Below are 57,671 nucleotides of genomic sequence, written 5' to 3' on the forward strand. Positions count from 1 at the left end.
AATAAGCGAAAATGATAAAGTAGTTAAATATTTAGATTTACCAATACAACATATAAGTGATAAAATACTTAAGCTTATGGGAAGAAAAACTACTAAAAAAGATATATTAGATAAAATAGATCTTTTAAGAAATAGAGTAGAGGGAATTGTACTAAGAACATCTCTTATTGTTGGATTCCCAAATGAAAGTGAAAAAGAATTTAATGAGTTAAAAGAATTCCTAGAAGATAAGAAATTAGATAAAGTAGGAGTATTTAGTTATTCCAGAGAAGAAGGAACACCAGCTGCAATTATGGAAGGGCAGGTAGACGAAGAAGTTAAAAAAGCTAGAGAAGAAGAGCTTATGCTTTTACAAGGAGAAATTTCAGAAAAAATTAACTTATTGAAAATAGGAAAAATTTATGATATTCTTGTTGAAGGAAAGAATGGAGAATATTATTATGGTAGAAATTACGAAATGGCTCCTGAAATTGATGGAAATGTATTCTTTAAAAAAGGATGTGAAGAAGTTAAAAAAGGAGATTTCGTAAAAGTGAAAATAGAAGAAAATGCTAAATACGATCTAATAGGAGTTGGTATATGTGAATCTTGCAAATAAATTAACACTAATAAGAATATTATTAGTTCCGATATTCCTAGTATTTATAATAGCTAAAGGTATACCATATGGAACTTTTATTGCAACTTTCATATTTATTCTTGCATCATTAACAGATAAGTTAGATGGATACATAGCAAGAAGTAGAAATCAAATAACTAATTTTGGAAAGTTTATGGATCCACTAGCTGATAAATTACTAGTAACTGCAGCATTAATATCATTAGTTGAATTAGGATTAGTTCAAGGATGGGCAGCTATAATTATTATAGCTAGAGAATTTGCTGTTTCAGGACTTAGAACATTAGCAGCATCAGAAGGAAAGATAATTGCCGCAAGCTGGTGGGGAAAAATAAAAACAGTAATACAAATAATAGCTATAATATTACTATTAATAGAAGTAAATATAAGTACATCTACTACTCTTATAAAAATGGTTGCAAATAGTAAGGTATTAGAATATGTGTTTACTTCATTACCAACAATAATGATGAATATTGCTGTTATAATAACAGTTGTTTCAGGTTGGGACTATTTTAGAAAAAATAAAGGTGTAATATCAACAAATAAATAATTTAAAAATAAGAGGGGTTAATTTCCCTCTTATTTTTATCTAATTAACAAATTACATTAAATGTAATAAAAGTAAAAAACTTATGTATATTTTATATAAAAAATGTTGACTATATTAAGTGTATAATATATACTAAATATATAAGAACGTAAGTTCGTACAGGAGGGAATGTGTATTATGAGTAATATAGATGTTAATAAATTAAAAGCTATAGAATCAGCAATGGGACAAATAGAAAAGCAATTTGGTAAAGGTGCAGTAATGAAGCTTGGTGAAAAAGCATCATTAGATATAGAATCAGTTTCTACAGGATGCTTAGATCTTGATATAGCATTAGGAATTGGCGGAGTTCCAAAAGGAAGAATAATAGAAATATACGGACCAGAAAGTTCAGGTAAAACAACTGTAGCTCTTCACATAGTAGCAGAAACACAAAAAAAAGGTGGAGCAGTTGCATTTATAGATGCAGAGCATGCTTTAGATCCTTCATATGCTAGAAACTTAGGAGTTGATACGGAAAATCTTATAGTTTCTCAACCAGATACAGGAGAACAAGCATTAGAGATTACAGAAGCATTAGTTAGATCAGGCGCAATTGATACAATAGTTATCGACTCGGTTGCAGCACTTGTTCCAAGAGCAGAAATAGAAGGTGAAATGGGAGATTCTCACGTAGGTTTACAAGCAAGACTTATGTCACAAGCTTTAAGAAAACTTGCTGGAACAATAAATAAAACTAACTGTGTAGCTATATTTATAAATCAGCTTAGAGAAAAAGTTGGAGTAATGTTTGGTAACCCTGAAACTACACCAGGAGGAAGAGCATTAAAATTCTATGCTTCTGTAAGAATGGATGTTAGAAGAATAGATTCTATAAAACAAGGTGAAGGAATAGTAGGTAACAGAACAAGAATTAAAGTTATAAAAAATAAGGTAGCTCCTCCATTTAGACAAGCAGAATTCGATATAATGTATAATGAAGGTATTTCAAGAGAAGGAAATATCGTTGATGTAGGAGTTAAAGAAGGAATAGTTCAAAAAAGTGGAGCTTGGTTCTCATATGGGGATATAAGACTAGGCCAAGGAAGAGAAAATGCAAAAGCATACTTAAAAGAAAATCCAGAAACTGCATTAGAAATTGAAAATACAATAAGAGAAAAATACAATTTACCAAAAATGGAAGCAAAATTAGAAGTAGCAGTTTCAAATGAAGAAAAAGAAGATAAATAGTATATTTTAGAGGGGACAAAATGTCCCCTCTTTTTTATAAAAATAATAAAAAAGAGTATTTAAAAATAAAATTGAAAAAGAGAGGAAAATAGAGATTGATAGAGATAATTATCCTATTAATGCTTTATATCGCTTAACTTGACATAATTTTAATTTTAATATACAATAATAACAAATACTGGTTTATCATATTCAAGAATAACCGTGAATGAATATGACACCAACTATGCTAACACAAAAAAATAAAAGCTTAGGAGGTGTTATTAGATGACACTAGGTATTATTGGATATATAGTAGTACTACTGATATTAGCAGTAGTAGTATATAAAACAATTCAAACAAAATCAAAAAATAAAATTGAGGCTCTAGAAAAAGAAGCAGAAATGCTTTTAGAAAATGCCAAAAGAGAAGCTGAATCTAAAAAGAAAGAAGCCATTTTAGAGGCGAAAGAAGAGGCTCATAAATTAAGAAATGAATTAGAAAAAGATTCTCGTGAGAGAAGAAATGAAATTCAAAGACTTGAGAGAAGATTAATTCAAAGAGAAGAATCTCTAGATAAAAAGAATGATCTTTTAGAAAAGAGAGAAGAAACACTTAATAAAAGAGTGATAGAAATTGAAAAGCTAGAAGAAGAAGCTAAGGAACTTTATTCAAAGAGAAGAGAAGAACTTGAAAGAGTTTCTAATCTTTCAAGTGAAGAAGCAAGAGAAATTCTTCTAAGTGAAATCAAGAAAGAAATATCACACGATGCAGCTATAATGATTAAAGATATTGAAAGCAGAGCTAAAGAAGAGGCTGATAAGAAGGCCCGTGAAATTATAACTACTGCTATTCAAAGATGTGCTGCTGATCATGTTTCAGAAACAACTGTTCATGTTGTTGCGCTACCAAATGATGAAATGAAGGGTAGAATAATAGGTAGAGAAGGAAGAAACATTAGGACTTTAGAAACTTTAACAGGGGTAGACTTAATAATAGATGATACTCCAGAAGCAGTTATTTTATCAAGCTTTGATCCAATTAGGAGAGAAGTTGCTAGAATAGCACTTGAAAAGTTAATAGTGGATGGTAGAATACATCCAGCAAGAATCGAAGAGATGGTTTTAAAAGCTCAAAAAGAAGTTGAAAACAACATAAAAGAAGAAGGAGAACAGGCTACATTAGAAACATCTGTTCATGGTCTTCACCCAGAGATTACAAAACTACTTGGAAGATTAAAATATAGAACTAGCTATGGACAAAATGTGTTAAAGCATTCTGTAGAAGTTTCATATTTAGCTGGATTAATGGCTTCAGAATTAGGTTTAGATGTTACTCTAGCTAGAAGAGCAGGATTACTACATGATATTGGTAAAGCTGTAGATCAAGAGCAAGAAGGTCCACACGCATTAATAGGTGGAGATTTAGCTAAGAAATACGGCGAATCAGAATTAGTAGTTAATGCTATTTCTGCTCATCATGGAGATGTTGAAATGCAATCATTAGAAGCGGTATTAGTTCAAGCAGCTGATGCTATATCTGCAGCAAGACCAGGAGCAAGAAGAGAAACATTAGAGGCATATATTAAGAGATTAGAAAAGTTAGAAGAAATAGCTAACTCATATGAAGGTGTAGAAAAGTCATATGCCATTCAAGCTGGTAGAGAGATTAGAATTATGGTTAAACCAGATCAAATTGACGATGCTGGGGCTATAGAACTTTCACGTAATATAGTTAAGAGTGTCGAAGAACAACTAGAATACCCAGGACAAATTAAAATCAGTGTAATTAGGGAAACTAGAGCTATTGATTTTGCGAAATAAAATTAGAAGCTTCATCTTATATTAGATGAAGCTTTTTTATATTTACATATAAAAATAAATTGAAATTAAAATAATAAATGATATTCTAATTAATTTATTATTATTAAATAAATGATAATGAAAAGTTTAATTAAAAATAAGAAGCAATAATAAAATTAAATTTGAATTTACGTTGATTAATATTTCTATTTAAAGAGAGATATGTATAGATAAATATGATAATTATAAGTTGAAAACTGTAAATAATATACTTACAGTTGAATGAAAGGGTGTATTATATTAAAATAAAAATAAAAATTAGAATAATATAGAAAAAATAATTCAAAAAATTGTAGAAAAATAAAGGAATTTATAATTTAATGTAGAATATATATAATATGCCATTAGATGGTTATAAAAATAATTGTAAACGATTTGTAAAACTAGGGAGGAAGACAGAATGGAAGTATTAAAGGTATCAACAAAATCAAGTCCAAATTCAGTAGCAGGAGCTTTAGCAGCTATAATAAAGGAAAAAAATTCTGTAGAAATACAGGCGGTGGGAGCTGGAGCAATAAACCAAGCAATTAAGGCAATTGCTATTGCAAGAGGATTTGTAGCGCCAACAGGTAAAGATATAATTTGTATACCTGCTTTCACAGATATAGAAATTGATGGAGAAGAAAGAACTGCAATTAAATTAATTGTACAACCTAGATAAGAGTTCCAATAGTGGAAAAGGTATCGATATAATGTAATAAAATATATTATGAATGGTTGAAATTATAATTAAAAAAGTTTATAATGAAGAAGTTAATAGAGATTAACGAATAATAAGTAAAGAGGTGTATTTGCATGGTATCTAAAGAGGTTTTAGTAAAAAATGCTACTGGTTTACATGCTAGACCAGCAACGTTATTAGTTAAAAAGGCTTCATCTTTTAAATCAGATGTAAGCATAGAGTTCAATGGTAAAAAAGCTAACGTTAAAAGCTTAATTGGAGTTTTATCATTAGCAGTTACTGCAAATTCAACTGTAACTGTTATGGCTTCAGGAGATGACGAAGCTTTAGCTGTTGAAGAAATAGCAAAATTAATAGAAACTTTAGAAGACTAATTAAAAGGACTCCAATGGGAGTCTTTTTTAATGTATATAAATAAATTAAAGATTAAAACTAATAATATAATATAAAATAATAATGAATGAGTTTTTCAAAAAGAGTGAAAAAAATAGAAAAGTATGTTATAATACGAATGAAAATATAAAAAGTAAAAAATATATTCGTATGGAGGTATAGAATGAGAAATATTTATAATACACCACTTAACACAAGATATGCATTAAAGGAAATGAGCTACATATTTTCTGATGACATGAAATTCTCAACATGGAGAAAGCTTTGGGTGGCTTTAGCAGAAGGAGAAAAAGAACTTGGGTTAAATATAACTGAAGAGCAGTTAGATGAGCTAAGAGCGAATATAAATAATATAAATTATGATGAAGCAATAAAAAAAGAAAAAGAAGTAAGACATGATGTAATGAGTCATGTTTATGCATATGGACTTCAATGTCCTAAAGCTAAAGGAATAATACATTTAGGCGCTACAAGTTGTTATGTAGGAGATAATACTGATGTAATTATTTTAAGAGATGCTTTAGAATTAGTTAGAGATAAAATTGTTACAGTTTTAGATAGATTAAGCCGTTTTGCTATGGAGTATAAAGGAATGCCTACTTTAGGATTTACACATTTCCAACCTGCACAATTAACAACTGTAGGAAAAAGAGCTACTCTTTGGATGCAAGATTTAGTTATGGATATAGAAAATATAGAATTTGTATTATCTACTTTAAAATTAAGAGGAGTAAAAGGAACTACAGGAACTCAAGCTAGCTTTATGAATCTTTTTGAAGGTGATGAGGAAAAAGTTAAAGAGTTAGATAGAATTGTTGCTAAAAAAATGGGATTTGAAAAAAGTTATGGAGTAACAGGGCAAACTTATCCAAGAAAGCTTGATTCAATAGTTTTAAATACATTATCAGAAGTTGCACAAAGTGCATATAAATTTAGTAATGACTTAAGACTTTTACAAAGTATGAAGGAAATGGAAGAGCCTTTTGAAAAGCATCAAATAGGTTCATCTGCTATGGCATATAAGAGAAATCCAATGAGAAGTGAAAGAATGGGTGCTCTAGCTAGATATGTTATCGTGGATTCTTTAAACCCAGCTATAACAGCTTCAACACAATGGTTTGAAAGAACATTAGATGATTCTGCTAATAAGAGAATATCAGTAGCAGAAGCCTTCTTAGCATTAGATGGTGTGTTAAATCTTTATATAAATATTTCTGAAAACATGGTAGTTTATGATAAAGTAATAAGAGCTCATGTAAATAATGAACTTCCATTTATGGCTACTGAGAATATAATGATGGAATCAGTAAAAAGAGGTGGAGATAGACAAGAACTTCATGAAAGAATAAGAATTCATTCAATGGAAGCAGCTAAGAGAGTTAAAGGTGAAGGTCTTGATAATGATTTAATTAAGAGAATAATCGCTGATGATTCATTTAAATTAACTGAAAAAGAAATTTTAGATATAATAGATCCAAAATTATTTACAGGAAGAGCAGAAAGTCAAGTTGTTGAGTTTATAGATGAATATGTAAATCCAATAATAAATAAACATAAAGAAGCAGTAGAAATAAAAAGTGAAATAAATGTATAAGAAAAAACTCCCTATTTAAGGGAGTTTTTAATTTATAAAAATATTATATATTCTTAAGATTATTAATTATATTTCTAAACATATAAAAAATTATGTAAACCTAAAATAAAGGTTTAATAATATAATATAAATTAAATTCACAAATAAAATTTATTTTATAAACTTCAATAAGAAAGAAATAGATGATAAAATAAAGTATAACATATTACTTTGGAGATGATAGATTTGAAAGATAAAATTGCGATATTAGGGACTAAAGATGGGGTTGGAAAAACTTTAATTAGTTTATGCATAGGAAAATATTTAAAAAACAATAATATAGATGTACAAGCCTTTAAAGGGTTAGAAGTTAGTAAAAATGAGTATTCAATAAATAAAGATTTGAAAATAGGATATAATGAAAAATTAAAAAGTGATTGCTTTGGAAATGAAGTAACGGTTGATAATAATCCAATATTTATACATAAAAATAAAGAAAATAAAACTAAAGTTTATGTAAATGGTAAAAGTTATGCAAAAACAGAAGAGTTTAATTATAAAGAGTTAAGAGCTGATTTTGAGGAGTTTATGTATAATTCTTTTAATAATTTAAAAGAAAAAAAAGATTTTATAATAATAGAAGGTTCTGGGGAATGTTTAGAATATGTAGAGAGAGAAGAGGAATTTTTAAATTTTAAATTTTGTAAAAATGTTCAATCAGATATTATATTAATAAGTGATTTTGAGGATAATAATTCTTTTGCTAATATATACGGAAATCTTTCACTTATAACAAAAGAAGATAAAAAAAGAATAAAAGGAATAATAGTAAATAAATATAATGGTGATTTAGAGTATTTAAAAAAAGGATTATCTAAATTAGAAAAAAGAATAAAAGTACCTTTTTTAGGAGTAATGCCAGAGATAAATACAAATATTTTAACGGAAGAAGAATATGGTAAAAACTATAGATTTGATAAAAAGAGAGACTTAATAATAGGTGTAGTAAAACTACCATTTTTATCACATATATCAGATTTTTATTCATTTGAAGATGAAAAAGAAGTAAAAATGTTACTTATAGAAAAGCCAAATCAAGTTGATATAGCTGATTTTATAATTATTCCTGGTAGTAAAAATATAATTAAAGATTTAGAGTTTTTAAAAGAAAGCGGTTTATATGAAAAGATAATAAATGCTTCTGAGAATGGCAAGACTATAATGGGAATCTGTGGTGGATTTCAAATGTTAGGTGAAGAGATAGAAGACCTTTATAGCATAGAAAATAAAGGAGCTAAATTTAAGGGGTTAAATCTTATTCCTCTAAAAACAACTTATACATTTGTAAATAAAACTACTATAGCAAAAGGAAACATATGTAATATGGATAATATTCTTAAGCCTTTATCAGATTCTAAAATTTATGGATATGAAGTTATAAATGGAGATAGTGATATGCTCGAAGGAGCAGAAGCTTTTATGGTAGATAAATTAAACAATGTAATAGGTCTTTCTAATAAAGAAGGAAATGTATTTGGAACATTTATGCATGGTGTTTTTGAAAGTAAAGAATTTAGAAGAGGGCTTTTAAAAATATTAAAAGAAAGACACGGTGTAGTAACAAGTAATAAAAATTTAGAAGAACAATCATTTAAAGAATATAAGGAAAAAAGATTTGATGAGTTCTATAAAATTTTTAGTGAAAATATTGATTTAGATAAGTTAGGAAAAATATTAAAAGGGGAAAATATGTAAATATTTTCCAGGAAATAATTTTATAAAAGGCTGTATAATGTTTAAATAATTCTATTAAGAAGTATAAAAAAATAGAATTAAAAACTATACAGCCTAATTTTTTTATAAAGAAATTAGAGTATTGTGGAAGTTATTTGAAATACCTAACCATTCTCTAAATTCTAATAATTCTTTGTTTGGAATTCCGTTTAAATTATCTAAAGCATTCTCTACTTTTTCTATGTGGTCTAATATTATTTGGTAGTTATTATATACTTTATCTTTTCCTAGTACATGATCTTTTAGAATATCAAGATAAACAAAAACAACTAGAATATCTTCTGAAAAAAATTCTTTTTTAACATTAAATCCTAAATTCTCAATAGATTCATGTATTAATGTGTTTAGGTTTTCATTGTTTTCTGAAAGACGTTCTAATATTTTTCTTTCAATAACATTGCTGTTATTTTTTATTCTTTTTAATTTAGTAAGTCCCATAAATAATACACCCCTTTAAGTTAATCTATAAATTTTCATAAGTTATACTTCTTAATAATAATATTCGAGTAAATAACCTGTTTTCCTTCATAAAAATGGAAAAAATTCAAAAATGTTATATATATAAAATAGAGCTTTAAATATAGAGAATATTTATTATAAAGTTAAAAATATAGCTTATAAAATATTAAACTGTAAACAAAAGAATAATTATATAAAATTTGAATATCTATAAATATAAAAATTAAAGTTAGGAGTAGTATTTTGTTTGATGAAGTATTAAGAGGATTAATATACTTTTTTGGAAACTTTGGAGTATTAGGAATATTTATTATAGTTACATTAGAATATTCTGCTTTTCCTATATCAAGTGAACTTTTGTTACCATTTATAGGTATAATGATGTATAGTAGATTCTTTACGTATTGGGAGGTTATATTTTTTAGTATATTAGGTGGACTACTAGGATCTACAATAGGTTATTGTATAGGGCATTATGGAAGAGGAAAAATATTAGCTTTATCAAATAAAAAATATATAGGAGTAAAAGGGATAATATTAGAAATTGATAAATGGTTCTATAAATATGGAAAAATAGCAGTAGTCATATGTAGAGTGTTACCAATGACAAGAAATTTTATATCAATATGGGCAGGACTTCAAAAAATGAAATTTTCTATTTATATATCATATTCTTTTCTTGGAATAACAATTTGGAATACAACTCTTATATTAATAGGATATTTTTTAGGAGAAGATATAAATTCAATAGAATCAGCTTTAATTAAATGTACGATTTTAGCTTATTTTTCTTTAATTATAACGATTTTGTATTTTTATATTATAAGAAAGATAAAATTAAAAGGAAAGATGAGTTAATAAAGATATAGTATAATAGAGTATATACTATTTTGGAGGTCTTTAAATGGAAGGAAAAATACAGGAAATAGAAAAAATAAAATTAAAAAAACCTAAGAAATATAATGCTATAATGTTTAATGATGATTTTACAACAATGGAATTTGTTGTATTTGTTTTAGTAGATATATTTAAAAAGTCTGAATTAGAAGCTAATAAAATAATGTTAGATGTTCATAATAAGGGAAGAGGAATTGCAGGAACATATAGTTATGATATAGCAATGACTAAAGTTAATATGGCTTTAGAACTTGCTAAAAAAGAAGATTTCCCATTTAAAATGACAGTAGAAGAGGTTAGGATATGAATTTAGATAGAATTGTTAATGATATAATTTTAGAAGCTTTTTTAAAAGGAAAGGAAAATAAATATGAATATATTACTCCTGAAATGCTTCTTTTAGTTATATTAGAAACTGAAAAAATAAAAGAGTTTTTAATAGAAAAAGAAATAAATATAGAAGAAATGATAAATGAAATTTATGAGGAAATTAAAGAAAATGCAACTTTTGTTCAGTCAGAAGAAGAAAGTCCAAAAGAAAGTTATCAATTTAATATGTTAATTTCTTATGCTGCATCTATGGCATTAGGAAGTGGATGTGACAGTATAGGGCTTGAGCATATTATAAGTGCATTTTATAATCTTCAAGAATCATTTGCTAAGTATATTTTAGAGAAAAATGAAATTAAAAAGAGAGATATTCTTATGTTTCTTATAGAAAATAATAAAGAAGATATAGAATTTATAGAAAATGTAGAAGAGGAAGAAGAAGATTACCAAACTAAGAAGTCTAAAAAGAGAAATATAGATAAATTTTCTATAGAACTTACGAGTAAATCAAAAGAAGGAAAATTAGATCCTGTTATAGGTAGAGACGAAGAAATTAAAAGAACAATACAAATTCTTTTAAGAAGAAATAAAAATAATCCAATACATATAGGAGAAGCAGGTGTTGGGAAAACATCTATAGTTAGAGGTCTAGCTAATTTAATAGTAAAAGGAGATGTTCCAGAAAAATTATTAAACTCAAAGATATTTTCTCTTGACATAGGTGGTATGATAGCAGGTGCTAAATATAGAGGAGATTTTGAAGAGAGAATAAAAAGTGTTTTAAAAGATATAGAAAAATATGAAAATCCAATAGTTTATATAGATGAAATTCATACTATTGTAGGAGCAGGTGCATTAGGAAATAATTCTTTAGATGCGTCTAATATATTTAAACCTTATCTTCAAGAAGGAAATATAAGATTTATAGGCTCTACTACTTTTGATGAGTATAAAAAATATTTTGATAAAGATAAAGCACTTCAAAGAAGATTCCAAACAATTGAAATAAAAGAACCTTCAGAAGAGGAAACTTTTAATATATTAAAAGGATTAAAAGAAAAATTTGAATCTTATCATAATGTAAAGTATACAGATGAAGCTTTAAGAGAAGCTATAAATCTTACAAATAAATTTATAAATGATAGATTTCTTCCTGATAAAGCAATAGATATTATTGATGAAGCTGGAGCTTTATCTCAAATGAAGGAAGAGATAGGAACTATAACTAAAAGAGAAATAGAAGATACAGTTTCTAAAATAGTACAAATTCCTAAAGAAGTAGTAGAAAAAGATGAGCTTACAAGAGTTAGAGGTTTAAAAGATGCTCTAAAAAATAAGATTTATGGTCAAGATGAAGCTATAGAAAATTTAGTTAAATCTATAAATATGTCTAAAGCAGGACTTAAAGATCATAATAAACCTGTTGCATCACTTTTATTTGTTGGTCAAACAGGAGTAGGTAAAACAGAAATAGCTAAAGTTTTAAGTGAAGAAATGAATTTAAAACTTTTAAGATTTGATATGAGTGAGTATGGAGAAAAACATTCAGCAGCTAAACTTATAGGAACACCACCAGGATATGTTGGATATGAAGAAGGTGGATTATTAACAGATGCAATCTTTAAAAATCCTAATTCTGTTCTTTTATTAGATGAAATAGAAAAAGCACATAATGATGTATTTGATACACTTCTTCAAGTTATGGATTATGCAAGTCTTACAGATAATAAAGGAAAGCGTGTAAGCTTTAGAAATGTAATTATAATAATGACATCAAATGCAGGAGCAAGAGATATAGGAAAACCTTTAGTAGGATTTTTAGAGCGTGAAATTAAAAGTGAAAGTGTATTTGAAGAAGTTAAACGAGTATTTTCTCCTGAATTTAGAAATAGATTAGATGAAATAATAAAATTTAATAGTATAAATGAAGAAGTAGGAAAACTTATTTGTATAAAAGAATTAAATAAACTAGAAGAAAAAGTAAAGAATAAAAATATTAATCTAATAATGTGCAAAGATAGTCTTATTGAAGGAATATTAGAAAAAGCTAAAATACAAGAATTTGGTGGAAGAGATATAGTAAAAGTTATAGATAGAGAAATAAAACCAAAATTAGCTGAAAAAATACTTTTCTCAAAAGAAAATAAAAATATAAGTTTATATTATAAAGATGATTTTATAATAGAATAAAAAATAAACTCTTAGAAAATTTCTAAGAGTTTATTTTTTTAGTAGTTTTCACCGCATGAAGCGATATTTTCTTTTTTGTCTGAGCTACATGGTGTAACTGCATATGTAATACCACAATGAGGACAATCTTGAACTAATTGTGTCATTTTAAATTCTTTTCCACATGTACATTCTATTGTATGTTCAACCTTTGTTGGCATAGCCTCAAAGCCTTTGCTTCTTACTAAATCACATATTTTTTTTCCATCACCATTTGTGCTTCCGCATCCACAAGCCATAAAATTACCTCCAATATAAAGTTATATATTTATTATATAACTTGTATTCATTTTTTATTGTTTTCTTAATTATAATATAATTTTTATCTTAAAACTGTAACAGATGATACAGAAAATGTATCGATACCTTTGATTTTTTTATTTGTTATGTTAATATTCTATGTATCAATTAATAAAATTAAATATTGGGGGAAATATGAATAAAAATATAGTACTTATAAATGATATATCAGGGGTTGGAAAATGTTCACTTATGGCATCTATTCCTATATTCTCATATTTTGAAATTCAGCCACATCCAATAGTTACGGCTATTCTTTCAAATCAAACAGAATTTGAAAATTTTTCTTTTTTCGATTTTACACCACATATAAAAGAATATATAAATATTTGGGAAATGGAAAATAGAAAATTTAATTGTATTTATAGTGGATTTTTGGGTTCATTAAATCAAATAAATATAGTAAAAGATTTTGTAAAAAAACATGAAGAATCTATTATAGTAATAGATCCTGTTATGGGGGATAATGGGAAAATATACTCTACATATACAAATGAAATGTGTAATGAAATAAAAGAATTAATAAAACATGCTAATATAATAACTCCTAATTTAACAGAAGCTAAAATTTTAACTAATAGACCTTTAGATTTAGATATAAATTATGATGAAGGAATAAAGATTTTAAATGAACTTTCTGATATGGGTCCTGATATAGTCCTTCTTACTGGAGTTAAAGAAAATGGAATTATAAAAAATTTATGTTATAAAAAATCAAGTAACGAGTACTTTCAAGCTAGTGGAAAATATTATAACTATTCATTTAGTGGCACAGGAGATATATTTACATCTATTTTTATAAGTTTAATATTAAATGGAATAGAAATTGGTGAAGCATTAAAAAAGGCCACAGATGTTGTTATAAAAGGAATAGAAGAAAGTATAAAGGAAGAGTTTGATACTAGAGAAGGTATAAAATTTGAAAAAGTTTTAAAAAGTATAAATATATAATATTAGTAGAAATTTTAGAAAGATTTACAACGAATAAAAGCTTGTCACATGTACAAACTAATAGTAACAAATCTGAAAGGAGTGATTAAGTTATGTCAAAGAAAATAGCTTATAGTGGAACTGAAAAACAAAAAGCAAAAATGGATAGTAACAAAAAGAAGTATAACAATCAAAATACATATTTAGAACATGCTGAAAATATTAGAAAAGGTTAAAGTTTTAAAAGGTCTTATATCTATTTTAGGTTTAAGGCCTTTTTTATTTTATATATTACAATTATTAAAGCATATAAATACTTAAATCTTAATATAAATTGATTGAGGTGATTTATGTGTTAGAAGATTATAAAGTTTATTTAACTAAAAAAAATATAATTCTTTTAGGAATTATATTAATATGTATGATATTAATATTGTATATTTCTCTTAATATGATTTTTCCAACAAAAGAATTAACTTCTTTAGAAAAAGGTAAAGCAAAAAGTGTTATAGAGAACTTTATAAAAGACTTTAATAAAAAAAAGGAAATGAAAATAGAAAAATATATGGTTAAAGGATGGAAGCCAGAAGATGTTAAAAATTTATTTATTGGATATGATGATTTAGAAAATTTAACTATAGAGAATATAAAAAATGATACTTATAGCCAATATTGTGAAAAGTATGAAAAAAATAAAAAACTTAAAGGCGAAGAAGGAAAATATACTTCATTTACAGTTGATTTAAATTATAATTATAAGGATAAAGGAAAATATAAAGATGAGAGTAAAAAAATAGTATTTTTAATGGAAAAAAATAGCGATGGATGGAGAATAATAACATTAGGAACTCAAGGAGTAATTGATTCGTTAATTTAGATAGTGAAAAATTTTAGAATTTACGGTATAATATTTTAATGTGGTTTAATTGAAAAATTAAACGAATAAAACATTAGGAGGATTACATGGTTAAGGATTTAAACATACCTGTAGAATTAGAATCAAGAGTAAAAGAAATTACCGATATGTTATTAGAGTTTGGAACAAAAGTTTTAGATGATTCATATAATGAGAAATTTTTAAAATTAACTGAAGCTTCTGCAAACTGTGAAGACTTAGCGTTAAATAGAGGAAAAACTGGGACATGGGCTGCTGGTATAGCTCATTCAATATTCTTTATAAATGATACTCTATCAAAAAGAGGAATACACATGGATGAACTAGCTGACTTCTTTAGTGTTTCAGAAAGTACAATTGGAACGAAGTCACGTGAAATAAGAAAAGCTCTTTCAATTCAAAAAGATTCAGAAGAGTGGAAAATTTCAGATAAAAATAGTAATTTCTTAAAGAAAGATAATTCTTCAGAAGAAAAAATAGAAGTTGTTGAAAAATTCAATAAAGCTTTAGAAAACGAAAATATAGAAGAAGCTGCAAAAGAAATTGAAGAATGCTTAAATATGCTTAAAAATAATTTAGGTGAAGAATATTTTAAAGAAAATAATGGTAATATTGGAGTATCTGCAGAAGGAGATTTCTTCTTATCAGTACAAGCAACTCTTTCAGCTTATGCTTTTGCATTAGGAGATTTTAATAAGAGCTTTAACCTTGAAAAAGAACTTTTAGAATTTAATGAAGCAGATACTAAAAATGTTAGACATTCTCTTGTTTTTAGAGCATTACTTGTTAAAGAATATGCTTATGTAAAAGAATTATTTGAAAGATTTAAAGATGATGATTCAGTATTCTTTAAATATGCAAGAGTTCTATATTTATTAGCACTTGGAGATAGACAAGGTGCTAGAAAATGGCTTAAAAAAGCTATAAAACATAATTTTAAAGTTATTGAATGTCTTTATGGTGGAGCAAAAGCTTGTGATGGAGAAATACTTTATTATGAAAAAGGAAGTATAGAAGAGGCAACTCTTTGTATGGAATTCAGTCTTCCACTTTGGACAAATCAAAAAACAGCTGGATGGATATTAAACGCAGTTAAAAAGATAAAATAATATAAAAAAGCTTTGATTAAAAATCAAAGCTTTTTTTATTTTAATTATGATATATTAAACTTGGTATATCAATTTTATTTGTTTGCATTCCACTGTTAATTAAGAAATCTTGAGTTTTTTCTAAAGCAGTTATATCAGATTGTGTTATAGTAGGATTAAAGTTATACCAAGAATACATTTTTTCTGTTTGAGCTTTAGTAAGACCTACAACTTTAGAAGTTTGTTCAAGAGCTTTATCAGTATTTTGATTTATATAATCAATAGCTTGTTTTTGAACTTTTAAAAAGTCATTTACTAAATCAGGATGTGCTTTAGCAAAGTTTTCATTAACAGCAGTAACAATAAGACCACTTATAAGTCCTTTACCATCACAAATTACATGAGCACCACTTTCTTCAGCTTTTAAAGCAGCAGGACCAGCTAAAAGAGCAGCCTTAATACTTCCATTATCTAAAGCAGCCATAGCTTCAGGAATTCCCATGTTAATATAATCAACATCTTTTAAATTCATATCATTTTTCTTAAGAGCAGCTACAAGAAGTTGATTTAAAATAGTTCCTTTAGGACCACCAATCTTAAGTCCTTTTAAATCCTTAACAGATTTTATAGATTTATCTTTAGTTACTATAACAAATCCTTGAGGAGCTCTGCTATAAACACTAAGTATTTTTAAATTTACTCCATTAGAAGCTGCTAAAATTGCAGAAGTTCCACCAACAGCGTTAAGGAAATCAAGATTTCCAGAAGCTAGTGCAGCTGTTTGTTCTGAACCAGAAGTTATATCATAATATTTAACCTTAATTCCTTTTTTAGCATATTCTTTAGTGAACATTTGCTCATTTTTTTCAACAATTGAAGGAACATTAAGAGGAGCAGTAACATAAGTTAGGGAAACCTCTTTAACTTGTTCTTTTTTATTATAGCTATATATACAGAAGCCAGCTATTATTATAATTATTAATATAATAATACCTATTATTTTTCCTTTTTTCATTTTTAAGTCTCCTTTAAACAATTTAAAATTTTTATTTTTAATTCTACAAAATATTCAGATGATAAATTTCTATTAAAATCTTTTTCTATTGAAAAACTTTCAATAGAATTATCATTTTTCATAATTATTATTTTAGTAGCAATAGATAAAGCTTCTTCTATGTTATGAGTGACAAAAATTATTCCAATATTAGTTTTTTTAAAGATATTTATTACTTCTTTTTGTAAATCAATTCTAGTGAAATAATCAAGTGCTGCAAAAGGCTCGTCCATAATTAGAATATTTGGATTAAAAGCTAAAGATCTTCCAATTGAAACTCTGTGAGCCATACCTCCAGATAATTCATAAGGCATAGAATTTTCAATATTATCTAATTTTAAAAGAGTTAATATGTTTTTTATATCTTTATCTTCTTGTGAATGGATTAAAATATTTTCTTTTACAGAAAGCCAAGGCATAAGTCTACTTTCTTGAAATACCATTCCTACTTTAGGTTTAAAATTTTCATTAGATATGTATTTAATTGAACCAGAATCAAAAGGTTCTAAGTCAGAGATACATCTAATTAAAGTGGTTTTCCCACATCCACTTTTTCCTAAAATAACAGTTATATTAGATAAGTCTATTTCAAGATTCAAATTTTTAAAAACATTTATATTTTTATTTTTAGAATTAAATGACTTATTCAAATTTTCTATTTTAATTTTATTTGAACTCATAAGTATTTCCTCCAAATTTCTTAGTTAATTTTTTAGAAATTATCTTAAATAAAAAATCTGTTATTATTCCAAGTAATCCTATAACAATTATTCCAACGATTACTTCAGAGCTTCTAGAAAGAGCTTTAGCATTTAATATTAAATATCCAAGACCAGAAGAAGAAGCAATCATTTCAGCTCCAATTATTGCTCTAAAAGAATATCCAAGACCAAGCCTTAAGCCAACTAAAATATTTGAAATAGAACTAGGAAATATTATTTTTCGCAATAAATCCTCTTTAGATAATTTAAAAGCCAAACCAACTTCAATAAGTTTTTTATCACAGTTTTTAATTCCATCTAAAGTATTTAGGAATATTGGGAAAAATGAAGCTAATATTATTACTATTATTTTAGATGTTTCTCCAATACCAAACCAAAGTATAAGCATAGGAATAAGCGCAAGTGGAGGAGTATTTCTTAAAAACTCAAACAGAGTTTTAAAATAATCATATAGTTTAGGTTTAACACCAAACAAAACTCCAAGTGGAATGGCTAATAGAGCACTTAAAAAGAATCCTAAAAATACTCTAAAAAGACTTATTCCAACATCACTAGCTAAACTACCATTTTTACATAAATCTAAAAATGATTTAAAAACCATTTTAGGTGAGGGAAGTATGTAACTACTAAAAAGGTTTAACTTACAAACAATAAACCATAAAATAATTATTAAAAATATTATGTAGAAACCTTTTATTTTTTTCAAAATAAAATTCCTCTTTTCTATAAAAATATTATGAATTTAAGTAGTATTTATTAATTATTACTATAAAAAGTATACAATAGTGAAAGCTATAATTAGTTAACAAAGTTAGGTAATTATGTGAATAAACTATAAAATTTTATAATAAAAAAGCTCTTACAATTTTATTTGTAAGAGCTTTTTATTATTTTGATATTTCTTTTTTCTTATTAGGTAAGAATAATGCTACTATTAATGCTATAACTGCAATTAAACAAAGAGTTAAGAACATTTTTTCAAAGCCACTATTCATTGTTTTTTGATATATATTTTCAATAGTAATACGTAATCCATCTAATTGATGTATATAATTTTCTTTCATACTAGCTAATATATTAGTTCTTTGATGTAATGGAACTCCTCTAAGTCCTTCTGATAATTGAGGAGCCATTTTATTAAATTGTTCTGATACAAAGTTCTTTACTAAAGAGAATATTGTAGTAACATTTGCATTTTGGAATGAGTTAACCATAGATGATCCAGATACACCAGATGATATAGCATGTGTTAACCCGTGAGTTTTAGGAAGAACTGCCATAAGTTTTCCAGAAACATCAGCCCCAGCAGCAGAAATAAATCCTACTAAAAGATTTGGTGAAAGTGCTACACCAAGAGATCTTATTAAAGAAAGAGTTGATTGAGCAGAACCAATCTCTTCTTTAGGAACTGAAGTTTGAATAACATAATTTAATGGAGTTCCCATAGTAAATCCTATTCCAAGTCCCATAAAAGCTAATCCAATAACAAGTGGAATTACACTTAAAGTAGATGTTACAATTAAAGCTAAAGTAAGAGTACCAATAATAGTAAAGATAAATCCAGTAACAAGTATAAATTTAGCAGAAAATTTATCTATAAGTTTTCCACCAAAAGGAGCAGCAAAACCAGAGAATACAGCCATAAGAGTTACGAAGTATCCTCCTGATCCAAGTTTTAATTTTAATACATTACTACAGAATTGAGGTAAAAATACAACAATCATAAGTCCTGCACCAACTAAAAATGCAATTATAAATACTGATAGCATTTCACGTCTTTTAAAATATTTTAAATTTATAACTGGATCTTCAGCACGGCTTTCAACAAATATAAGTATTGGAAGTAAAATAATTGCAATTACTAAATAAGGGAAGCATTTTACTGATTTAAAGCTAGTCCATAAATGTACAAAATTTAAGTTTGTTATAAATAACATAAGAGAGACTATAAATAATCCTGAAACAATACTTCCATATATATCTAAAGCTTTTTTAGTAGTTTCAAATTTATCAACTTTAATTGTTATTAAAGAAATAAGAACAACTATACAAATTGGTATATTTATAAAAAATAATAGATGCCAATTGTTTCCGCCAAAAGTATCAAGAATAAATGAACCAAGTGAAGGTCCTATAAGTGTAGCAATACCATTAATACCTCCAACCATTCCAAGAGCAGCTCCACGCTTTTCTGGTGGAAAACTCATTCCAACAAAAGCTGTTGCAACTGGCATAACACCACCAGCTCCAATTGCTTCAATAGCTCTAGCTATTAAAAGGAAAGAGAAGCTATTATAAAAGTTTGATATTCCACATAAAAGTGAACCTATTCCAAATAATAAAATACTAAATGTAAACATAGTTTTTAAGCCATGTCTATCTGCAAGTTTACCTATAATAGGCATAGATACTGCATATATAAGAGAATATAAAGTTATAATCCATATACTAGCATCAGCAGATATATGTAATGTATTACCCATTATTGTACGAGCAGGTGAAATAATTGCTGTGTCTAATGAACCCATAAAAATTCCTAATAAAAACATAACTAATAAAATTTTAGATGCTTTTTTACTCATTAATATTTCCTCCTTTGTTCTATATAATTTTTTTATATAAATACTTATTTATGATTATTACAATTAAACTATAAACTATCAAGTAGCGTTATAGTCAATATAGCTTTTATATTGTTATTAAAATATTAATAAAATAGATTTTATTAGTTAGTTATGTAAATAATAAAAAACTAGTAGAAAATAGTAATATATGATGATATAATCTAAATGCAAAATATGAATAAAGTATTAATAAATATGGGTTGTAGGGGGAGAACATATGAGATTTTGTAAAAAGTGTGGAGCAGAGCTTAAGGGTGATGAAAAGTTCTGTAAAGGTTGCGGAGAGCCTTTAAATATAGAAAATGGGAATAGTAATATAAAATCTAATTTAGGAGATGAAAATAAAAAAGATAAAAATTCAAAGGTTAAATTAGATAAATCTTTTGTAAAAAATAAGCCATTAAGTAAAAAAGTTATAGGTGCAATAGCAGGAGTTTTATTATTATTTTTAGTTTGTGGATTTACATTGTTTAAAACTGATTCTCCAGAAAAAGTAGTTGAAAAATTTTATAATGGAATATCAGAAGAAAATGTTAAAGATTTAAAAAAGATTTTATCAGCAGAAGATGAAAATTTAGAATTAAATGATGATAATATAAAAATTCTTATAGATAGTTATAAAAATAATTTAGCAGATTTAAATTTAACTATAGAAGAGTTAAATTCACAGGCTGTAAAAATAAAATTTAATCCAATTGATTTTGGAAGTAGTATATATAATGAAGTAAATTTAGTTAAAAAGAAAAGTGGTTTAAGAGAAAAATATTATATAAATATAAGTTCTAGATATATTACATTTGATGAAAAGTTAGATGGAGCTGATTATATTATTAAGTATAATGGAGAAACTATTGAAACTAAAACAGATTCTGATAAAATAGGACCTTTAGTACCAGGAAGTTATGAAATAGAAGGTAAATTAAAAAATGATTATGTAGATTTAGATGATTTAAAAAGTGTAGATCTTTGTTATGGTGAAAAAGTAAAAGAAGTAAGTCTTTTTGAAAATATTAATAAAACAACTATAAAGTGTAATGAAAAAGAAGCAATACTTATAATTGATGGAGTTAAGACAAATAAAAAAATGAAAGATATAGATACTATAGTAGGTCTTGAAAATGGAACAGTAGTACAAGCAGTTATAGAAAAAGACGGAAAAATTAGAACTAGTAATAAAGAGAGAGTATATAACTCAAGAGAAATAAATTTAGAAGTAGAGCAAGAGAAAGGAATAGATTATAATGAGTATTCAAAGGAAGTTCCAAAAGTAATACAAGAATATTTAAATAATTTTGCAAATGCAGTTAATTATAATGATTTTAGTTATGTAGAAGATTATTTATATCCTGGAAGTCAAATTTATAAAGAACAAGTAAAAAATATTAAGGGAATTTATGATTCAGAAATATCAGAGCAATATGTTACAAGCTATATAAAGAGTAATAAATTTGATGATAGTAAAAAGGAATGGACAGTTATAGTAGATGAAACTTATGATATAACTAAAGATGGAAAAACAAATAGAAAAAGTTTTACAAATGAATACAAATTAAAAGTTAATGAGGAAGAAGAAGAAGTTCAATTAACAGAAATAAAAGTAAATGTAGGATAAAAATAAAAGCTATCTAAAGAAAAAACTTTAGATAGCTTTTTATTCTTTACAAAGTGTTTGTTGTCCTTTTTCATAAAGTAAATAATCTAATTGCAAAAGTGTATATCCTTTAGAAATACAAAAAATAATTATAGAGTCTCTAGTTATTTTAGGATAAAGCAATCCATTATTAGTTAGTTTTAAAACTCTATTTGTTTCATCTAAATTTAATTTTGCAGCTAAACAAAGTTTTAGAGCATTATCTCTATCAGGAATTTTATCTCCTCTTAGAACTTCATAGCAATAAGATCTGCTCATATTAGAATCATTTATTAAGATACTTTTTTTTATATTTTTTTCTTTACATATATTATTAAAGTATTCACTAAATGTAATGGTATCTAAAATATCTTTATTTGAATCTAAAAATTTATCTAAATCAGTATCTTTTTTTAATGAAGTTAATAAACTTTCTAAATCAGAAGTTTTAGTAGACATTAAATAGAACACATCCTTTTATATGAAACTTTTATTATTAACTAATATTATGATATAATTTTATAGTTACAAAATCAAGAAAAGGGGATAAAAAATGGAGGATTTGTTAAAAGAATATGAGCTGAGCTTATATGAAGATATAAAAACAATATCTGAAGGCAAAGTTTATTTAGTTAGCAATTCAAAAAGTCAACAAATTTATATAAAGAAGATATTAAAAAAAGAATGTTTAGATGTATATAAAAGGCTAAAAGGATTAAAAAATAAAAATAGAGCAGAAATAATAGATTATTTTATAATTGGAGAAAATTTAATAGTAATAGAAGAGTTTGTACATGGAAAAACTTTAGAAAAAATATTAGAAGAAAATTATATAGATGAAGATTATGCAATAGATATTTGTATTTCAATTTGTGATGGTTTATATGATTTGCATAGAATGGACAAGCCTCTAATTCACAGAGATATAAAACCAAGTAATGTAATGATAAGTAGTGATGGTATAGTTAAGCTTATAGATTTTGATGTATCTAGAGTATTAAAAGATGAATGTGAGCATGATACTGTTATATTAGGAACAAAAGAATATGCATCACCAGAGCAATTTGGTTTTGCGCAAACTGATGGAAGAAGTGATATTTATAGTATTGGAGTTCTTTTAAATTTTATTTTAGTGAAAGATTTTCCTAAAAATAAAATAGTAGAGGGAAAATTAAGAGAAATAATTTTAAAAGCGACTCAAATTGATAGATTAAATAGATATCAAAATTTAGACCAATTTAAAGATGCATTAAATAAAGCAAAGACTAGAGAAAAAATTAAAGTTTTTAAAGATAAAAAAATTATAGATAATAAAAAAATAAAAAATATAAATATAAAAAAGATAAATAATTTTATTCATATAAAGCCAAAATGGTTTTTTAAATATATTGTTGGGTATAGAAGTGGAAATATAATTTTTATGATTCTGGCTAGCTTATGGTATTTTACAGCCTTTTTTGGATATTCACAATTTTTTTATACGAAGCTTTTAGAAGATTTAATTTTGGCAACTTATATGATTATTTTGCCAGAAATTATAATTGGAAGTGGATTTACACTAAATAAATATATTCCTCTTGTAAATAGTGAAATATTATATAAGAAAGTAATTGGAAGAGTAATATATTTTAGTGTAATTACTCTAATAGCAGGAGTTTTAATGCAATAAATAAGAAATTTAAAAAAGCTATATATTTTTATAAAGAAAAACATCTTTGATTAAGATTTAATCAAGGATGTTTTTTTATTATGAGATTAGAGATTTATTAGTTTTTAGATGATTTAAAAGTTATATAGAATAAAATAAATTTTAAAATGAATAAAAATTAAAATTTTTTAGTATTGTACGCTTTAAGCGTACCAAAAAAAATTGTGGGATTTATATAATTAGTATTGTCAGAGGAAATTAAAAAAATAAGGAGAGAAAAATTATGAAAAAAAGTAAGGCAGCAATTATAGCAGGAGTTTTAGGAATATTATACACAATTTATTTAATGGCTCATTTTGGGGGAGCTATTGTTAATACAACAAGTGATGCAGAAGCTTTAGGAGGCGCAATTGCATCAGCGTTAGTTATGCCACAAATGATATTGGTATTATTGGCAAGTATATTTACTTTAGTTGGAGCATTTATAAATAAGGCAGGTTTTGTTCTTACAGGAGCAATACTTTTCTGTGTTGGAGCAGCAGTATTTTTCCTATATGCAATATTTATAGTACCAATGATAGTTTTATCATTTATAGGATATTCAAAAGTGAAAAAAATAAAAGCGACTAATAGTCAAATATAAAAATAAGGGGGACTTTATAAATGAAAAAAAGATGGTGGGCAATTTTAGTTTTAACAATGAGTTTGGGATTAGTAGGATGTGGAGGAGAAACGAATAGTACTACTGAAAACAATAAAAAACAAGAGGTTTCACAAGAAGCAAAGGAATATAAAGTGGGGGATACTGTTGATATAAAAGGGATGAAATTAAAGGTTGAAGAGGTTAAAAAGTCAAATGGAACAGAATTTGATAAACCTAAAGATGGAAATGAGTTTATAATAGTTAAAGTAGCTATAAATAATGATAAAGATAAAGAAATTTCATATAATCCATTAGATTATTCACTTAAAAATAGCCAAGGACAAATAACAGATCAATCTTTTACAACTGTTGATTCAAAAACAAGTTTAAATAGTGGGAAATTATCTCCAGGAGGAAAAGTGTCAGGGACAATTTCTTTTGAAGCTCCAAAAGGAGATAAAGATTTAACTTTATTATATAAAGACAATATGTTTAGTGATAAGGTTCAAGCAGAAATAAAATTAAATTAATTAAAATAACCAAATTAATCAAGAGACTATTTTAAAAATTTAGGTTTTTAAAATAGTCTTTTTTAATTATTTTATAAAGCTTGATGATATAATTAATATAAAAGATAACAGAGGTGGAACTTATGGAAAAAAGCTTAAACTTTGAGATAGTTAAAAATACGAATTTAGAAAAATTCTATGGCTATTTAAAAAATGATGAGATAGTTTTTAATGATAAAAGAAATAATAGTATAATTTTTATAGATTGTAGAAAAATTTTAGAATACTTCATAAAAGAAATGATTTTTTCAAAGAGTGGAATTTCAGCTTATGAAGAGGCAGGAAATAGAAGTTTAAAAGGAAATATAAATTATATAAAAGAGATGATTCCTAAAACTATGTTTTCGAAGCTTGAATATATAAGATTTGCAGGAAATAAATATGCTCATGAAGTAGATTCAAGTTTTGATGTTTTAAATTGTCTTAAATATACCTATGAGTTTATAGTTTGGTATTTAAAAAATATAGAAAAAAAATTACCTATGACTTTTAATGAAGAATTTAAAGTTCCAAATAATATAATTGAAAATACTGAAATAAAAAAAGAAGATTATTCTTTTAATGAAGAAGAGCTTAAAAAAGAAATATTAGAAATGAAGGAAAAACTAAAAATATCAAAAAAAGAAAGAGAAGAAGAAATAAAAGAATTAGAAAAGGAATTAAAGGTATATAAAGATAAAGTAAGTTATCTAGAAGAACAAGGAAAAAATGATAAAGAAAAAATGATAGCTTTAAAGAAAATGAATGCAGATCCACTTATAACTTTAATTGAAGAAACTATAGATAATAATAAAGAAATATTTGGCGTAGATGATGATGTAGCATCAGTTGTAAAAGCAGAAGAAATTTTAAATGGAGTACGAGAAAATTTAAATTATCTTGGAGAAATGTTTAAAATAATGAATGATACTGATAAGCTATATGAAATGGCAAATGTAGAAAAAATAAATAATGAATATAAATTTTTAAACAAAAGCTTTAGAAAATTAGATTTAGATGATTTAATTTTAACAAATATAATTACAGAAGATATAAAAAATAAAAATTATAAATTAATAAAGAAAAATAGTATATTTTTATCTATGTGGTTAAATGGAGAAAAGAAAAAATGCGAAAAATTTACTAGAGAAGATTTAATAAATAAAATAGAAGATAACCTTCGTTTTATAGTTGGAAGTAAAAAGAAAGGATTATCTATTATAGAATTATCAGTAAATATGTTGCATAAAAAAATATTTAAAGATGTTAAAGAAGATGGAGTATATTTAATTGATATTTTTAATATTTATATGGATGAAGCATTTAGTATATTAAAAAATAAATTTAGAAAATCAGGTAGTATAAAAAAAGTAATATTATTTACAAAAATAATGGGTAGTATATCAAGTGAAGACACAATAGTTATATTAAATACTATGAAGAAGCACTGTAACAGAGAGGATATAGGAGCGGATTCTTTATCTACATTAGATATTGAAACTTTAGGAGAGTTATTAAAAGGGACAAGGGATTTAAGAGAATATACAGCAATAAGTAGACTTATTTTAAATTTATTAGATGGATTTGGTTATAAAAAGGAAAAAAGATTTAAAATAATACTTAAGAATTTAAAAGAAAAAGGATTTTTTAAAAGCCTAATATAATAAAAAAGTATGATAAAAAAATTTTTATCATACTTTTTTTATATTACGCTCTAAGCGTACCAAATTAAAAAAATTTATATTTAAAATTAAAATAAAAGAATAAAGAAATTTATAAAAGGTTGAGGATAAAGGTATGGATAAAGAAATTTTAATTAACTATATAATAGAGATAATAAAAATATTTTATAAATTACAAAGAGAGCTTCATATAGAAAGTATAGAAAAAATAGAAGATGGTTTTTTATTAAAGGATAATATAAGTGATTTAGAAGAATGGCAAATATATAATATAGGATATTTTATTGAAAAAAAATCAAATAAAAAAGAAATATATAGAAAATTAGATGTATTAAGAAAAGATATATCTATAAAAAATAAAGATTTAATAGTAAGAGAATCAGGTGAAATATTTTATATAAGTGAAAAAATAAAATACTTAGATAAAAAGTTAAAATACTTACAAAAGAAAAGTGAAAGATATAAGTATTTAAAATATAGTTTTAAAATAAAAGCAGATAAAATTAATTTAGAAAAAATAGTATTAGATTTAACAAATAAAGATTTAAAAATAAATAAAGAGAATAAAGCAATTTGCATTATAAATAATCAAAATATAAATTTAGGCGTTAATACAGAAAAAATAATAGAGGAATTATCTTGGATAAAAAAAAGAAAATCTAAAAAGTTAGAGTTAATACTACCTTTTAAAGATAAGATTTGGTTAGATTTTATCTTTATAAAAGATTATATACTAGTTATTGAAGTTGAATATATAAAAAAATATAATATATTAAATATTATGAATTTACAAAATAAAGAAGATATAGAAAACTATTTAAATACATTTATATTAAAATAATATGAGCTTTTAATATATTAATAAGATATAAAAAGAACATACAAATAAAAAGATATTATTAGTTAATATTTTAGAAATTAAAAAGCTGAACAATTAATTCAGCTTTTTCTTGTCTTTTAAAATTTTAAAGTCATAAAACTTTTTTACACATATTAATGAAAAAAAGATTAAAAATAAAAAATTACTTATACTTCTTTCAAAAAATAAACTAAGTATAGTTGAGAATAAACCTAATAAAGCAAAACCTAAAAAAGCTTTATCAAATAGAAGTTTAAAATAATCCAAATTGCCCACCTCCATGTAATTTTATATAGTTTTATCAAAGTCATATAAAATTATTCATATAGATAAGGGAAATAATAGTTTTAAAATATTATAAAAGAAAAAGGAATTATTAAAACTTTGTAGAATATAATAATTATACAGATGTAAAGGTTATCAAAGGTAAGGGGAGAGCTTATGTATTTTATACCAGAAAGTTTAAATGTGGTTATTGAAAATAAAACTAATAAGGATATTTTAGGACTTGAACTTAAATACTTAAATGATATAGGAAGGAAAGCAAAAGCTTGTAAAATAAAGGCAGGAGATTCAGTAAATCTTGTTATAGAGACAAAAAATGTTAGCAAAACAAATAAATTTATATTAAAAACAAGAGAAGGAATGGCCTATATTGTTGATTGTAATATATTAGAGAACAATTGTAATCTTTATTTAAAAATATATTTAAATAAGATTTTTGATGGAGAAATAGAATTTGAAGCAGAATATTTAAAATTTGAAAATGCAATAGCCTAAAATAAAAGGGTTCGATTTATAATCGAACTCTTTTTAATTTTTTAAAACTTGTACGAGAATAGAGTTAACGGTATAATTAATATGTAAAGTAAATTACATTTAATACTTTAGGAGGCGGTGTTATGGCGAAGTATATAATGAGCGATATACATGGGCAATACAAGCTATTTACAGAGTTTTTAGAGAAAATAAATTTTTCGGAAGAAGATGATTTATATATAAATGGAGATTTAATTGATAGATGCATAGGTTCAGCCTATCTTATAGATTTCGTATTACAGAATGATAATGTAAATTTAATTCTTGGAAATCATGAAGAAATGTTTATAAAGGCTTATGAAAAAGTAGATTTAAATGAAGATTTAGATATAAGAGATGCTATTTATAAAAATGAAGATGGAGAAGAAGTTAAATGTAAAATTCATAAAGATGAAGATGTATCATTGTGGTTAGCAAATGGAGGTTTTGAAACTATTCAAGAAATAAGAAGATTTAACAGACATAGTGGTAGAGATTTATTTAAGGAATTTTATGAATATCTAAAAGAATGTCCAAAATGGATGCTAATAGATGAACATATAATATTTCATGCAGGAGTAGGATTTTACTTTGGTAAAGATTATAGTGATGAAGAAATCCAATTTATACTTGCAAGAGCTGAAAAAGATGAAAGATTTCTTTGGGGAAGATATTTATGGGATTCAGCATTTTTAAAAGACAGTATAAAGATACCTTCAGAATATACTGGAGTAATAGGGCATACTCCTATACAAAACACAGATTATTATGTTGAAAATCCTATACAAGATAGTATTTTTAAAGAAAGTGAACATGGCTCTAAAATTATAAACATTGATTTTGGTACATATAAGAGTGGAATGATAGGAGCTTATGAAATGGATGATAAAGAAGTAAAAGTTCTTATTGATGGAGAAATTAAAAAATTTCAAATTTAAAATAAAAGTCATAGAATTAATTCTATGACTTTTATTTTTATTCAACAGTTTTAATTTTCTTAAATGTTGGTATTATAAATATACTAAATAATAAAGCTAAAAAAGAAGCGCATATTAAAATAAGTAAAGCTACATTTGAATGAAGTTTCCAAAGAGAACCTACTATAGTAGTTCCTAAAAAGTCACCAACATAAAAACTTAAGTTTGATGAACCATTAGATATACCTCTAAATTTATTATTAGATATATTATTTATAATAGTTGGAATTAAACTAAATAATATATTATATCCAGATAGTAAAACAACAGCGCCTAATCCAACTAAAATCATATTTTTATGTCCAATAAAAATTAAACATCCAAAGAAAAGGCATAAAGTTGCTACTACAGTTAATTCTTTTCCAAATCCCTTTTTTATAAATCTTGTAGAAAATCTCATAATAATTATTGCTATTATTATTGCTGGAGTAAAAATCATCCACATATTTTCAGAGCTAGTTAATCTATTTATATACTCTGGTATAATAAACATTCCTGAAATACCAACAAAACCATTAATAAATGCAATAACTATAACAGCGACATAACATTTATTTTTAAAAAGTTTTTTTATGTAAGCAAAACTTTCTTTTGCTGATACAGTATTCTTTATATTTTTTTCCTCATTTCCATCCTTTTTTAAGTCTTTTAAAAAGAATAAAATCAAGAAAAACATAATTAGAATTGCAATAGTTGCAAGTATAAGTAATCCTCTAACTGGCATAAATTTTCTAAGGATAGGTCCGCCACCTAAAGCAAATGCAGAACATATACCTATAATTACTCCAACTATACTTATAGCATCAGCTCGCTTTTCAATGCTTAAGCTACCTGAAAGCCATGCATATCCAGCAGAAGTTATAGCACCTGCACCTTGTAAAGCTCTAGAAAAGATAAAAACATAAGCATTGTTTGCAAATGTTGCAACAGTAATACCAATTAACATTAGAAATACACCAATTAATATCATTTTTTTATAGCCATATTTATCACTCCATGAACCAAATGGAATTTGAAATAAACCTTGAGTTAAGCCAAAAATCCCCAATGCTATTCCTGCAAGAGCTAAAGTTCCATCTGATAATGAATTACAATAAATACCTACAAAAGGGGTTATTAAGTTCATAGCAATTTGCCTGAAACCTAATGCTAATCCAATAAGGATTATAAAAGTTAAATCTTCTTTAGTAAATAATTTGCTTTTCATAAACATCCTCTTTTGCTGTAAATAATTTTAAATATTTAATTTAAGAACATAAATAATAATATCAAGGAAATAAATCTTTGTTAATTAAGAAAATTTGTTAAAAGAGTATATAGTTTTAAATATAAATTGATAATTTTATATAGTGCTAAAGTGTAAATTTAATAGAGTATTATATGTAATTGTTTAAAATTGAAGATTAATAAAAAGAATCAAAAGATTATATAGATTAATAAGATTAATTTAAAGAATACTGCTATTCTTGACAAAATTCGCCATTTAACATACTATATGTCTTGATAACTTAGAGAATATTAAATTTAATAATTATATTAATCTAATATGATTTTTAAATTTAATGAAGAATTTAATAAATGGGAGAAAATGAATTATGGATAGTAAAAAAATGATTAGAGCATTAGTTATAATAGGAATAATTGCTGCTATTTTAGGTGTTATAACAGGATTACTTATAGTAAAATATAAGAAGCCAGTAGTGGCATCTATACAAAATACGCGAATTCAACATAAATTAAAATAAAATTTTTCAGGGGGACATATATATGGTTAAAGGGTTAAATCTTACAGAAGGACCTATTATAAAGAAGCTATTAATTTTAGCTTTACCTATAATGGGTACTTCTTTTATACAAATGGCATATAGCATGATAGATATGATTTGGGTTGGACGAATAGGAAGTTCTGCTGTTGCTGCTGTAGGAACAGCGGGATTTTTTACTTGGTTTGCAATGGCATTTGTTATAGTATCAAAAATGGGAGCTGAGATAAAGGTTTCTCAAAATTTCGGAAAAAAAGATTTTGAAAAAGTTAAGAAATATGTTAGAGCTTCAATTCAGATAAATTTAATTTTATCAATAATATATTCTATAACAATGATTATATTTAATAATCCACTTATAGGATTTTTTAACTTAGGTGATGAAATAGTTATAGATTTAGCAAAGACATATTTAATTGCTATTTCTTTTGGATTACCATTTTATTTTATAAATCCAGTTTTCACATCTATATTTAATGCGATTGGAGAAAGTAAAATTCCATTTTTTATAAATACATCAGGATTAGTTGTTAATATAATATTAGATCCTATTTTTATATTTGGATTCGGTAATTTTAATGGAATTGGAGTTTTAGGAGCCGCATTAGCAACTGTAATATCTCAAATTTTTGTTTCTGTATTATTTATATTTTTAATATTTAAATCTAATAATACATTATTTAAGATAAATATATTTGAAGAGTTTAATACTAAGTATATAAGGAATATTTGTAAGATAGGTACACCAGTTGCACTTCAAAGTGGATTGTTCACAGTATTTGCAATGATACTTGGAAGAATAATAGCTCATTTTGGACCAGTTCCAATAGCTGTTCAAAAGGTAGGCTCACAAATAGAATCTATATCATGGATGACAACAGAAGGATTAGCAATAGCTTTAGGAACTTTTGTTGGACAAAACTTTGGAGCAAAAAAGTTTGAAAGAATAATGAAAGGATATAAATCTATTTTAGCAATAGCTTTAGGTGTTGGAATATTTTCTTCAATACTTTTAATATTTTTTGGAGATATAGTATTTTCAATATTTATTCCTGAAAAAGAAGCTATAATAACTGGAACATCATATCTTAAAATTTTAGGATATTCTCAAATTTTTATGTGTCTAGAAATAACTACTTCAGGAGTTTTTAATGGAGTATCGAAAACACATATACCATCAATAATAAGTATTATACTAACAGGACTTAGAGTGCCATTAGCATATTTTTTATCAAAACCAAATATGCTTGGAATAGATGGTATTTGGTGGGCTATTAGTGTAACAAGTATATTAAAAGGTATAATAATAATAATTGTACTTAGAAGATTTTATAAAAAAGAAAAATTATTTATATAAAATAAATGGAGAAAAAACTCCATTTATTTTTTTATCTATTATTCATTTTTTCAAATATAGAGTCTATATCTTTTTTTGTTGAGTTATTTATATTTTCTAAATTATCTTTGTAACAAATCTCCAACAATTCTTCTTTAAGTTTTTCAAAAACATCTTCTACATATTCAGGCGTTTTTAAATCAAATTTGAAATTACCTTTTTTTCTGCCTTCAGGATTAAGATTAGTATCTACTGCAGGTGGTATAATTTCAATTACTTCAACAGAATCCTTTAATTGATGACGTAAGCTTTTAGTAAATGAGTGCATTGCAGCTTTTGTTGCTGAATATATAGGCATTTTAGCCATTGGGAAAAACCCAAGTTGAGAACTAACATTTATAATACAAGGGTTATTATTTTCTTTTATTAAAGGTAATAGTTCTTTTATAAGGAAAATAGGACCTTCAAAGTTTATAGATATTTCATCTAGATTATGTAAATCATCAAAATTAGAATTAAAATTTACATCTCTTTGTATACCAGCATTATTAACTAATACATTAAGAGAAGGAAACTCTTTTTTTATAGTTTCTACAAGTTCTTTTCTATCATTTGAATTACTTATATCACATTTTATAGTATAAACATCTTTAAGTTCATTTTTGGCAGATTTTAATGCTGATTCACTTCTACCACATATAATAACTTTATTATTAAGTTGAAGAAATTTTTTTGCCATTTCAAAACCAATTCCTTTAGAACCTCCTGTAATTAAAATAGTATTATTATTTAATTTCATAAAAAACACTCCTTTATTAAATTATAAGGATATAGTAGTATATATTTGTTTATAGAAAACGATAATTTTTATTAATTAACAATATATTTATATAAAATATATTATAATTAATCTGTATAATTAAATTTTTAATTAAAAGGGTGAATATTATGAAAATTAGTGATTATATTTATGGAGAATATGAGATAGAAGATATATTAGAAGAAATAATTTTAACTGACGAATTTATTAGACTTAAAAATATATATCACGGTGGAGGAAGTCATTTAGTTAATCCAAAGTGGAATGTAACAAGAAATGAACACTCTCTAGGAACAATGATTCTTATAAGAATGTTAGGTGGAACTATAGAAGAACAGATAGCAGGATTATTACATGATATATCTCATACTGCCTTTTCACATGTTATTGATTTTGTTTTAGAAAATGAAAATGAAGATTATCATGAAAAAATCTTTAAAGATGTTATAGAAAATTCTAAAATACCGAAAATATTAGAAAAATATGGTTTTAATTATGAAGATATACTTTTTAATGAAGAAAAATGGACAATTTTAGAAATAAAGGCACCAAAACTCTGTGCAGATAGAGTAGATTATACTCTTAGAGATTTATATAAAGCAGAATTAATTTCTAAACATGAAATAGATAAATTTTTAGAAAATTTAGATGTTGAAAATGGAGAAATAGTAATAAAATCAATAGAAATAGGTGAATGGTTTGTAGAAGCTTATTATAAAGAAGTTATAGATTATTTTATGAATCCTATTAATATATTTGGCAATGATATATTAAGCAAAGCTATAAAAGAAGGTATGAAATTAGGTGAAATAAAAGAAGATGATTTTTTAAGAGATGATTTATATTTATTAGAAAAATTAAATAATTCTAAATTTGAAGCTGTGTCTAAATTAATGAATACATTAAAAAAAATTCCTAAATTAGAAGAGAATAAAAATGAATTTGATTTACATATAAAAAATAAAGTTAGAATGATAGATCCTACAATATGTTTAGATAATAGTATTTTTAGCTTATCAGAAAAATCCGAAATTTCTAAAGTTAAAACAGAAAATGCAATAAAAAAATTAAGAGAAGGAATTTTTATAAAAATTATAAAATAAATTTTGGAGTTAATTAAATATTTAAAAAATAAGATTGCTTAAAAGTAGTCTTATTTTTTTTTATTATTTTTAATAAATTGAACATTAAATTATTAAAATTAAAAATTAATAGTAAAAAAATAATTGACAATGAGAATAGTTATCAATTATAATCATTAACGAAGTGTTAATAAATTGTAAGGAGAACATGTATGAATAAAAAACTATTAATGATTATATTAATAATTTTATCTTTTCTTTCTCTTTTTATAGGAGTAAAAGATATTGCTATAAAAGATGTCTTTAATTTAGATATAGAAAAGTTAAATATTTTATTTATAAGTAGATTCCCAAGGTTAATTTCTATATTAGTAGCAGGAGTTGGAATGAGTATTGCAGGAGTTATAATGCAGCAAATTAGTAATAATAAATTTGTATCTCCAACTACATCAGCAACAATAGATTCAGCAAAACTTGGAGCATTATTTTCAACAATATTTTTTGTACAAGTAGGGATATTAGGAAAAATGTTAATATCATTTATTTTTTCTATTTTAGGGACTTTTATTTTTATGAAAATAATGAAAAAAATAAAAGTAAAAGACAATATTTTTATACCACTAATAGGAATAACTCTTGGAGGAGTAATAGGAGCAGTTACAGATTTTATAGGTTATAGATTTAATTTGATTCAAAATATGACAAGCTTTCTTCAAGGAAATTTTTCAGGAGTTATAAAGGGAAATTATGAGTTAATACTGCTTAGTATACCACTTCTCATTATATCAGGTTTATATGCTAGTAAATTTACCGTAATAGGAATGGGAGAAAATATATCAACTAATTTAGGAGTTAATTTTGAAAGGACATTAAATATTGGAGTGATTATTGTTTCTATAATATCATCTCTAGTAGTAATTACAGTAGGAAGTATTCCTTTTGTTGGGCTTATAATACCGAATATTGTATCAATTAGAAAGGGGGATAATTTAAAAAATAATATTTGGGAAATTGGAATTTTAGGAGGAATTTTTCTATTAACATGTGACATAATTGGGAGATTAATAATATATCCATATGAAATCCCTATAAATTTAATAGTTGGAGTTATAGGTAGTTTTGTTTTCTTATATTTGATTTTTAGGGGAGAGAAATAATGAGAAATTTACATAAAGAAGATAAAAGAAAAATAAGTATTTTATTTTTTACATTAATAGTAGTTGTTATTATGTTTATTTTTATAGGATTAAATAAATTAAATTATGATTATAGCTTAAATTTAAGATTGAAAAAGATATTTTCTATATTTTTAACTGGAATTTCTATAGGTACATCAACTGTACTTTTTCAAACTGTTACTAATAATAGGATTTTAACGCCAAGTATTATAGGATTAGATTCTTTATATAATATGATACAAACTTTAATAGTATTTTTATTTGGAATAAATAGTTATTTCTTTATTGATAAAAATATTAATTTTGCTTTAAGTACAGCAGTTATGGTTTTATTATCAGTAATATTATTCAAAGTATTATTTAAAAATGATAAAAATATTTATTTTTTATTGTTAATTGGAGTTGTATTTGGAACACTTTTTAAAAGTTTATCTATGTTTATGCAAGTATTAATAGATCCTAATGAATTTGATGCTCTAACAAATAAAATATTTGCAAGTTTTAATAATATAAATTCAAATATATTACTTATTGCAGTAATAGTATTGTTACTTATTATTCCTTTTATATGGGATGATTTAAAAAAGTTAGATGTTATGCTTTTAGGAAAAGATATATCAATAAATTTAGGAATAAATTACGATTATTTAACCAAAAAGGTTTTAATTATTATAAGCATATTAATATCAATATCCACGGCTTTAGTGGGTCCAATAACTTTTTTAGGATTACTTTCAGCAAATATTACATATGCAATTTTAAGAACTTATAAACATACATATATCATTTTAGTTTCTTCTATTGTAAGTGTAATTGCATTATTAGGTGGACAATTGTTTGTAGAACGAATATTAAATTATAAAAGCACAGTAAGTATAATAATTAATTTTATAGGGGGTATATATTTTATATTTTTATTAGTAAGGAGGAAAGAAAAATGATAAGAGTAGAAGGATTAAATAAGTCTTATGGAAATAAAAAAGTTGTAAATAATGTTTCGTTTAATATAGAAAAAAATAAAATAACTTCTCTTATAGGCCCAAATGGAGCAGGAAAAAGTACGGTATTATCAATGATATCTAGAACAATAAAAAAAGACTCAGGAAAAATTTTTATAGATAACAAAGAATTATCTTTATGGAATGAAGATGATTTATCAAAAAAAATAGGGATTTTAAAGCAAAGTAACAATATAATAATGAGATTAACTATACAAGAATTAGTTGAGTTTGGAAGGTTTCCTCATTCTAAAGGTTATATAAATAATGAGGACAAAATTATAGTTAAAGAGGCTTTAGAATATATGGAGTTATATGAGATAAAAGATAAATATATAGATGAGCTTAGTGGAGGACAATTACAAAGAGCTTATATTGCAATGGTCATTGCACAAGATACAGAATATATTCTTTTAGATGAACCTTTAAATAACCTTGATATGAAGCATTCAGTTAATATAATGAAAAGGCTAAAAAATTTAGCTGAGGAAAAAGATAAAACTATAATAATAGTTTTACATGATATAAATTTTGCATCCAAATATTCAGATAATATAATTATTTTTAAAGAAGGAGAAGTGATAATAAATGAAACTAAAGAAAATGTTATAAAAAAAGAAATTTTAGAAGATGCTTATGAAATTGATTTTCACATTCATAATATAGATGCAGATAAAATATGTGTATATTTTTAAAAAGGGGAGATAGAATTTGAATAAAAAAATATTAATAGGAGTTTGTGCAGTAATTATAGGAACTTTAGGAGTAGGATTTGGAATAAAAAAAGCAAATGCAAAAAGTGATATGGAGTTATCAGGTGCATCTAAAAAAGTTGAAACTATTGAAATAAAACATAGATATGGAACTACAAAAGTTCCAAAAAATCCTGAAAAAGTTGTTGTGTTAGATTATTCATCTTTAGATAGTATGAAAGTTATGGGAAAAGAAGCAATAGCAATTCCAAAAGAAAATTTACCAACATATTTAAGCGAATATAAAGATGATAAATATATAGATTTAGGTGGTCTTAAAAACTTTAATATAGAAAAAATAAATGAGCTTAAGCCAGATTTAATAATAATAGAAGGTAGACAAGGAAGTTTTTATGATGAATTATCTAAAATAGCACCTACAATAGGATTAGGAACAGAAAATAATGATCACTTCAAATCATTAAAAAATAATGTTAAAATCCTTGGAGAAATTTATGGTATGGAAGATTTTGCAGATAAACAATTAGCTGAAATAGATAGAAGTGTTCAAGAAGTAAAAGAAAAGGTACAAAAAGAAAACAAAAATGCTTTAGTTACTATGGTTTATAATAATGAAATTACAGTGTTTGGTGAAGAGTCAAGATTTGGAAGTGTTTATGAGCAATTTGGATATGACACAGCTGATAAAGATATAGATAAAGCTGATCATGGACAAACTATTTCATATGAATATCTTTTAGATAAAAATCCAGAATATTTATTTGTAGTAGATAAAGAGGTAATAGGAAATAATAAAAATGCTCCTAAAGCAAAAGATGTTTTAACTAATGATTTAACAAAAAATATGAATGCATTTAAAAACAATAAAATTATCTATTTAGATACAAATGTATGGTATCTAGGTGGACCTGGAATATTAACAACTAAGGAAATGATAAAAGAAATACAAAATATATAGTTTATAAGGAATAATCATTTAATGGTTATTCCTTATTTATATTTACTAAGTGGAAAATTGATGTAGAAAATAAATATAATATTACTAAAATGGAAAATAAAAATAAATAATATATATTATTTAAAAAGTTATGATATAATGGAAAAAATAAAAATATGTATTATTTAGAAATTTATAGTTAAAAAGAAGGTTTACTTATGAGAAATAAAAAATATGTTTTTGAAAAAATAAGATATATGGAGAATTCGAATAGATTTAGTAAAAAATCTGTTGAGCAATTGCCAAACTTATTAGGGGAAGAGGAAGAACTTATTTTTTCAATAGATGGATTTTATGAGAACAACAGATGGTTAATAAATTTAACAGATAAGAGATTATTATTTGTATACAAAGGTTTAATTGATCTTAAAACAAAAAATATAAGTTTAGATAAAATAGAATCTGTTGAATTTGATAGTGGGTTAGTTTTAGGAAGTTTAAAAATTTGGATAGGTGGAGAATTTATATTAATATCAAATGTTTCTAAGCCTTCAGGAAGAAGCTTTGTTGAAAAAGTAAATAATCAATTAGAATATTTTAAACAACAACTTTATCAACCTAAAGTAGAATATAGAGAAGAGGAAGTTCCTAAAATTAAAGAAGATTTAGTTGAGAAATTATTACAACTTTCTAATTTAAAAGAAAGTGGAATTTTAACAGAGGAAGAATTTCAAATAGCTAAGCAAAAAGTATTAAATAGTTAAATATCTTTTGAAAGAGAGAGATTATTAAATGATTCATCTAAAATTTATTTATATGAAAATGTAAATAAATTATAGATGAATTTATTATTATAGTTAAAAGGAGAGAATAATGAGAGAAAAAGAAAAAATGATTTTAGGTGAATTATATGATGCAGGAGTACAAGAATTAGTAAATGATAGAGAAAATGCAAAAGAATTATGTTTTGAATATAATAATTGCAGACCTAAAGAAAAAGATAAAAAGGAAGAAATAATAAAAAAACTTTTTGGAAAGGTTACAGGTAGTTTTTGTATAGAGTCTAACTTTTTTTGTGATTATGGTTATAATATAGAAATTGGAAATAATTTTTATTCAAATCATAATTGTGTAATTTTAGATTGTGCAAAAGTAACTTTTGGAGACAATGTATTTATTGCTCCAAATTGTGGATTTTATACAGCTGGACATCCTTTAAATAAAGACATTAGAAATAGTGGACTAGAATTTGCAAAAGAAATAAAAATTGGAAATGATGTATGGATAGGTGGAAATGTTGTAGTTTTACCAGGTGTTACAATAGGAGATAATGTGGTAATAGGAGCAGGTAGTGTTGTAACAAAAGATATTGAATCAAATTCTATAGCAGTAGGAAATCCATGTAAAGTAATAAAAAAGTGTCCCTAATAAAATGTAGATAAATGTAGTAAAAATTTTTGAAATCAACAATTGTGAACGAATATGATTATAAATGAATAAAAAAGAAGGAAGAAAATGATTTCAAAGTCATAGATTAAATAAGGTGGTTAATATTTCTAAAAAGTTTTTAATTAAAATTTAAATAAATAATATTTAATATAAAAATATCAGATATTGATTATATATTGAGTTTTAAATAATTTTTAGAATTATAATACTAATAAGTTGGAGGGATTATATATGAAATTTTTTATGCCAACAGAAGTTTTGATAGGTAAAATATAGTAAAAGAAAATGGCAAGAGTTTTGGTTTGAAAAAGTTGGGAATAATATGAATAAGAAATAAGTACTTTTTAGATATTAACAATGTAGTATAATGGAATAATAGTTATATTATAGAGAATTGATTAAGATTAGTTAAAGAGAAATTCGATATTTAGGGGGGATATTTTGAAGTTAGATGAAAAAATAAGGTATATTAAGAATGCTAAAGATGAAGATAAACTAATAATATTTGTAGGTGCAGGTATTTCAAAAAATTCTAATTTGCCAGATTGGGATCAATTAATTAAAGTATTTGTTAATAAACTTAATTATCCGATTAATGAAGGAAAAGAATTGTCTTCTGATGATTATCTAAAGATTCCACAGTATTATTATAATATTTTTGGAAATGAAGAGTATAAAAAAGTAATTAGAGAAGAGTTAGATGTTGAAAGACAACCTAATGATATTCATGAGTTGATTTTCAAGTTAAATCCTAAACATATAATAACAACAAACTATGATAGATTATTAGAAAATACAATTATAGAACAAAGAATGTTATTTGATGTTATATCTAAAGATAAAGATTTATTAGATTCTAAAAAGGGTAATTACATTATAAAGATGCATGGGGATATAAAAGAGTTAGATAATATAGTTCTTAAAGAAAATGATTATTTAAATTATTCACAAAATCATATTTTAATTGAAACTTATATCAAATCATTATTAGTTAGTAACACATTTTTATTTATTGGTTATTCATTGAATGATTATAATTTAAAACAAATAATAAGTTGGGTAGATTATTTAGCTAAAAGTTATACTGATATAAGTGATAGGCCTAAAAGTTTTATTATTCAAGAGATTGATGAAACACATAGTGCATTTATAGAAGATTACTATGAAAAAAATAATATATTTATTATTAATCCACAAGAAATAGATAAAGAATATTTGGATAATGTTTCAAATAATTTATCAAATGAATTTGGTCAAAGATTATATGGAACATTAATGTATATAAAAGATTATCCTAATGATATCGTAGATAAGCTATATTATGCAGGAATTAAGCTCGAAAAACTTAGAAGGATTTCTATACATGACCTCTTTAGAATATACAAGTTTAAGAATTCAGAATTACTAGGTGGAAATACGTTGAATTTTTTTAATATTGATGAAAAAGAATATCTTGTTATAAAAGATATTATTAATGAAAAAAGTGAAAAAGAGAAATTTGTTAAATGTATGCTAATTAAAGCAGGTATTAGTTATGTTAATATCCAAATTAATAATGAAAGAGATTGTTATAATTTATTGGATAATTATAATGAGGTAGTGGATGAATTTGATGAGTTAAGTGAATTAGAGATTAAATGTAATTATATAGAGATTGATAAAAAAATTAGCTCAATAAATAATAAAAATACAAAAGCTTTTTATCTATTTAAATTACAAGAGTTTGAAAAGGCAAGAGAATTTTTAGAAGAATTAAAAGATAGTATTTTAAATAATGATATATATGATTTATTATTATTTAAATTTAATCTAGGGTTAATAAATCAGTTGATGTTTCGTGATGATAAAAGTAATTACAATGACTTTAGGTATATATATGAAAATATTGCAAAAAAAAATATGTATGAATTAAATTACTTAAATGATATATTTAATAATAATAAAGCACAGATATTGGAATTATCTAAATTAAAAGATGAACATCTAAAAAAATATTTAAAGTTAGATAATTCAATACTACTTGGAGATGTTCGATATGATTTATATAAAATGATGACAATAGTATATGATTATTATTTTTATATAAGAAAAAATGGGGTATACTTAGATTATTTTAATAATATGAAGAAATTTTTTGAACCATATATAGAAGCGACAATAAGTACTTATTCAGCAAAAACAAAAAGAATTAGAACAAACACAGTATTTCCAGATTATAATAAGTATGATAAATATATATTTAATAGATATGATTTGGATATTATAATTAAATATTCAAGTTATAAAAATATAAAAGATTTACTACAAAAATATGAAATAAAAGAAATACTATATGAAAATGATGTTGACATCGTAGGAATACTAAAAAATCTATGTAAATATATAAAGTTAAGGCCTAATAGATTTAATATACAATATTTAAAGAAAATTTTATTACTATTAACAGTAATAAAATTAGATGAAGAGTATGTGAATAGAGTTGTAGAGGTATTAGAGGATGTATTAATAAATCAAGATGAAAATTTGCATTCACATATTTTTATTGAAATAAATGAAGATCTAAATTGTTTTATTAATAGAAATAGTCAGGTAATAAGTATTAATTCTTTTGAAGTAGTTATTAATAAGTTATTTACTGAAAAAGTATATAAGCAATTGAAAAGAAAGAATGAAACTAGAGCTATATTTAGATTTTTAAGTAGTGTTAATCATTTTTCATATGATTTATATAAGCATAAAATAGATAAGATAATAGATGATAATAATATTAAATATATATCAGGATTAAGTAAGAGTAAGTTACTGTCTAATGAACAAAGAAAAGTGATAAGTAAGAATATGTTAAGTAGTATAGATAATATTAATATATATACATTAATAGATTTTATTTTTGATGATATAATTGAATATAATGAAATTATCGAGGGTAAGATTTTATCTGAAGTAGAGTTACATTTATCTAGTAGAATAAAAAATCCAGGAGTTAGAACTTTTCCTGATAAATTAGAAAGTATATTAGAAAAGATTATAGTATTATTTTTATTAGATAAAGGCGTAAATATATTTAAATTTGAAAAATATATTGAATATAATGACGTACTATATTTTATTATAAATCCAAGTAAGTTTGATTATGAAAAAATAGCATTAGATAATTTTAATTGGATGAATGTTATGAGAGATGAGGAGTATTTAAAAGTAATAATAGATAATGCGAAAGATATTGTAAATAAAAAGTTAAAGTATAATATAGACAATGGTTTTGCAAATAAAGAGCAAACTAGATTATATTATAGATACTTTGAATAAGTAATATATAGGATTTTAAAGGTTGGGCTTTACTAATAGATGCATCTAAAGCTATTTCAATAATGATAAAAAATAAATAGTTAACGGAAGATATAATATTTACACAAAAAAATTAGATGGAATTCCTATTATAGCAGTTCAAACTACTTGTGAAATAGGAATAGAAATAACACAGTATTAAGTTTTAACTGACAATAAGGAGAAAACAAAAAGAAATTTAGGACAAGAATTAAAAAGTTATACAAAAGAATTCTAAAAAATAAGTCTAAACTTAAAAATCATCTAGAAGATATAACAGAAGAAGAAATATATTTAATTTATAAAAATAGTCTTTTATAAATAGAAGGGAAGAGAGAATAAAATATTTTTATTCTCTTTTCTTTTTTGTATAATATTATAAAAGATTAAAAGAGGGGTGGTTATTTGAAAAAATATAGCAGTGCATGTACATTAGATTGTTTTGATTGTTGTAAATTTAATGTTTATAAAAATGAAGATGGAGAAATAAAAATTGAAGGAGATAAAAATCATCCATTTACAAAAGGGATGATATGTAAAAAAGGTCTCTATCATAAAACTTTTTTGAATCATCCTAAAAGAATTAAAAAGCCAATGTTAAAAAAGAATGGTGAATGGACAGAAATATCTTTTGAAGAATGTATAGATATTTTTGTTAGTAAATTAAAAGAATATAAAGAAGAAAATATTCTTTATTATGAACAGTACGGAAATGGTGGAGTTTTAAAGAGTATAGGAGATATTTTCTTTAACTTTTATGGAAGAGCATTAAAACAAAAAGGTGGTCCATGCTGGAGTGCGGGAATAAAGGCACAAAAATTTGATTATGGTATAGCTTTAAGTCATAGCTTAAGTGATATGAAGAATAGTAAAAATATTTTTGTGTGGGGAAAAAATCCAGCAAATACAACAATACATACTCTAAAAGAGATAATAGAAGCTAAAAAAAGTGGAAGTAAAATAATAGTTATAGATCCAATAAAAAATGAGACATCTAAATTTGCCGATATTTATATTAGAGTAAAACCAGGTGGAGATTACTATTTAGCTTTAGCAATGGGAAAAATAATATTAGAGAAAAATTTAGAGGATAAAGAGTTTATAAAAAACAATACAAAATATTTTGAAGGCTATAAAAAATTATTAGAAAAAATATCTATTGAAGAATTATCAAAGAGGTCAGGAGTAAGTATAGAAAATATAAATTTACTAGTAAATCTTTATGTAGAAAAATATTCTTCAATACTTTTAGGATATGGTATTCAAAAATATAAAGTTGGAGGAAAAGCTGTAAGAGCTATTGATGCCCTTTGCGCAATTACTGGACAAATAGGAAAAAGTGGTGGTGGAGTAAGTTATGCAAATAAGCTTTATTCTGGAATATTAAATACAGACCCTTATTCAAGTGAAAAGTTTGCTAAGAATGAAGAATTTTTTGTAAGTGATTTAGAAGATATTATAGAAGAAAAAAATGTTAAAATGGCTGTTATAACTAAAAGTAATCTACTAAACCAGTTGCCAAATTTAAATAAGCTAACTAATTCCTTTAAAAAAATTAATTTTAAAGTTTGTTTTGATATATTTATGACAGATACAGCTAAGCATTGTGACTTATTTATTCCAAGCACAACAACTTTAGAAAGTGAAGATATAATATTTAGTTCTATGACTAACCCATATATTACTTATATAGAGAGAGTAGTTGAACCAGATAATAAGTTTATGGATGAATATTACTTTTTTCAAGAGGTAGCTAAAAGATTAGATATTAAAGATTATCCTTTTCTATCTAAAAGAGAGTATATAGAAAAAATAATAGAAAATTTAGATGAATCTATTGAAGATATAAAAAATGGTTATATAACTAAAGAAATAAGAGTGCCTTGGAGTAGTTTGAAGTTTAAAACGCCTTCTGAAAAATTTGAATTTGGAGAATTTTTTATTTCTGAAGAAAAAGAAGAAAAAGGATTTAATTTATTAACAACTCATACAAAAGATAGTTTGTTTAGTCAACATTTTATAGATGTAGATGAAATAGCAATTTGTTATATAAATTCTTTTGAAATGGAAAAATTAGATTTAAAAGATAATGATATAGTAAAGCTTCAATCTAAAAATGGTGAGATAAAAGTAAAAATACAAAAAGATGATAAAGTTTCTGATAATACAGTTATGATGCATATTGGTTGGTGGGAAAGAAGTGGAAATCCTAATTTTTTAACTAATTCTGATATATCTGATATAGGTGGTCAAATAGCTTATAATGAAACAAAAGTATTTATAAAAAAATAAGAAAGTTAAAAACATAATGTCTTTTAAATCGAGACATTATGTTTTTTTTTATATAAGAAAACAAAAATCAATTGAAAATAACTTGCAATTATAAAAATAGAATGTTAATATAAATTCATAAAAAGTTAAAAAATGGAGGAGAAATGATAAAAAAAATATTAAATGAGTTAAAAAAGAATGGTGATTTTTCTTCTAAAACAATTAGTAGAAATTTAGGTATGCCTAAAGAAATAGTTGATGATATGAAAGATAGACTTATTAAAATGGGATATTTAGAAAAGAAAGAATGTAATGAAAATATGTGCAAAGGATGTTCTTGTGGATGTTCAAGTAGAGAATTAAATAAGAGCTCAGAATGGATAATAACAGAAAAGGGAGAAAAAATTATTAATAGGGGGAAATAGAAAATGACAAGTTTAGATAAGTTATCAATAGGTGATGTTATGACAGTAAGAGAGTTAGAAAAAAATAGTAGGGTGAGAAGAAGACTTTTAGATATGGGTATTACAGTAGGAGCTATGATAAAAGTTAGAGGAAAAGCACCTTTAGGTGATCCAATAGAAATAGGAGTTAGAGGATATAGACTTACTTTAAGAAAAGAAGAAGCAAGTATAGTATTAGGAGAGTAATTTTTTTTGAAATCTTATTGATAATGAGAATCTTTTAAATGAGGGGGATAAAAATGAAAAGTATAGCTTTAGCTGGAAATCCTAATAGTGGGAAAACAAGTTTATTTAATACATTAACAGGGTCAAAACAGCATGTAGGAAATTGGCCTGGGGTAACTGTTGAGAAAAAAGAAGGAATTTTAAAATATAAAGGAATAGATTATAAAATAATAGATTTACCTGGAACATATAGCTTAGGAGCTTATTCAGAAGATGAAATTATAGGAAGAAATTATATTTTAAGTGGTGAATCAGATATAGTAATAAATGTAATAGATAGTACTAATATAGAAAGAAATTTATATTTAACTTTGCAGCTTCTAGAGATGAATATTAAAGTTATATTAGCTTTAAATATGATGGATTTAGCTAAAAATAAAAATATATTTATAGATAAGAAAAAATTATCTAAAGAATTAGGTATTCCAGTAGTAGAAACTATTGCTTTAAATTCAAATGGAGTAAAAGATTTAATAGAAGAGGCAGTAAAGGAAAATATAAATAGAAATCCATTAGATATTTCTTATGGCGAAGATATTGAGAAAGAATTAGAAATTATATCAGAAAAAATAGATATTAATCTTGTATCAAAAAGATGGCTTGCATTAAAATTAATTGAAAATGATAGCTATATAGAAGAAATAACAAAAGTTTCAGAAAATAAAGATTTAAAGAATACTATTGAATCTGCTAAAAAAAGAATTGAAGAAAAGCTAGGATTTGAAGGTGAAATGGAAGTAGTAAATAAAAGATACGATATTATTTCTAATATAATTTCAAAAGCTGTAAAAAGAGAAGAGGAAACAGAATCTTTAAGTGATAAAATAGATAAAATTGTAACAAATAAATATTTAGGATTACCTATATTTGCTGGAGTCATGTTTATTCTTTATCAATTAACTTTCTTTATAGGAGCTGGATTACAAGAATTTGTAGATGAAACTATATCGCAAATAGGAGAAAGGGTAGCTGAATATTTAGGAACTTTAAATACTCCAGAAATTTTTACTAATATTTTTGTAGATGGAGTCTTTGGCGGAGTAGGAGCTGTATTATCATTTTTACCTTTAATTATGACAATGTATTTGTTAATTGGGCTTTTAGAAGATAGTGGATATATGGCTAGAGCAGCTTATGTTATGGATAGACTTATGAGAAAATTAGGACTTCATGGAAAAACTTTTGTATCTATGCTTGTAAGTGTAGGATGTAATGTTCCAGGAATAATGGCAACTAGAACATTAGATAATAAAAAGGATAGAATGATTGCAATATTAATAAATCCATTTGTGTCTTGTGGAGCAAGATTACCTATATATGCTCTTTTTATAAGTGCATTTTTTGAAAAAAATAGAGGATTAATATTATTTAGTATTTATGCACTTGGAATAATTATGGCCCTTATTATGGGAAAACTATTTAGTAAAACATTATTTAAAGGAGAGCCCTCTTATTTTGTTATGGAGCTTCCAAATTATAAAATTCCATCAATAAAAAATGTTTTATTATTAATGTGGGATAAAGCAGGGGCATTTTTAAAGAAGGCGGGAGTTGTAATTTTGCCAATGATGATTGTTTTAGCCTTTTTATCAAATTTCCCAATTTCTATTGAAGGAAGTGAAGTTGATTCTTTATTAGGTTTAATAGGAAGTTTTATAGCACCAATATTTGCACCAGCAGGGTTTGGAACATGGCAAGCTTCAATTGCTCTTATAACAGGAATTTTAGCAAAAGAAACTGTAGTAGGGACTATGGGATTAACTTATGCAGGAGTTGAAGAAGGAGCAACAGTAGTTGCAGCAATTCAAGGTGCATTTACACCATTATCGGCTATGTCATTTATGGTTATGTCACTTTTATATACTCCATGTTTAGTTGCTTTAGGAGCAATAAAAAGAGAAACAAATTCTTGGAAATGGACTTTATTTGCTGGTGGATATACTTTTTTAATAGCATGGATAATGTCAGTTTTAATATATCAAATAGGTTCTTTATTAGGATATTAAGATGTAATTTAAAAATTCTACAACTTTTAAGTTGTAGAATTTTTTTTATAAATAATTATGATTATAAATAAAATAATATGCAATACTAATTAATAAAAATAATTTGTGGATAAAAAATATTGTTTTTAAAATAAAAAAGTGATATTATAAATTATATTTATGAGTAATTCAATCGGAATTAAAAATATAAATTTACAATTTTGTTTTTAGATAAGTTTTACTAAGAAAAAATTATAAAATTAAATTAAACAAAAGAGGAGAAATTATGGTTTTACAAAATATAAAAGAGTTTTTTAGTGTTTTTGGAGCGCCTGTATTTTTGCCAATAGTTATATTTATAATATGTAAGGCACTGAAAATGAATAATAAAAAAGCATTTCTTTCAGGACTTTATGCAGGAGTAGGTTTACAAGGTTTTATGCTTTTAATTGGAGCTTTTACACCAATAATAATGCCTGTAATAAAACAAATGGTTCATTCAACTGGAATTAATTTACCGGTATTAGATTTAGGATGGCAAACAAGTGCGATAATAGCTTATTCAAGTAAAATAGGTCTTATATTTTTTGCTTTTGCAATAATAATACAATTAGTGCTTTTTGCAACTAAATTTACAAATATATTTTTACCATCTGATTTATGGTTAAATTATACATATATGATTTGGGGTTCAATGATGTATATTGGGACAAAAAATATATGGTTATCTATGTTATTTATGATAGTAATTTTATTATATAATATACTTAATATTGAAGTTATTTGTAAGAGATGGTCAAGATATTATAAATATCCTAATTGCACAATTATATCAATGCACAATACAGAAGTAACTTTATTGTTATATGTTTTAGATCCTATATTTAATAAATTAGGAATTAATAAATTAAGATTTCATCCAGATAAGTTAAAAGAAAAGCTTGGAGTTTTTGGAGAAGTTGGAACAATAGGACTTATATTAGGAATATTAATTGGAATATTAGGAAATATAAAAAGATTAGATTCAATGGTAGCGTGGGGACAAATAACTAAATTAGGTATTGTTTTAGCAACACTTATGATGATATTTCCTAAAATTTCACAAATATTTGCTCAAGCATTTGAGCCAATGGCAGATATAGTTAATAAAAGATTAGATAATGAAAAAGAAAAGGGAAGAGAATGGTATATTGGAGTTGATGATGCAACAGGATATGGCGAACCAGCAACTCTTATAACAGGAACTTTATTAATTCCAATAATGATATTTATGGCATTAATACTTCCAGGTAATAAAACATTACCAATGGTAGATTTAATTGCACTTCCATTTATGGTTGAAGCTTTAATTGCAATGACAAAAGGAAATATGATAAAGACAATTATAGTAGGTGGAATATGGTATTCACTTGGGCTTTATATGTGTTCTGCAATTGCTCCAATTTATACTCAAGCAGCCATAGCAGCAGGAATTGCTCTTCCAACTGGAGCTGTTATGATAACAAGTTTCAATATGATGGCACAACCAATAGCTGGTTTAATGTTTTTAGCATTCTTAAGTCAAAATCCAATATTAATTTTAGGAATAATAATTTTATATTTTATACTTCTTATAGTAGTTAAAAAGAATAAAGAAAGAATACACAATTATATAGAAGTTCAAGCAGAAAAAAATATATAGATAAAATAACTAAAAATCTAATTTTGAAATTTAATCAAAATTAGATTTTTAATTTTAGTGACAGCTTTTATTACAATTTCAATTAGGCAAGTTGCATTTATTAGTGTTTCTGATATAACTCTTATAGGTATATTAATACTATTAATAATGGATGGATAAAAAATATTCAAAATAAAGGATATACTAAAATCTATTTTCTATTAAAGAGATTTATATAATTAGTAAGTATATAAAACTAATTATAGTATAAACTATAAAAAGATAAATTGATTTTAGGAGTGGTTTTAAATGATTACAAGGATTTTAAAATTTGAAAAAGAAGAAGTAACTAAGATAAATAATCTTTTTAAAAATAGTAGTATAAGTGATTATACAAATAAAGGAGAAGGCGAAAATATAATTTTAAAAGAATATGAAATTAAAGAAAATGATACTGATATAAAAGTTATTTTTAGAGTATATGTAAAAGATGAGCGTGTAATTAGTTCTTTAGAAATAAGTGAAAATGGAAGTTCAGATTTTGAAGAGATTTCTTATATAGAAGAAAAAAGTTATGATATGAAAGTAAACGGAAATTCAATAAGAATTAAATTTGAAATTGAGTAATAAATAGGCTGTATTTGTTATAAATACAGCTTATTTTTTATTAATTTAAAAGAAAAATTGGTTATATTTTAGAAATAGATTAAATAAAAATTTTATTTAATAAAAAGTGAAAAATTTATATTATAATATTTTTATATGAGAATATTATGGAAGGAATAGATAAAAATGAATAACAAGAAGCTAAGTCTTACTTTATTAAAAGAAAAGTATTGTGTATGTAGATTAAATAAGGATGATGAAATTCCAAGTTGGGTTTTAAAAGGAGAATTTTATTCTATAACAAGAACTGAAGATGAGTTATCAATAGTTTGTGTACAAGATAATTTAAAGAGTAAAATTAAATGTGAAAAAAATTGGAAGATATTAAAGATAGATGGACCATTAGATTTTTCTTTAATAGGAATTCTGTCTAAAATAAGTGTATTAATGGCAGAGAACGAAATAAGTATTTTTGTCGTTTCTACTTATGATACTGATTATATACTTATAAAAGAAAAAAATTTAGAAAAAGCTATAGATATATTAAAAAATGATAATTATAAAGTAATAAGATAATTATAAAAAATAAGTACATTTTAAAAATGTGCTTATTTTTTATTTTTATTATGCAGATATTTATAATATAAAAAATTTATATTAATTTTTTTGAGGTGAATAAATTTATCTTTTAATATGGATTATACTAATAATATATATTTATTTTACAAAGGAGAAATAATATGGATACAGTTCTTATAACAGGTGGAACAAGTGGAATAGGATATGAACTTAGTAAAAGATTTGCAAAAGATAATTTTAATATAATTTTAGTGGCAAGAGATGAAGAGAAATTAAGAGATACTAAAAATAAATTAATAAATATAAATGATAATATAAAAGTTTTTACTATAAAAAAAGATTTATCTAAAATTGGAGCAGGAAAAGAAGTTTATGATGAGGTTAAAACTTTAAACCTTGTTGTAACTCATTTAGTTAATAATGCTGGATTTGGAGCTATGGGAAAATTTAATGAAATTAAATTAGAAAAACAACTTTCAATGATAAGATTAAATATTTCTGTATTAACAGAGATAACATATTATTTTTTAGAAGATATGAAAAAATTAAAGAGAGGAAAAATATTAAATGTAGCTTCTTTGGCTTCATTTACTCCTGGACCATATATGGCAGTTTATTATGCAAGTAAATCTTATGTTCTTTCTTTTTCTCAAGCACTTAAAGAAGAATTAAGATTTTCGGGAATAACTGTAACAGCACTTTGTCCTGGACCAACTAAAAGTGAATTTAGTAAAAGGGCTCATGCTAAAAAATCTATATTATTTGTTATGCCTATGTCAACTAAAAGAGTGGCTAGAATTGGATATTTAGCTATGAAAGCTGGAATTTCATTTATTGTTCCAGGATTAATAAATAATGTTTTTGCCTTATGGCTTAAATTAACGCCATCATTAATAAATTCTCAGTTAGTAAAGATTACATCTATTAAAACCGGAAAAGAATAAGAATATAATAAAATATTATTTAAATAAATAATATTAATAAAAAGGACTTATTTTATGAAAAAAAAGTCCTTTTTATATTATATTTAAAAAAATATGGAATAAAATCTTTCAATAACATTCAATAATCATTCAATAATATTCAAAAATGTGGATAGTAAATACAGAAAAAGGATATATTATGTACAAAAATAATCTAAAAATATATTAATTAATAAATTGACACAGAATAACAAAAAGCTTGATAATTAAAGGTATTTAAGTTTTAAGTAAAGATTTAACATAATAAAGCGTTAAATAAAGTTTTGGTTATAAAATATATCTAGTATAATAGATATAAAAGTTGACAAGAAGGTGATTAAATGAAAAAATTAGATTTTTCTTTTTTAAAAGGAGAAGTATTTTATAAATATACAAATACATATGAAGAAAAAAGAATGGCATGGAACAGAGCTATTGATAAAAAACCTACAGCTATTGCTTATTGCGAAAATATAGAGGATATAAAAGGATGTATAGCATTAGCTAGAAAAGAAGAATTAAGTTTTAGAATAAGATCAGGAGCTCATCATTATGAAGGATTTTCTACAGGAGATAATGTTTTAGTAATTGATGTAAGCAAAATGAATAATATAGATATTGATTTAGAAAAAAACACTGTAACAATAGAAGCTGGTGTTAGAAATAGAGAATTATATGAAGCGATAGGAGAACATGGAATTCCATTTCCAGGAGGAGGATGTCCAACAGTTGGAGTAGTTGGATACACTTTAGGTGGAGGATGGGGATTCTCATGTAGACATTTAGGACTTGGAATTGATAATTTAATTTCGTTAGAAATGATAGATTACAATGGGAATTTACTTTATGTAGATAATAATAAAAATAAAGATTTATTTTGGGCTTTAAAAGGTGCAGGTGCAGGAAATTTTGGAGTTGTAACTTCTATGACTTTCAATCTACCTAAAAAAGAAGAAAAAGGAACTTTAGTTGTTTGTGAAATAAAAAACACAAATTTAGATATATTAAAGAATGTCTTTAAAGCATGGGATAAAAATATTAAATCCCTTGATGAAAGATTGAATATGAAAATAGCTTTTTATAATGATTTAAATAAAGGTATAGGAGTTAAGATAACAGGAATTTTTTATGGAGAAAAAGTAGAAGCTGAAAAAGAAATTAGAAAATTATTGTTAGATTATAATTGGGAATTAGATTTAAGGGAAATGAGAATTTTAGATATAAATAGATGGATACAAGATTCCCATCCAGATTATGAAAAATACAAATCATCAGGAAGATTTGTAAAAGATTATTATGAAGATTTTGAAATAGAAAATATATTAAATATATTAAAAGAAAAAACAGAAGGTTCTGCTTATACAGCAATTTCTCTTTATGGATTAGGAGGAAATGTATTAAAAGGAAATAAAGAAGATTCTGCATTTTTCTATAGAGAATCTAGAGGAATATTAGGATTTCAATCTGTTTGGGAAGAAGATAAATTTGCAAATATAAATAAAAAGTGGATTGTCGAAAACATAAAGATAATAAAAGAATTAACAAAAGGATCTTTTGTAAGTTTTCCTTTAGCAGAGTTATGTAACTATGAAGAAGAATATTTTGGAGAAAATTCTAAAAGATTAAAAGAAATAAAGAAAAAATATGATCCTTTAAATGTGTTTAATTTCGAACAGAGTATAAAATTATAAATGTTAAATTGGGACAATCTAAATTAAAAGATTGTCCTTATTTTATATATAATTTTGTTAAATTTTTATAAAATGTTTGTGATATACTTGATGATAGAAATTATTAATCATAGGGGATAGTAAAATGAAAAAAGATTTATTAAGAGCTTTACCTAAAACAGATAAGCTTTTAGAAGATGAATGTTTAATTGAATTAGTAAATAAGTTTGGAAGAGCGAATGTTTTAATAGAGATAAGAAATGTCTTAGAAAATTATAGAAAAAATATTTTAAATGATAAAGTAAAAACATATATTTCTGATGAAATAATAATAAAAGAAATAATTATTAACATAAATAATAAATATGAATCTACAATAAAAAAAGTTATAAACGGAACTGGAGTTATAATACATACAAATTTAGGGCGTTCTCTTTTAAGTGAGAATGCAATAAAAAATTTAAATAATGTGATGTATAGCTATAATAATTTAGAATATGACATAAAAAAAGGTGAAAGAGGATCAAGATATTCTCATGTCGAAGGATTATTAAAAAATTTAACAGGAGCAGAGGGAGCTTTAGTTGTAAATAATAATGCAGCAGCAGTATTACTTGTTTTAAATGAATTTGCAAAAGAAAAAGAAGTTATAGTTTCAAGAGGTGAATTAGTTGAAATTGGAGGCTCATTTAGAATTCCTGAGGTAATGGAGATGTCAGGAGCTAAATTAAAAGAAGTAGGAACAACTAATAGAACACATAAAAGAGATTATGAAAATTCAATAAATGAAAATACAGCAGCACTTTTAAAAGTGCATAATTCTAATTTTAAGATAGTTGGATTTACTCATGAAGTTTCTTCAAAAGAAATTTCGGAAATTGGAGAAAAAAATAATATTTTAACTATTGAAGATTTAGGAAGTGGAGCATTAATAGATTTAAATGAATTTGGAATTGAAGAGAAAACAGTAAGTGATGTTATAAAATCTGGAATTGATATAGTTACATTTTCAGGAGATAAGCTTTTAGGTGGACCACAAGCAGGAATAATAGTTGGAAAAAAACAATATATAGAGAGATTGAAAAAAAATCAACTTTTAAGAGCATTAAGAGTTGATAAATTTACTCTTGCATCATTAGAGGGAACACTTTTCAGTTACTTAGATAAGAAAAAAGCTATAGAGGAAATTCCTACTTTAAATATGATAAGTATGTCTTTAGAAAAATTAGAGGAAAGAAGTATTAGATTAAAAGAAGTTATTCAAAATGCTAATAAAGACATAGAAGTTAAAATAATTGAAGAAAATGATTATATTGGTGGGGGAACTTTACCTATTCATAAATTAAAAAGCTATGCTATAAGTTTATCTAAAAAAAATACAAATGCTGAAGAAATAGAAAGAAAGCTTAGATTTTATAAAATTCCTATAATAGGGCGAATTCAAAAAAATGAAGTTTTAATACATTTGAGAACTTTAAAACTTGATGATTTTAACATAATTGGTGAAGCTTTAAAGGAAATTTAGAAAGAGGGGATTATAATGAAGCATATAGTATTAGGAACATCAGGACATATTGATCACGGAAAAACATCACTTATAAAATGTCTTACTGGATTTGATACAGATACATTAGAAGAAGAAAAAAGAAGAGGAATAACAATTAATAATGGATATACAAATCTTAAGATAGATGATGAATTAAATATTGGAGTAATTGATGTTCCAGGGCATGAAAAATTTATAAAGAATATGGTAGCGGGAGTATCATCTATAGATTTAGTTCTTTTTGTAATAGGAGCAGATGATGGAATAATGCCACAAACAAAAGAACATTTTAGCATATTAAAAACTTTAGGAGTTAAAAATGGAATAATAGTATTAACTAAAGTAGATTTAGTAGATGATGAATGGATTAACTTTATAATAGATGAAATAAAAGAATTTACTAAAGGTTCTTTTTTAGAAAATGCAAAAATAGTAAAATTCTCTTCTAAAACAGGAGAAGGTTTAGATATTCTTAAAAGCGAAATAAAAAATATTTCTAAAAATATTGAAGAAAAAGATAGAGAGGCCCTTTTTAGAATGGGGATTGACAGAGTTTTCACAATCAAAGGATTTGGCACTGTTGTTACTGGAACTGTTTTGGGTGGGCGTGTTTCTATAGGTGATAATTTAGAATTATATCCTGGAAAAATGAAATGTAAAGTTCGTGGTATACAAATTCATGGAGTAGATAAAATAATTGGAGAAGCTGGAGAAAGATGTGCCATAAACTTAACTGGAATTGAAAAAGAAGATGTTAAGAGAGGACTTATTCTTGGAGAAGTAAATAGAGAAGTTAGTAGTTATATAATAGATGCAAAAATCTATTTATCAGATTACATTGAAAAAAATATAGTTAATAGACAAAGAATAAGACTTAATCACGGAACAAAAGAAGTTATAGGAAGAATAATTTTATTAGATAGAGATGAGCTTAAAAAAGGAGAAGAAGCTTATTGTCAAATAAGATTAGAAGAAGAAATATCATCAAGAAGTGGTGATAAGATAGTTATAAGAAATTATTCACCAATAGAAACATTAGGTGGGGGAAGCGTTTTAGATGCAAAGGCCAATAAATGTAAAAGATTTAAAGAAGAATATATAGAGAATTTAAAGATAAAAGAAAGTGGTAGTTTAAATAAAAAAATAGAAAATTTATTAAAGGATTTAAATACCATAGTTTCTCTTAATGATATAAAAAATGAAATAAATAAAGAGGAAGAAGTTATACTAGATTCATTAAAAGAGTTAGAAGAGGAAAAAAGAATAATATCTTTAGATAATATGTATATTCATAATAGATTTTTATTAGATAAAAGTGAGGAACTAGTACAACTTTTAAATAAATTTCATTTAGAAAATAGTTTAAAAATAGGAATGAAAAAAGAAGAAATAAAATCTAAAATTTTTAATAAAAAAATTAAAAAAGTTTACTTTGAAGAGTTACTAGCATTAATGGAAAAAAGAAGTTATATAAAGATTCAAAATAATTATGTAAGTACATATGATTTTGTTGTTAAGTTAAATTTAGCACAGAAAAATATGAAAAATGAACTTTTAAATTATTTTCTAGAAGATGGATTTAAGACAAGAAAATTAAAAGAAATACTAGATAAGCAAAGAGATAGAAAACTTTGCTTAAGCATATTTGAATATCTTAAAGAAGGAGGTGAGCTTATAGAATTAAGTGAAGAAGTTATTTATACAAAGGTGTATTTAGATAAAGCTTTAGAAGAGGTTAAAAAGTTTTTAGAAAAAAAAACTTATATAAATTTAAGTGATCTAAAAGAAATATTAAATATTCCAAGAAAATATTTAATATCAATATTAGAGTATAGTGATAAAATACTTTTAACAGAAAGAACAGAAGAAGGAAGAAAGCTTTTAGAATAAGCTTTAAAATGACAAAATAGAGGTGCAAAAATGAATAAGAGCTCCGTATTAAGAAATGGTGGAATATTTCTTTTATCAATGACGGCGATATTAATTTCAATATTATTTTTAGGAAAAGACAATTTAATGGTAGGAGCAAACGCAGTATTTATACTTGTTGGTATATTAAATAAAAATTTTTCAAATGCTCCAATAAAAAGTATAATAAAAGTTTCTATACTGATGATGTTTATAGGTGCATTACCGTTTTTTGTTAATATAAATGTGTATTCAGGTTTATTTATTAATTTTATAGGAATTTTTATACTTTTATATGCAATTGTATATAACTTAAATAAATCTATATATTATCCATTTTTATTTGGATATACACTTCTTTTAACAAGTAATGTAGAAGGAAGAGAATTATTATATAGAGTTTTAGCATTAGGATTTTTAGGAATAATAGCAGTTTTATTCCAGCTGTTTTATTCAAAGGTTTGTGAAAAAAATCCTATGAGTGGACTTAAAAGAAGCTTAGACTTTTTAATAACATATATAGATGATAATAATATAAAGAATTCAAATAAAAATTTAGAAGCTTTTAAACAAGTTAATGCTTCTTGGAGTAGAGAACTTTTAGAATATAAAGGAAGAAGTTTCTATTTAAATTATAAAGAAAATCTAGAACTTAACTTAATAGCTCTTTTAGATAAGTTAGAAGATATAAATAGTAAAATAATAAATAAAGACATATATTATAATATAAATAACATAGAAGAAATACATAAAGATTTGAGAGATATATTAAAAAATATAAGAAGTTTTATATATGGAAATATATCTGAAGAAAAATTGGAATATTACATAATTAATTATTTAGAAAAATACAAAGATAAAAATAACATTTATATTTTTGAAATAGCAAGTACAGTAGAAACATTTAAAAAATTAGTAGTAGATCTTTGGCAAATAGAACAAGGTGAATTAAAAGTTAAGAAAAAACTTAGATATAAAGACATAAAAGAAAGTATAAAATTAATAAAAGAAGATTTTAATACTAAATCTGTAAGATTTGTATTTTCATTTAGGACAGCTCTTATTATTTCTATAATTTATTTTATAGTAGAGTACTATCATATAGAATATGGTAAGTGGATAATATTTACTATAGCATCAGTTTCACAACCATATAATGAGACAGTAAGAAATAGGGCAAAAGAAAGAATACT

Annotated in this window: 54 protein-coding genes (2 of these 54 running past the window's edge); 45 read left to right on the forward strand and 9 right to left on the reverse strand. The window is 24.5% G+C overall.

Annotated elements, in window-relative coordinates; genetic code table 11:
• From rimO to HMPREF1092_RS05055, 8 genes are all read left to right on the forward strand, one after another.
• On the forward strand, positions 1–598 hold the 3' portion of the coding sequence (gene rimO, locus HMPREF1092_RS05020; protein ID WP_002597542.1) for a 30S ribosomal protein S12 methylthiotransferase RimO. The gene continues 743 nt to the left of window position 1, outside the view; 598 of the gene's 1,341 nt are visible here — the last part of the coding sequence; its start codon lies off the left edge, out of view; it ends in the stop codon at positions 596–598.
• Positions 582–1,172, forward strand: a complete 591-nt coding sequence (pgsA, locus tag HMPREF1092_RS05025; RefSeq protein ID WP_002597543.1) for a CDP-diacylglycerol--glycerol-3-phosphate 3-phosphatidyltransferase — start codon at positions 582–584, stop codon at positions 1,170–1,172. The genes rimO and pgsA overlap by 17 nt, the downstream gene beginning before the upstream one ends.
• Positions 1,173–1,349: 177 nt before the next feature.
• Positions 1,350–2,402 carry a recombinase RecA gene (recA, locus tag HMPREF1092_RS05030; RefSeq protein ID WP_002597544.1) on the forward strand — a complete coding sequence of 351 codons (1,053 nt, stop codon included), beginning with the start codon at positions 1,350–1,352 and terminating at the stop codon, positions 2,400–2,402.
• A gap of 267 nt (positions 2,403–2,669) precedes the next feature.
• Positions 2,670–4,205, forward strand: a complete 1,536-nt coding sequence (gene rny, locus HMPREF1092_RS05035; RefSeq protein ID WP_002597545.1) for a ribonuclease Y — start codon at positions 2,670–2,672, stop codon at positions 4,203–4,205.
• Positions 4,206–4,644: 439 nt separating this feature from the next.
• The gene (locus tag HMPREF1092_RS05040) at positions 4,645–4,905 is read left to right on the forward strand and encodes a stage V sporulation protein S (protein ID WP_002597546.1); all 261 of its coding nucleotides are present in this window, start codon (positions 4,645–4,647) and stop codon (positions 4,903–4,905) included.
• A 134-nt stretch (positions 4,906–5,039) separates the two neighbouring features.
• The gene (locus tag HMPREF1092_RS05045) at positions 5,040–5,300 is read left to right on the forward strand and encodes an HPr family phosphocarrier protein (RefSeq protein WP_002597547.1); all 261 of its coding nucleotides are present in this window, start codon (positions 5,040–5,042) and stop codon (positions 5,298–5,300) included.
• Between the two features lie 182 nt (positions 5,301–5,482).
• Positions 5,483–6,913, forward strand: coding sequence for an adenylosuccinate lyase (gene purB / locus HMPREF1092_RS05050; protein ID WP_002597548.1), 1,431 nt, complete (start codon positions 5,483–5,485; stop codon positions 6,911–6,913).
• Positions 6,914–7,138: 225 nt separating this feature from the next.
• Positions 7,139–8,647 (forward strand): cobyric acid synthase, encoded by a 1,509-nt coding sequence (locus HMPREF1092_RS05055; RefSeq protein ID WP_002597549.1) that lies wholly within the window; start codon positions 7,139–7,141, stop codon positions 8,645–8,647.
• Positions 8,648–8,749: 102 nt separating this feature from the next.
• On the opposite strand, the gene HMPREF1092_RS05060 is transcribed toward HMPREF1092_RS05055, so the two are convergent.
• Complete coding sequence (locus tag HMPREF1092_RS05060; RefSeq protein ID WP_002597550.1) at positions 8,750–9,124, reverse strand: hypothetical protein; 375 nt, start codon at positions 9,122–9,124, stop codon at positions 8,750–8,752.
• Positions 9,125–9,388: 264 nt separating this feature from the next.
• On the opposite strand from HMPREF1092_RS05060, the gene HMPREF1092_RS05065 reads away from it, so the two are divergent.
• Genes HMPREF1092_RS05065 through HMPREF1092_RS05075 form a run of 3 tightly spaced genes read left to right on the forward strand, consistent with a single transcriptional unit; the run spans position 9,389 to position 12,562 of the window.
• Positions 9,389–10,003 (forward strand): DedA family protein, encoded by a 615-nt coding sequence (locus HMPREF1092_RS05065; RefSeq protein ID WP_002597551.1) that lies wholly within the window; start codon positions 9,389–9,391, stop codon positions 10,001–10,003.
• A 46-nt stretch (positions 10,004–10,049) separates the two neighbouring features.
• The gene (locus HMPREF1092_RS05070) at positions 10,050–10,349 is read left to right on the forward strand and encodes an ATP-dependent Clp protease adaptor ClpS (RefSeq protein ID WP_002597552.1); all 300 of its coding nucleotides are present in this window, start codon (positions 10,050–10,052) and stop codon (positions 10,347–10,349) included.
• On the forward strand, positions 10,346–12,562 hold the full coding sequence (locus tag HMPREF1092_RS05075; protein ID WP_002597553.1) for an AAA family ATPase: 2,217 nt from the start codon (positions 10,346–10,348) through the stop codon (positions 12,560–12,562). The genes HMPREF1092_RS05070 and HMPREF1092_RS05075 overlap by 4 nt, the downstream gene beginning before the upstream one ends.
• Before the next feature lie 38 nt (positions 12,563–12,600).
• On the opposite strand, the gene HMPREF1092_RS05080 is transcribed toward HMPREF1092_RS05075, so the two are convergent.
• Positions 12,601–12,840 carry a hypothetical protein gene (locus HMPREF1092_RS05080; protein WP_002597554.1) on the reverse strand — a complete coding sequence of 80 codons (240 nt, stop codon included), beginning with the start codon at positions 12,838–12,840 and terminating at the stop codon, positions 12,601–12,603.
• Positions 12,841–13,036: 196 nt separating this feature from the next.
• On the opposite strand from HMPREF1092_RS05080, the gene HMPREF1092_RS05085 reads away from it, so the two are divergent.
• The 4 genes from HMPREF1092_RS05085 to HMPREF1092_RS05095 all read left to right on the forward strand — a co-directional run bounded on the left by HMPREF1092_RS05085 (position 13,037) and on the right by HMPREF1092_RS05095 (position 15,835).
• Complete coding sequence (locus HMPREF1092_RS05085) at positions 13,037–13,852, forward strand: pyridoxamine kinase (protein ID WP_002597555.1); 816 nt, start codon at positions 13,037–13,039, stop codon at positions 13,850–13,852.
• Positions 13,853–13,944: 92 nt separating this feature from the next.
• Positions 13,945–14,067 (forward strand): hypothetical protein, encoded by a 123-nt coding sequence (locus HMPREF1092_RS17640; RefSeq protein ID WP_002597556.1) that lies wholly within the window; start codon positions 13,945–13,947, stop codon positions 14,065–14,067.
• A 116-nt stretch (positions 14,068–14,183) separates the two neighbouring features.
• A complete protein-coding gene (locus HMPREF1092_RS05090) occupies positions 14,184–14,708 on the forward strand; it encodes a hypothetical protein (RefSeq protein ID WP_002597557.1) in 525 nt (174 codons plus the stop codon).
• Positions 14,709–14,794: 86 nt separating this feature from the next.
• Positions 14,795–15,835, forward strand: a complete 1,041-nt coding sequence (locus HMPREF1092_RS05095) for a DUF6398 domain-containing protein (protein ID WP_002597558.1) — start codon at positions 14,795–14,797, stop codon at positions 15,833–15,835.
• A gap of 40 nt (positions 15,836–15,875) precedes the next feature.
• On the opposite strand, the gene HMPREF1092_RS05100 is transcribed toward HMPREF1092_RS05095, so the two are convergent.
• From HMPREF1092_RS05100 to HMPREF1092_RS05115, 4 genes are all read right to left on the reverse strand, one after another.
• The gene (locus HMPREF1092_RS05100; protein ID WP_002597559.1) at positions 15,876–16,829 is read right to left on the reverse strand and encodes an ABC transporter substrate-binding protein; all 954 of its coding nucleotides are present in this window, start codon (positions 16,827–16,829) and stop codon (positions 15,876–15,878) included.
• Positions 16,830–16,831: 2 nt separating this feature from the next.
• The gene (locus tag HMPREF1092_RS05105) at positions 16,832–17,548 is read right to left on the reverse strand and encodes an ABC transporter ATP-binding protein (protein WP_002597560.1); all 717 of its coding nucleotides are present in this window, start codon (positions 17,546–17,548) and stop codon (positions 16,832–16,834) included.
• The gene (locus HMPREF1092_RS05110) at positions 17,535–18,296 is read right to left on the reverse strand and encodes an ABC transporter permease (protein WP_002597561.1); all 762 of its coding nucleotides are present in this window, start codon (positions 18,294–18,296) and stop codon (positions 17,535–17,537) included. Before HMPREF1092_RS05110 ends, HMPREF1092_RS05105 begins: the two co-directional genes overlap by 14 nt.
• A 181-nt stretch (positions 18,297–18,477) precedes the next feature.
• Complete coding sequence (locus tag HMPREF1092_RS05115; RefSeq protein WP_002597562.1) at positions 18,478–20,172, reverse strand: MFS transporter; 1,695 nt, start codon at positions 20,170–20,172, stop codon at positions 18,478–18,480.
• A 259-nt stretch (positions 20,173–20,431) separates the two neighbouring features.
• On the opposite strand from HMPREF1092_RS05115, the gene HMPREF1092_RS05120 reads away from it, so the two are divergent.
• The gene (locus HMPREF1092_RS05120; protein WP_002597563.1) at positions 20,432–21,826 is read left to right on the forward strand and encodes a TcaA NTF2-like domain-containing protein; all 1,395 of its coding nucleotides are present in this window, start codon (positions 20,432–20,434) and stop codon (positions 21,824–21,826) included.
• A 39-nt stretch (positions 21,827–21,865) separates the two neighbouring features.
• Here the strand turns inward: HMPREF1092_RS05120 and HMPREF1092_RS05125 are convergent, their stop codons facing one another.
• Complete coding sequence (locus tag HMPREF1092_RS05125; RefSeq protein ID WP_002597564.1) at positions 21,866–22,303, reverse strand: hypothetical protein; 438 nt, start codon at positions 22,301–22,303, stop codon at positions 21,866–21,868.
• Between the two features lie 94 nt (positions 22,304–22,397).
• On the opposite strand from HMPREF1092_RS05125, the gene HMPREF1092_RS05130 reads away from it, so the two are divergent.
• The 7 genes from HMPREF1092_RS05130 (at position 22,398) to HMPREF1092_RS05165 (ending at position 28,960) form a co-directional block, all read left to right on the forward strand.
• Positions 22,398–23,513: a serine/threonine-protein kinase gene (locus tag HMPREF1092_RS05130; RefSeq protein ID WP_002597565.1), complete on the forward strand. Its 1,116-nt coding sequence runs from the start codon at positions 22,398–22,400 to the stop codon at positions 23,511–23,513.
• A gap of 262 nt (positions 23,514–23,775) precedes the next feature.
• Entirely contained in the window at positions 23,776–24,135 is a 360-nt protein-coding gene (locus HMPREF1092_RS05135; protein ID WP_002597566.1) for a hypothetical protein, read from the forward strand.
• 20 nt (positions 24,136–24,155) lie between these two features.
• Positions 24,156–24,665 carry a DUF4352 domain-containing protein gene (locus HMPREF1092_RS05140; RefSeq protein WP_002597567.1) on the forward strand — a complete coding sequence of 170 codons (510 nt, stop codon included), beginning with the start codon at positions 24,156–24,158 and terminating at the stop codon, positions 24,663–24,665.
• A gap of 122 nt (positions 24,666–24,787) precedes the next feature.
• On the forward strand, positions 24,788–26,347 hold the full coding sequence (locus tag HMPREF1092_RS05145) for a DUF4145 domain-containing protein (protein WP_002597568.1): 1,560 nt from the start codon (positions 24,788–24,790) through the stop codon (positions 26,345–26,347).
• Between the two features lie 133 nt (positions 26,348–26,480).
• Complete coding sequence (locus HMPREF1092_RS05150; protein ID WP_002597569.1) at positions 26,481–27,206, forward strand: hypothetical protein; 726 nt, start codon at positions 26,481–26,483, stop codon at positions 27,204–27,206.
• A gap of 459 nt (positions 27,207–27,665) precedes the next feature.
• Entirely contained in the window at positions 27,666–28,004 is a 339-nt protein-coding gene (locus HMPREF1092_RS05160; RefSeq protein ID WP_002597570.1) for a hypothetical protein, read from the forward strand.
• A 122-nt stretch (positions 28,005–28,126) separates the two neighbouring features.
• The gene (locus HMPREF1092_RS05165; protein WP_002597571.1) at positions 28,127–28,960 is read left to right on the forward strand and encodes a metallophosphoesterase; all 834 of its coding nucleotides are present in this window, start codon (positions 28,127–28,129) and stop codon (positions 28,958–28,960) included.
• Positions 28,961–28,997: 37 nt separating this feature from the next.
• Here the strand turns inward: HMPREF1092_RS05165 and HMPREF1092_RS05170 are convergent, their stop codons facing one another.
• Positions 28,998–30,206: an MFS transporter gene (locus tag HMPREF1092_RS05170; protein ID WP_002597572.1), complete on the reverse strand. Its 1,209-nt coding sequence runs from the start codon at positions 30,204–30,206 to the stop codon at positions 28,998–29,000.
• 388 nt (positions 30,207–30,594) lie between these two features.
• Between HMPREF1092_RS05170 and HMPREF1092_RS17140 the strand changes: the two genes are divergently transcribed.
• The gene (locus HMPREF1092_RS17140) at positions 30,595–30,744 is read left to right on the forward strand and encodes a hypothetical protein (RefSeq protein WP_002597573.1); all 150 of its coding nucleotides are present in this window, start codon (positions 30,595–30,597) and stop codon (positions 30,742–30,744) included.
• Between the two features lie 22 nt (positions 30,745–30,766).
• Complete coding sequence (locus tag HMPREF1092_RS05175; RefSeq protein WP_002597574.1) at positions 30,767–32,119, forward strand: MATE family efflux transporter; 1,353 nt, start codon at positions 30,767–30,769, stop codon at positions 32,117–32,119.
• A 31-nt stretch (positions 32,120–32,150) separates the two neighbouring features.
• On the opposite strand, the gene HMPREF1092_RS05180 is transcribed toward HMPREF1092_RS05175, so the two are convergent.
• Complete coding sequence (locus HMPREF1092_RS05180) at positions 32,151–32,897, reverse strand: SDR family oxidoreductase (RefSeq protein WP_002597575.1); 747 nt, start codon at positions 32,895–32,897, stop codon at positions 32,151–32,153.
• A gap of 149 nt (positions 32,898–33,046) precedes the next feature.
• On the opposite strand from HMPREF1092_RS05180, the gene HMPREF1092_RS05185 reads away from it, so the two are divergent.
• The 20 genes from HMPREF1092_RS05185 to HMPREF1092_RS05280 form a co-directional block, all read left to right on the forward strand.
• Entirely contained in the window at positions 33,047–34,021 is a 975-nt protein-coding gene (locus HMPREF1092_RS05185; protein WP_002597576.1) for an HD domain-containing protein, read from the forward strand.
• 191 nt (positions 34,022–34,212) lie between these two features.
• Positions 34,213–35,157: an ABC transporter permease gene (locus HMPREF1092_RS05190; protein WP_002597577.1), complete on the forward strand. Its 945-nt coding sequence runs from the start codon at positions 34,213–34,215 to the stop codon at positions 35,155–35,157.
• Positions 35,157–36,119 (forward strand): iron chelate uptake ABC transporter family permease subunit, encoded by a 963-nt coding sequence (locus HMPREF1092_RS05195; protein ID WP_002597578.1) that lies wholly within the window; start codon positions 35,157–35,159, stop codon positions 36,117–36,119. The genes HMPREF1092_RS05190 and HMPREF1092_RS05195 overlap by 1 nt, the downstream gene beginning before the upstream one ends.
• Entirely contained in the window at positions 36,116–36,871 is a 756-nt protein-coding gene (locus HMPREF1092_RS05200) for an iron ABC transporter ATP-binding protein (RefSeq protein WP_002597579.1), read from the forward strand. Before HMPREF1092_RS05195 ends, HMPREF1092_RS05200 begins: the two co-directional genes overlap by 4 nt.
• Before the next feature lie 16 nt (positions 36,872–36,887).
• A complete protein-coding gene (locus HMPREF1092_RS05205) occupies positions 36,888–37,847 on the forward strand; it encodes a siderophore ABC transporter substrate-binding protein (RefSeq protein ID WP_002597580.1) in 960 nt (319 codons plus the stop codon).
• Between the two features lie 197 nt (positions 37,848–38,044).
• Entirely contained in the window at positions 38,045–38,590 is a 546-nt protein-coding gene (locus HMPREF1092_RS05210) for a PH domain-containing protein (RefSeq protein WP_002597581.1), read from the forward strand.
• Between the two features lie 109 nt (positions 38,591–38,699).
• Positions 38,700–39,254 carry a sugar O-acetyltransferase gene (locus tag HMPREF1092_RS05215; protein WP_002597582.1) on the forward strand — a complete coding sequence of 185 codons (555 nt, stop codon included), beginning with the start codon at positions 38,700–38,702 and terminating at the stop codon, positions 39,252–39,254.
• Positions 39,255–39,716: 462 nt separating this feature from the next.
• Positions 39,717–42,584, forward strand: a complete 2,868-nt coding sequence (locus HMPREF1092_RS16450) for an SIR2 family protein (RefSeq protein ID WP_002597583.1) — start codon at positions 39,717–39,719, stop codon at positions 42,582–42,584.
• A 423-nt stretch (positions 42,585–43,007) separates the two neighbouring features.
• A complete protein-coding gene (locus HMPREF1092_RS05225) occupies positions 43,008–44,894 on the forward strand; it encodes a molybdopterin-dependent oxidoreductase (RefSeq protein ID WP_002597584.1) in 1,887 nt (628 codons plus the stop codon).
• A gap of 143 nt (positions 44,895–45,037) precedes the next feature.
• A complete protein-coding gene (locus HMPREF1092_RS05230; RefSeq protein WP_002597585.1) occupies positions 45,038–45,298 on the forward strand; it encodes a FeoC-like transcriptional regulator in 261 nt (86 codons plus the stop codon).
• A gap of 3 nt (positions 45,299–45,301) precedes the next feature.
• On the forward strand, positions 45,302–45,523 hold the full coding sequence (locus tag HMPREF1092_RS05235; protein WP_002597586.1) for a FeoA family protein: 222 nt from the start codon (positions 45,302–45,304) through the stop codon (positions 45,521–45,523).
• A 53-nt stretch (positions 45,524–45,576) separates the two neighbouring features.
• On the forward strand, positions 45,577–47,568 hold the full coding sequence (gene feoB / locus HMPREF1092_RS05240) for a ferrous iron transport protein B (protein WP_002597587.1): 1,992 nt from the start codon (positions 45,577–45,579) through the stop codon (positions 47,566–47,568).
• A gap of 265 nt (positions 47,569–47,833) precedes the next feature.
• Positions 47,834–49,228, forward strand: coding sequence for a PTS galactitol transporter subunit IIC (locus tag HMPREF1092_RS05245; protein WP_002597588.1), 1,395 nt, complete (start codon positions 47,834–47,836; stop codon positions 49,226–49,228).
• Between the two features lie 288 nt (positions 49,229–49,516).
• Positions 49,517–49,834 (forward strand): hypothetical protein, encoded by a 318-nt coding sequence (locus HMPREF1092_RS05250; protein WP_002597589.1) that lies wholly within the window; start codon positions 49,517–49,519, stop codon positions 49,832–49,834.
• 165 nt (positions 49,835–49,999) lie between these two features.
• The gene (locus HMPREF1092_RS05255; protein WP_002597590.1) at positions 50,000–50,389 is read left to right on the forward strand and encodes an ACT domain-containing protein; all 390 of its coding nucleotides are present in this window, start codon (positions 50,000–50,002) and stop codon (positions 50,387–50,389) included.
• Positions 50,390–50,553: 164 nt separating this feature from the next.
• Positions 50,554–51,336, forward strand: coding sequence for an SDR family NAD(P)-dependent oxidoreductase (locus HMPREF1092_RS05260; RefSeq protein WP_002597591.1), 783 nt, complete (start codon positions 50,554–50,556; stop codon positions 51,334–51,336).
• Positions 51,337–51,695: 359 nt separating this feature from the next.
• Positions 51,696–53,045, forward strand: a complete 1,350-nt coding sequence (locus HMPREF1092_RS05265) for an FAD-binding oxidoreductase (protein ID WP_002597592.1) — start codon at positions 51,696–51,698, stop codon at positions 53,043–53,045.
• A gap of 124 nt (positions 53,046–53,169) precedes the next feature.
• The gene (gene selA / locus HMPREF1092_RS05270; protein WP_002597593.1) at positions 53,170–54,549 is read left to right on the forward strand and encodes an L-seryl-tRNA(Sec) selenium transferase; all 1,380 of its coding nucleotides are present in this window, start codon (positions 53,170–53,172) and stop codon (positions 54,547–54,549) included.
• 15 nt (positions 54,550–54,564) lie between these two features.
• Positions 54,565–56,460, forward strand: a complete 1,896-nt coding sequence (selB, locus tag HMPREF1092_RS05275) for a selenocysteine-specific translation elongation factor (protein ID WP_002597594.1) — start codon at positions 54,565–54,567, stop codon at positions 56,458–56,460.
• A 30-nt stretch (positions 56,461–56,490) separates the two neighbouring features.
• On the forward strand, positions 56,491–57,671 hold the 5' portion of the coding sequence (locus HMPREF1092_RS05280; RefSeq protein ID WP_002597595.1) for an FUSC family protein. 754 nt of this gene lie beyond the right edge of the window; 1,181 of the gene's 1,935 nt are visible here — the first part of the coding sequence; it begins with the start codon at positions 56,491–56,493; its stop codon lies beyond the right edge, outside the window.

Source organism: Clostridium thermobutyricum (assembly GCF_000371465.1).
Classification (GTDB): Bacteria; Bacillota; Clostridia; order Clostridiales; family Clostridiaceae; genus Clostridium; species Clostridium thermobutyricum.

Excerpts from the sequence above, each read along its gene's own strand:
- HMPREF1092_RS17640 (WP_002597556.1), top strand. The coding sequence starts at position 13,945 with ATGTCAAAGAAAATAGCTTATAGTGGAACTGAAAAACAAAAAGCAAAA.
- HMPREF1092_RS05180 (WP_002597575.1), bottom strand. The coding sequence starts at position 32,897 with ATGAAATTAAATAATAATACTATTTTAATTACAGGAGGTTCTAAAGGA.
- HMPREF1092_RS05150 (WP_002597569.1), top strand. The coding sequence starts at position 26,481 with ATGGATAAAGAAATTTTAATTAACTATATAATAGAGATAATAAAAATA.
- HMPREF1092_RS05215 (WP_002597582.1), top strand. The coding sequence starts at position 38,700 with ATGAGAGAAAAAGAAAAAATGATTTTAGGTGAATTATATGATGCAGGA.
- HMPREF1092_RS05200 (WP_002597579.1), top strand. The coding sequence starts at position 36,116 with ATGATAAGAGTAGAAGGATTAAATAAGTCTTATGGAAATAAAAAAGTT.
- purB (WP_002597548.1), top strand. The coding sequence starts at position 5,483 with ATGAGAAATATTTATAATACACCACTTAACACAAGATATGCATTAAAG.
- HMPREF1092_RS05100 (WP_002597559.1), bottom strand. The coding sequence starts at position 16,829 with ATGAAAAAAGGAAAAATAATAGGTATTATTATATTAATAATTATAATA.
- HMPREF1092_RS05210 (WP_002597581.1), top strand. The coding sequence starts at position 38,045 with ATGAGAAATAAAAAATATGTTTTTGAAAAAATAAGATATATGGAGAAT.
- HMPREF1092_RS05230 (WP_002597585.1), top strand. The coding sequence starts at position 45,038 with ATGATAAAAAAAATATTAAATGAGTTAAAAAAGAATGGTGATTTTTCT.
- HMPREF1092_RS05175 (WP_002597574.1), top strand. The coding sequence starts at position 30,767 with ATGGTTAAAGGGTTAAATCTTACAGAAGGACCTATTATAAAGAAGCTA.
- HMPREF1092_RS05115 (WP_002597562.1), bottom strand. The coding sequence starts at position 20,172 with ATGAGTAAAAAAGCATCTAAAATTTTATTAGTTATGTTTTTATTAGGA.
- HMPREF1092_RS05190 (WP_002597577.1), top strand. The coding sequence starts at position 34,213 with ATGAATAAAAAACTATTAATGATTATATTAATAATTTTATCTTTTCTT.
- HMPREF1092_RS05260 (WP_002597591.1), top strand. The coding sequence starts at position 50,554 with ATGGATACAGTTCTTATAACAGGTGGAACAAGTGGAATAGGATATGAA.
- HMPREF1092_RS17140 (WP_002597573.1), top strand. The coding sequence starts at position 30,595 with ATGGATAGTAAAAAAATGATTAGAGCATTAGTTATAATAGGAATAATT.
- HMPREF1092_RS05125 (WP_002597564.1), bottom strand. The coding sequence starts at position 22,303 with ATGTCTACTAAAACTTCTGATTTAGAAAGTTTATTAACTTCATTAAAA.
- HMPREF1092_RS05140 (WP_002597567.1), top strand. The coding sequence starts at position 24,156 with ATGAAAAAAAGATGGTGGGCAATTTTAGTTTTAACAATGAGTTTGGGA.
- selA (WP_002597593.1), top strand. The coding sequence starts at position 53,170 with ATGAAAAAAGATTTATTAAGAGCTTTACCTAAAACAGATAAGCTTTTA.
- HMPREF1092_RS05255 (WP_002597590.1), top strand. The coding sequence starts at position 50,000 with ATGAATAACAAGAAGCTAAGTCTTACTTTATTAAAAGAAAAGTATTGT.
- recA (WP_002597544.1), top strand. The coding sequence starts at position 1,350 with ATGAGTAATATAGATGTTAATAAATTAAAAGCTATAGAATCAGCAATG.
- HMPREF1092_RS05120 (WP_002597563.1), top strand. The coding sequence starts at position 20,432 with ATGAGATTTTGTAAAAAGTGTGGAGCAGAGCTTAAGGGTGATGAAAAG.
- HMPREF1092_RS05070 (WP_002597552.1), top strand. The coding sequence starts at position 10,050 with ATGGAAGGAAAAATACAGGAAATAGAAAAAATAAAATTAAAAAAACCT.
- HMPREF1092_RS05165 (WP_002597571.1), top strand. The coding sequence starts at position 28,127 with ATGGCGAAGTATATAATGAGCGATATACATGGGCAATACAAGCTATTT.
- HMPREF1092_RS05085 (WP_002597555.1), top strand. The coding sequence starts at position 13,037 with ATGAATAAAAATATAGTACTTATAAATGATATATCAGGGGTTGGAAAA.
- HMPREF1092_RS05095 (WP_002597558.1), top strand. The coding sequence starts at position 14,795 with ATGGTTAAGGATTTAAACATACCTGTAGAATTAGAATCAAGAGTAAAA.
- HMPREF1092_RS05060 (WP_002597550.1), bottom strand. The coding sequence starts at position 9,124 with ATGGGACTTACTAAATTAAAAAGAATAAAAAATAACAGCAATGTTATT.
- HMPREF1092_RS05195 (WP_002597578.1), top strand. The coding sequence starts at position 35,157 with ATGAGAAATTTACATAAAGAAGATAAAAGAAAAATAAGTATTTTATTT.
- HMPREF1092_RS05160 (WP_002597570.1), top strand. The coding sequence starts at position 27,666 with ATGTATTTTATACCAGAAAGTTTAAATGTGGTTATTGAAAATAAAACT.
- HMPREF1092_RS05040 (WP_002597546.1), top strand. The coding sequence starts at position 4,645 with ATGGAAGTATTAAAGGTATCAACAAAATCAAGTCCAAATTCAGTAGCA.
- rny (WP_002597545.1), top strand. The coding sequence starts at position 2,670 with ATGACACTAGGTATTATTGGATATATAGTAGTACTACTGATATTAGCA.
- HMPREF1092_RS05080 (WP_002597554.1), bottom strand. The coding sequence starts at position 12,840 with ATGGCTTGTGGATGCGGAAGCACAAATGGTGATGGAAAAAAAATATGT.
- HMPREF1092_RS05105 (WP_002597560.1), bottom strand. The coding sequence starts at position 17,548 with ATGAGTTCAAATAAAATTAAAATAGAAAATTTGAATAAGTCATTTAAT.
- HMPREF1092_RS05135 (WP_002597566.1), top strand. The coding sequence starts at position 23,776 with ATGAAAAAAAGTAAGGCAGCAATTATAGCAGGAGTTTTAGGAATATTA.
- HMPREF1092_RS05250 (WP_002597589.1), top strand. The coding sequence starts at position 49,517 with ATGATTACAAGGATTTTAAAATTTGAAAAAGAAGAAGTAACTAAGATA.
- selB (WP_002597594.1), top strand. The coding sequence starts at position 54,565 with ATGAAGCATATAGTATTAGGAACATCAGGACATATTGATCACGGAAAA.
- HMPREF1092_RS05170 (WP_002597572.1), bottom strand. The coding sequence starts at position 30,206 with ATGAAAAGCAAATTATTTACTAAAGAAGATTTAACTTTTATAATCCTT.
- HMPREF1092_RS05130 (WP_002597565.1), top strand. The coding sequence starts at position 22,398 with ATGGAGGATTTGTTAAAAGAATATGAGCTGAGCTTATATGAAGATATA.
- HMPREF1092_RS05145 (WP_002597568.1), top strand. The coding sequence starts at position 24,788 with ATGGAAAAAAGCTTAAACTTTGAGATAGTTAAAAATACGAATTTAGAA.
- HMPREF1092_RS05045 (WP_002597547.1), top strand. The coding sequence starts at position 5,040 with ATGGTATCTAAAGAGGTTTTAGTAAAAAATGCTACTGGTTTACATGCT.
- HMPREF1092_RS05075 (WP_002597553.1), top strand. The coding sequence starts at position 10,346 with ATGAATTTAGATAGAATTGTTAATGATATAATTTTAGAAGCTTTTTTA.
- HMPREF1092_RS05185 (WP_002597576.1), top strand. The coding sequence starts at position 33,047 with ATGAAAATTAGTGATTATATTTATGGAGAATATGAGATAGAAGATATA.
- HMPREF1092_RS05265 (WP_002597592.1), top strand. The coding sequence starts at position 51,696 with ATGAAAAAATTAGATTTTTCTTTTTTAAAAGGAGAAGTATTTTATAAA.
- HMPREF1092_RS05235 (WP_002597586.1), top strand. The coding sequence starts at position 45,302 with ATGACAAGTTTAGATAAGTTATCAATAGGTGATGTTATGACAGTAAGA.
- HMPREF1092_RS05245 (WP_002597588.1), top strand. The coding sequence starts at position 47,834 with ATGGTTTTACAAAATATAAAAGAGTTTTTTAGTGTTTTTGGAGCGCCT.
- feoB (WP_002597587.1), top strand. The coding sequence starts at position 45,577 with ATGAAAAGTATAGCTTTAGCTGGAAATCCTAATAGTGGGAAAACAAGT.